Origin of the sequence: Collinsella aerofaciens (assembly GCF_015552075.1) — a bacterium.
Lineage (GTDB): Bacteria > Actinomycetota > Coriobacteriia > Coriobacteriales > Coriobacteriaceae > Collinsella > Collinsella aerofaciens_Y.
On record NZ_JADNDZ010000066.1, the window covers coordinates 1 to 40,378 of the forward strand.

The 40,378-nt window shown below is 58.2% G+C and carries 33 protein-coding genes and 2 tRNA genes; 12 read left to right on the plus strand and 23 right to left on the minus strand.

The annotated features are described in order from the left end of the window. Positions 1 to 35: 35 nt before the first annotated feature. The 10 genes from I2D41_RS04590 to I2D41_RS04635 form a co-directional block, all read right to left on the minus strand. Positions 36 to 111, minus strand: a tRNA-Lys gene (locus tag I2D41_RS04590). A 28-nt stretch (positions 112 to 139) separates the two neighbouring features. Then, complete coding sequence (locus I2D41_RS04595) at positions 140 to 1,420, minus strand: aminopeptidase (RefSeq protein ID WP_195363693.1); 1,281 nt, start codon at positions 1,418 to 1,420, stop codon at positions 140 to 142. Positions 1,421 to 1,509: 89 nt separating this feature from the next. After that, positions 1,510 to 2,085 (minus strand): ABC-2 transporter permease, encoded by a 576-nt coding sequence (locus I2D41_RS04600; RefSeq protein WP_022093792.1) that lies wholly within the window; start codon positions 2,083 to 2,085, stop codon positions 1,510 to 1,512. Further along, entirely contained in the window at positions 2,086 to 2,964 is an 879-nt protein-coding gene (locus tag I2D41_RS04605) for a phosphoribosylaminoimidazolesuccinocarboxamide synthase (RefSeq protein WP_195363707.1), read from the minus strand. Between the two features lie 118 nt (positions 2,965 to 3,082). Continuing rightward, entirely contained in the window at positions 3,083 to 4,648 is a 1,566-nt protein-coding gene (locus tag I2D41_RS04610; RefSeq protein WP_035136482.1) for a sensor histidine kinase, read from the minus strand. An 11-nt stretch (positions 4,649 to 4,659) separates the two neighbouring features. After that, on the minus strand, positions 4,660 to 5,382 hold the full coding sequence (locus tag I2D41_RS04615) for a response regulator transcription factor (RefSeq protein ID WP_006236208.1): 723 nt from the start codon (positions 5,380 to 5,382) through the stop codon (positions 4,660 to 4,662). Between the two features lie 153 nt (positions 5,383 to 5,535). Further along, positions 5,536 to 6,747 carry a twin-arginine translocation signal domain-containing protein gene (locus I2D41_RS04620; RefSeq protein ID WP_195363694.1) on the minus strand — a complete coding sequence of 404 codons (1,212 nt, stop codon included), beginning with the start codon at positions 6,745 to 6,747 and terminating at the stop codon, positions 5,536 to 5,538. Next, on the minus strand, positions 6,747 to 7,010 hold the full coding sequence (locus I2D41_RS04625; RefSeq protein WP_117848466.1) for a TIGR03905 family TSCPD domain-containing protein: 264 nt from the start codon (positions 7,008 to 7,010) through the stop codon (positions 6,747 to 6,749). The genes I2D41_RS04620 and I2D41_RS04625 overlap by 1 nt, the downstream gene beginning before the upstream one ends. A 128-nt stretch (positions 7,011 to 7,138) precedes the next feature. Continuing rightward, positions 7,139 to 8,485 carry an adenylosuccinate lyase gene (gene purB / locus I2D41_RS04630; RefSeq protein ID WP_022093797.1) on the minus strand — a complete coding sequence of 449 codons (1,347 nt, stop codon included), beginning with the start codon at positions 8,483 to 8,485 and terminating at the stop codon, positions 7,139 to 7,141. 425 nt (positions 8,486 to 8,910) lie between these two features. Continuing rightward, positions 8,911 to 8,985: transfer RNA gene (locus I2D41_RS04635), tRNA-Gly, on the minus strand. 297 nt (positions 8,986 to 9,282) lie between these two features. Here I2D41_RS04635 and I2D41_RS04640 point away from each other — a divergent pair. Both I2D41_RS04640 and I2D41_RS04645 read left to right on the plus strand, forming a co-directional pair. After that, complete coding sequence (locus tag I2D41_RS04640) at positions 9,283 to 9,855, plus strand: thioester domain-containing protein (RefSeq protein ID WP_195363695.1); 573 nt, start codon at positions 9,283 to 9,285, stop codon at positions 9,853 to 9,855. Between the two features lie 32 nt (positions 9,856 to 9,887). Continuing rightward, a complete protein-coding gene (locus tag I2D41_RS04645; RefSeq protein ID WP_195363696.1) occupies positions 9,888 to 12,713 on the plus strand; it encodes an MSCRAMM family protein in 2,826 nt (941 codons plus the stop codon). A gap of 66 nt (positions 12,714 to 12,779) precedes the next feature. Here I2D41_RS04645 and I2D41_RS04650 read toward each other — a convergent pair whose 3' ends face one another. Further along, complete coding sequence (locus I2D41_RS04650) at positions 12,780 to 12,998, minus strand: hypothetical protein (protein WP_022094153.1); 219 nt, start codon at positions 12,996 to 12,998, stop codon at positions 12,780 to 12,782. Positions 12,999 to 13,019: 21 nt separating this feature from the next. Further along, complete coding sequence (locus I2D41_RS04655; RefSeq protein WP_195363697.1) at positions 13,020 to 16,196, minus strand: hypothetical protein; 3,177 nt, start codon at positions 16,194 to 16,196, stop codon at positions 13,020 to 13,022. A gap of 198 nt (positions 16,197 to 16,394) precedes the next feature. Here I2D41_RS04655 and I2D41_RS04660 point away from each other — a divergent pair, with 198 nt between their 5' ends. Both I2D41_RS04660 and I2D41_RS04665 read left to right on the plus strand, forming a co-directional pair. After that, positions 16,395 to 17,417 (plus strand): helix-turn-helix transcriptional regulator, encoded by a 1,023-nt coding sequence (locus I2D41_RS04660; RefSeq protein WP_195363698.1) that lies wholly within the window; start codon positions 16,395 to 16,397, stop codon positions 17,415 to 17,417. Then, on the plus strand, positions 17,404 to 18,321 hold the full coding sequence (locus I2D41_RS04665) for a helix-turn-helix transcriptional regulator (RefSeq protein WP_195363699.1): 918 nt from the start codon (positions 17,404 to 17,406) through the stop codon (positions 18,319 to 18,321). Before I2D41_RS04660 ends, I2D41_RS04665 begins: the two co-directional genes overlap by 14 nt. Here I2D41_RS04665 and I2D41_RS04670 read toward each other — a convergent pair. Together I2D41_RS04670 and I2D41_RS04675 are read right to left on the minus strand one after the other, a co-directional pair. Continuing rightward, positions 18,318 to 21,212: a helicase C-terminal domain-containing protein gene (locus I2D41_RS04670; protein WP_195363700.1), complete on the minus strand. Its 2,895-nt coding sequence runs from the start codon at positions 21,210 to 21,212 to the stop codon at positions 18,318 to 18,320. The genes I2D41_RS04665 and I2D41_RS04670 overlap by 4 nt on opposite strands. Next, a complete protein-coding gene (locus tag I2D41_RS04675) occupies positions 21,206 to 22,171 on the minus strand; it encodes a D-alanine--D-alanine ligase family protein (RefSeq protein ID WP_117746860.1) in 966 nt (321 codons plus the stop codon). The genes I2D41_RS04670 and I2D41_RS04675 overlap by 7 nt, the downstream gene beginning before the upstream one ends. A gap of 85 nt (positions 22,172 to 22,256) precedes the next feature. On the opposite strand from I2D41_RS04675, the gene rlmN reads away from it, so the two are divergent. Beyond that, positions 22,257 to 23,309: a 23S rRNA (adenine(2503)-C(2))-methyltransferase RlmN gene (gene rlmN, locus I2D41_RS04680; RefSeq protein ID WP_055287295.1), complete on the plus strand. Its 1,053-nt coding sequence runs from the start codon at positions 22,257 to 22,259 to the stop codon at positions 23,307 to 23,309. A gap of 198 nt (positions 23,310 to 23,507) precedes the next feature. Here rlmN and I2D41_RS04685 read toward each other — a convergent pair whose 3' ends face one another. The 9 genes from I2D41_RS04685 to rpmH form a co-directional block, all read right to left on the minus strand. Then, positions 23,508 to 23,762, minus strand: a complete 255-nt coding sequence (locus I2D41_RS04685) for a YtxH domain-containing protein (RefSeq protein ID WP_195363701.1) — start codon at positions 23,760 to 23,762, stop codon at positions 23,508 to 23,510. Next, positions 23,752 to 24,657, minus strand: a complete 906-nt coding sequence (locus I2D41_RS04690; protein ID WP_195363702.1) for a ParB/RepB/Spo0J family partition protein — start codon at positions 24,655 to 24,657, stop codon at positions 23,752 to 23,754. The genes I2D41_RS04685 and I2D41_RS04690 overlap by 11 nt, the downstream gene beginning before the upstream one ends. Continuing rightward, entirely contained in the window at positions 24,650 to 25,450 is an 801-nt protein-coding gene (locus tag I2D41_RS04695) for a ParA family protein (RefSeq protein ID WP_022093800.1), read from the minus strand. Before I2D41_RS04695 ends, I2D41_RS04690 begins: the two co-directional genes overlap by 8 nt. 134 nt (positions 25,451 to 25,584) lie before the next feature. After that, positions 25,585 to 26,322: a 16S rRNA (guanine(527)-N(7))-methyltransferase RsmG gene (gene rsmG / locus I2D41_RS04700; RefSeq protein WP_229042148.1), complete on the minus strand. Its 738-nt coding sequence runs from the start codon at positions 26,320 to 26,322 to the stop codon at positions 25,585 to 25,587. Between the two features lie 96 nt (positions 26,323 to 26,418). Further along, entirely contained in the window at positions 26,419 to 26,988 is a 570-nt protein-coding gene (locus I2D41_RS04705; protein WP_117786710.1) for a Jag family protein, read from the minus strand. Positions 26,989 to 27,033: 45 nt separating this feature from the next. Next, a complete protein-coding gene (locus tag I2D41_RS04710; RefSeq protein ID WP_195363704.1) occupies positions 27,034 to 27,804 on the minus strand; it encodes a YidC/Oxa1 family membrane protein insertase in 771 nt (256 codons plus the stop codon). 29 nt (positions 27,805 to 27,833) lie between these two features. Beyond that, positions 27,834 to 28,058: a membrane protein insertion efficiency factor YidD gene (yidD, locus tag I2D41_RS04715; RefSeq protein WP_117584026.1), complete on the minus strand. Its 225-nt coding sequence runs from the start codon at positions 28,056 to 28,058 to the stop codon at positions 27,834 to 27,836. Further along, the gene (gene rnpA / locus I2D41_RS04720; protein ID WP_117647809.1) at positions 28,055 to 28,393 is read right to left on the minus strand and encodes a ribonuclease P protein component; all 339 of its coding nucleotides are present in this window, start codon (positions 28,391 to 28,393) and stop codon (positions 28,055 to 28,057) included. Before rnpA ends, yidD begins: the two co-directional genes overlap by 4 nt. A gap of 20 nt (positions 28,394 to 28,413) precedes the next feature. Next, the gene (gene rpmH / locus I2D41_RS04725; RefSeq protein WP_019127408.1) at positions 28,414 to 28,548 is read right to left on the minus strand and encodes a 50S ribosomal protein L34; all 135 of its coding nucleotides are present in this window, start codon (positions 28,546 to 28,548) and stop codon (positions 28,414 to 28,416) included. Between the two features lie 366 nt (positions 28,549 to 28,914). Between rpmH and I2D41_RS04730 the strand changes: the two genes are divergently transcribed. The 7 genes from I2D41_RS04730 (at position 28,915) to gyrA (ending at position 40,027) form a co-directional block, all read left to right on the plus strand. Next, the gene (locus I2D41_RS04730; RefSeq protein ID WP_229042149.1) at positions 28,915 to 30,246 is read left to right on the plus strand and encodes an ATP-binding protein; all 1,332 of its coding nucleotides are present in this window, start codon (positions 28,915 to 28,917) and stop codon (positions 30,244 to 30,246) included. A 15-nt stretch (positions 30,247 to 30,261) separates the two neighbouring features. Further along, complete coding sequence (locus I2D41_RS04735) at positions 30,262 to 31,986, plus strand: DnaA ATPase domain-containing protein (protein ID WP_324249162.1); 1,725 nt, start codon at positions 30,262 to 30,264, stop codon at positions 31,984 to 31,986. A gap of 238 nt (positions 31,987 to 32,224) precedes the next feature. Beyond that, entirely contained in the window at positions 32,225 to 33,328 is a 1,104-nt protein-coding gene (gene dnaN / locus I2D41_RS04740) for a DNA polymerase III subunit beta (RefSeq protein ID WP_138341047.1), read from the plus strand. 9 nt (positions 33,329 to 33,337) lie between these two features. After that, entirely contained in the window at positions 33,338 to 34,444 is a 1,107-nt protein-coding gene (gene recF / locus I2D41_RS04745; protein WP_195363706.1) for a DNA replication/repair protein RecF, read from the plus strand. After that, on the plus strand, positions 34,431 to 34,994 hold the full coding sequence (locus I2D41_RS04750) for a DciA family protein (RefSeq protein ID WP_117746866.1): 564 nt from the start codon (positions 34,431 to 34,433) through the stop codon (positions 34,992 to 34,994). The genes recF and I2D41_RS04750 overlap by 14 nt, the downstream gene beginning before the upstream one ends. Before the next feature lie 105 nt (positions 34,995 to 35,099). Beyond that, positions 35,100 to 37,130, plus strand: coding sequence for a DNA topoisomerase (ATP-hydrolyzing) subunit B (gene gyrB, locus I2D41_RS04755; RefSeq protein ID WP_117769723.1), 2,031 nt, complete (start codon positions 35,100 to 35,102; stop codon positions 37,128 to 37,130). A 185-nt stretch (positions 37,131 to 37,315) separates the two neighbouring features. Then, on the plus strand, positions 37,316 to 40,027 hold the full coding sequence (gene gyrA / locus I2D41_RS04760; protein WP_195363709.1) for a DNA gyrase subunit A: 2,712 nt from the start codon (positions 37,316 to 37,318) through the stop codon (positions 40,025 to 40,027). Positions 40,028 to 40,378 lie beyond the last annotated feature (351 nt).

A 40,378-nucleotide genomic window follows, 5' to 3' on the forward strand; every position in this document is an offset into this window, starting at 1 on the left:
AGCGGCCGGCATCCGCCAGTCGCTTTTCTATTCTATGGTGGGCCGTCAGGGGTTCGAACCCTGGACCTTGGGATTAAAAGTCCCCTGCTCTGCCAGCTGAGCTAACGGCCCGCGGGAGGCATTGTACCACGGTCTGGGACTATTCCCAACTCCATTGGCCGTTCTGGAAAATCACAACTTCACGTCCATCAGGCGTAATGCCCGTAATATCGATGTCGTCCGTGCCGATCATAAAATCGACGTGCGTGCTCGAGACGTTAACACCATGCTCCAGGAGCTCCTCCTTAGACATGTCGTACCCACCCTCGATGCATTCGGGGAAACCGACACCTAGCGCGAGATGGCAGCTAGCGTTCTCGTCATAGAGCGTATCGTAGAACAGAACACCACTTTCGCGGATCGGCGTGTTCTTGGAAATGAGCGCGACCTCTCCCAGGTGAGCAGCTCCCTCGTCAGTATCGATGATACTTGCGAGCGTTGCCTTGCCCACGCGGGCGTCGTAGTCCACCACGCGGCCGCCCTCGAACTTAATCCAAAAATCGTCGACTTTATTGCCGTGGTGGATGAGCGGCATGGCCGAGTACACGATACCGTCAGCGCGCATGCGATCGGGCGAAGTGAAGACTTCCTCGGTGGGAACGTTGGGGAAGAAGGGGTGCCCATCGGGCGTCTTGCCCTTGCCGCCGGCCCACTCGTGACCCTTCGTCATGCCAATCGTCAGATCGGTTCCATTTGCCGCGGTGTAATGCAGGCAGTCGAAACGATTGTCGTTCAGGAAACGCAGGTTCTTTTCGAATGCGGCGTCATGGAGCTCCCAGTCGCTCTCTGGGTCCTGGCCATCGGCGCGAGCGGTGTGCAGAATCGCATTCCACAGCTTATAGATTGCAACCTCATCGGCGTCTCCCGGGAACACCTCGCGCGCCCAAGCCACGACCGGAGCGCCGGCGATGCACCACGGATTGATGTTGTAATCCAGTCCACGGCGGAAAACTTTGCACTGCGTGTTCTTTGCCTTAGAAGCTGCAGCGGGCTTAGCGGGATCGATGCCCTTAAGGGCGGCGGGGTCCGCACCCTCGATAAAGATAAAGCAGGCACCGTCCTGGGCCAGGGAATCCAGCTGCAGGCGCTTCCACTCGGGCGTCTGCTCAAAATAGCTTTTCTCGACATGCTCGTACGTGAGCCTCGTCACGGCATCATCGGCCCAGATGACCGTCACGTGGCCGGCGCCGGCAGCATAGGCCTCCGCGACCACCACGCGCGCAAACGGCGCGCACTCAACCGGAGACTGAACGACAACTTCCTGGCCGGGCTTAACGTTTACGCCCTTGCGGACAACCAGGCGCGCATAGTTTTTAATCTTGGGCTCCAGGGACTTCATACCCTCCAGGGCCTCTTCGACCGTCAGGGCAGCTCGAATCATGTGCCACTCCATCTATCTATAGAACAGTAAAAAGGCGCGCCGCAAAAACGACGCGCCTTATATCTTAGCGATAAGTATGTATGCAAACGCTACTTCTTCTTGGAGTCCTTCTTGTCCTCCTCGGCAGCTGCGCGCTCGATAAGAGCGTTGAGCTTGTTCTCGGACATGCCCTCGGCCTGCGCGCGGTACATGTTGCGCAAGGGACGAATACGAGCGAAGTCGTAGATAAAGTCACCTAGGATGATGACATAGGACAAAACGATGCCGACCATCTGGACAGGGCTGGACACCATGCCAGCGGGAGCGAAGTACAGCGAGGCCCAAATTGCCACGACGAGCACCATGCCAATGGCGAGCACAATCCACCAGATGCGACGGCGCTTGGTGTAGTCCTCGTCCTGCTTGAGGAGGATATTCGACACCGTATAGATGCGGTCCTCCTTGGCGCGCTGCTTAGCCTTGCGGGCGCGCTTCTCCTCTTTAGAGAGGCCCTCGAGGTTCTCGCCCTTCTCGAGCTCTTTGCGGCGTGCCTTAGACGAAGCCGGCACGACGCGAACGGAGCTCGCTGCTTGGCGGGCGGGCTTAGCAGATGCGGCAGACTTGCGCGCAACCCCGGTAACTTCGTGGGATTGCGTGCGCTTGTTCGTGGCGCTACGGGTACTCACTTATGCGTTCTCCTTCATGCTTGTGAACTGGGAGCCAGTAATGATCCGGAAGGCCTCGCGATAGCGCTCGGACGTGCCATCGATGACCTCGGCGGGCAGGTGCGGGGTCTCCCCCGTCATATCCCAGTTGGCCTTGAGCCAATTGCGGACGAATTGTTTGTCGTAGCTAGGCTGGATCTTGCCCTCCTCGTAGCTGGCAGCAGGCCAGAAACGGCTGGAGTCGGGCGTGAGGCACTCGTCGATCAGCGTGACCTTGCCATCGATGACACCAAACTCGAACTTGGTGTCAGCAATGATGATGCCACGGGTCGCGGCGTACTCGGCAGCGGCCTTGTAGATCCTGAGGGACAGGTCGCGAATCTGCGCGGCGATGTCCTCACCCACGATCTCGCAGCAACGCTCAAACGAGATATTCTCGTCGTGGTCGCCGATCTCGGCCTTCGTGGACGGCGTGAACAGCGGCTCGGGAAGCTTTGAGGCCTCGGTCAGACCCTCGGGCAGCTGAATGCCGCAGACGGTGCCGTTCTCGTCATAGGTCTTCTTGCCCGAACCGGTCAGATAGCCGCGGACGATGCACTCGATAGGAATCGTCTGGGCCTTCTTAACCAGCATGGCGCGGCCAGCGAGGTAGTCACGATACTCAGCAAACTCCTCGGGGAAATCCGCCGGGTCGATGGAAACGAGATGGTTGGGGACGATGTCGGCAAACTTATCGAACCAGAATGCCGAGATGCGATTGAGCACCTCTCCCTTAAACGGAATCTCGTCGGGAAGAATGAAGTCGAACGCAGAAATGCGGTCGGTGGCGACCATCAGCAGGTTTTCACCGGCATCGTAAATATCACGAACCTTGCCACGGGAATCCGGACGACGCTCCATCGTTGTCACGTGAGTCACTCCTTACCTAAATACGACAGAAATGCGGGTTCTTTCCCGCATGTTTTCGCAAACTCGGAGCGGCAGGGACACGGCCCCTCCTTCACCGAATAGCGAAAAGCTAGTGCTCCATTGTAGTAGATGCCGCGTCCGCCGTGTGCTCGCGGGGCAGATGAATTGTAAAAGTCGTACCCTTTCCAAGCTCCGACTCCACGGATATGTAGCCATGGTGACGCTCGACGATCTGCTTGGTCACGGCGAGGCCGACGCCCAGGCCGCCAGCTTCGCGGGCGCGGCTGGCATCGGCGCGCCAAAACCGCCCGAAAATGCGCGACAGATCGTCCTTGGCAATACCGATACCGGTATCAGAAACGGCAATGCTGACGTGCCTGCGGTCACTGAGCACCGACACCACGACCCAACCGCCCTCGGGGGTGTAGCGCATGGCGTTGCTCATGAGGTTGATAACACATTGCGTGATCATGTCGGGATCGGCCTCGACGACATCGTCGTGCCCTTGGGTTTCATCTGCAAAGCGAAGACGAAGGTCACGGTCGGCAAACAGACGCTCCTGGCCGTTCACAATCGATCGCACGAACGGAACCATGTCCACCGGTTCTAGATTGAGCGGAGCCGTGCTGTTTTCCATACGCGATAGGTCGAGCATCTGCTGCACCAGACGAGCCAGGCGACGCGTCTCGGAAGCAACGGTCTCCAAATGCTCATCGTCGGTGGGATACACACCGTCTTGCATGGCCTCGACCGTTGCCAGCATGGCCATGAGCGGCGTGCGCAGCTCGTGGGCAACATCAGAGGTCAGGCGCTTTTCGTGCTTCATATCCTTTTCGAGTGAGGTGGCCATCTCGTCGAAGGTCTCTCCCAGCTGATCGATCTCGTCATCGCCGCGCAGCCCCGTGCGAGCCGACAGGTCGCCGTCACGGATTTGCTTTGCGGTACTGGTGATGCGATGAATCGGTTTGGTGAGCATGCGCGACACGAGCGATCCGATAACGACCGAAATGCAGATTGCAACAACCGCGGCGAGGGCCATGGCGTTAAAGGTCTTCTCCCTAAACGCAGAGTCCGCCTTGGTGAGCAGAGCGTCGGAGCCGATGGCCCACAGCTTTACCTGTCCGACATGCTCGCCGGAAGACGTTACAATCTCGACGTTAGCAACGCTATCGGAGTCGGTTGGAGCAGACGAGACAGGGCTATGCGATGCCCTCTTGCCGCTCGTGTCGTCGGTCGTAGCCTGGTTTTCGCGTACATCGGCGGTGGCGCTTGCCGAGGGCCAGGAATCGTCATAAACGATCACACCCTTTTTATTGACGACCTGCATGCCCAGATCGTCGGAAACTAAACTCGACGTTGCGACCGTGCGCAGTTCTCCCGCGGTCCAAGAGCCGTTTTCCTCATATGAGGTCGCCAACTTCTCGGCAGCGGAGTTTGCGATTTCGACGATATTGGAGCGTGTGTAATCCGAAAAGACCGTGCCCCACACAACAGAGACAACGCCCACCAGCACCAATACCGTCATGAGCGATGTCAGAGCAAAAGCAAGTGCCATGCGCGAGGGATAGCTCATCGTTGGCCGTGAATCGGAACGAGGCGTGTTCCAACTAGCCTTGGAACCCGCCTCGCTCTCCTGCTTGTGCTTTTGTCCGATTTCAAAGCGCGCAGGTGTCATATGTGATTTCCCTATTTCTCGTCCGACTTATCGGTCTTGGCCGGAGCCTCGAAGCGATAGCCGACACCATGGACGGTGTAGAGCCACTTGGGCTTCTTGGGATCATCGCCCAGCTTGGCGCGAAGATTCTTCACGTGGCTATCGATGGTGCGCTCATAGCCCTCAAAGTCATACCCGAGCACTTTCTCGACCAGCTCCATGCGGTTATACACACGGCCGGGATGGCGGGCAAGCGTGGTGAGCAGCTTAAACTCGGAAGCCGTCAGATCGACTTCCTTGCCCTCGACCAAGATCTTGTGGCCCGAGATATCGATGACCAGATCGCCGAAGTCGAGCACCTCGACGGCGGGCTCGTCGGCCTGATGGGCACGGCGGAACAGAGCGCGAACGCGGGCGACGAGCTCGCGCGGCGAGAACGGCTTAATCAGATAGTCGTCGGCGCCGAGCTCAAGACCGATAATACGGTCCTCGATCTCGCCCTTAGCCGTCAGCATGATGATGGGGACATCCGAGGTATCGCGAATGGTGCGGCAAACGCGCTCGCCGGGAATCTTGGGGAGCATAAGGTCGAGCACGACCAGGTCGAACTGATGCTTCTCGAACTCCTCGATCGCGGACTGGCCGTCGCCGACGCCCACAACCCAGTAGCCTTCGCGCTCGAGATAGGCAGCGACGGCGTCACGGATTGCCTTCTCATCCTCGACCAGCAGAATCTTTTTTGCATCTGAAGCCATAACACGGCCCCCCTGTCTCAATTAGCTAAGAACAAGCTCATTTTAACGCACCTGAGCCCACCGGATGCCGCTATGACGTGGCAGCTCGGCGGGCGGTACTCACAATTACAACGCGTTTATTCCCCTGTTGGCGCCTTTTTAACCCCTCTAAGCTTAAAGAGAGAATAGGCGTGCAGTGACCGTCTCTGGTATACCCTGGCTGTTGCGCACCGTGGCGTACGTAAGGAATGAGTCCGATTTTCCCGCCGTAGCTGGATAATCGCCATACTCCAAAGCGCGGTCGGGCGACAGCAGTGAGCCATAGGTCTTGGCAGAGGTGTCGATCAGGAAATGCGACGTCTGTACCTTAACAAGGTATTTATTCTTCTTGCCAGCCGCACATGCGAGCGGCTCGCGTGACAGAAAGAGGTACGGCCCTCCCTCATTACCGATATACGTGCCCATGTTGCCCAGGCTGCCCACACCGCTATAGGTCGCCTCGATAGAAAACACGAAGGTATCGCCCATATATACGGCCTCGAAAGGCGAGACTGACGAGGGAAGGACCAGCTGGGCACGCTTGGTGTTGTTGCCGTCGGTCAGATCGATTGCCGTTATGCCGTAGTAGACGCCCTCGTCGTTGCGGACACGAGGCGAGATGGTCAAAATGCCGTCGCTCGCGCGCGGGGCCGATGCAAAGCGGCCCGTCGATTTCCAAATTACCTCGGCCTTGGATTCATCAAGCGAGCGACGATAGCAAAACGAATCACTACTCGTTTTATTGCCGCCCGACGAAGGCATTTTATACCAGATAACCGATGACCCGAACGCCGTAAACAGTGGCGGATCATAGTCCTTGCCACCTCGATCGAGCTCAGCCACATCGCCAGAGAGCGAAGCGCCCGACAGATTTTGAGCGTAGAGCTTCCACGATGAATTGGCAAAGTTCATCTCAACCCACGCGAATACGCTGTCGCCGGCACGGACATCGTAGAATGCATATCCCGTGCCCTCGATAGGATCCTCGATTAATGTGGTAAGCGAGCCATCGCCCAGGCTGAGCACACCGAGTGTGTTGGCGTGCAGTGCCGATGCGGGCGCCATCATCGCCGCGGCGTAATCGCCGTCGCAGTAGTACAGCAGCGTACCCAGAGGCAGCGTCCATGACGCCGCCGGCTCAAGATCGATGTCGACTGCCTCGTACTCATCCGTAATCGAGATGATTTTGGAATCATCCTTGATAACCTGCGGCTCGCCGGCGGCATCATCGCTGGTGCCCGTTTTTTTCGAGCATCCGGCAAGCACCGTGGCAGCGCCCGCGGCAGCCCCACCGAGTACAAAGCCGCGACGCGATATTCCGTTCTTGATGTGATCGGCGATACCCATTAGGCGATCTCGGCGCGAGCGGCCTCGATAGCGCGTGTAAGCTGGTCGGCGCAGGAGGTCTTTTTCATACCGCAGGTATTACCGGCGAGAACCTCGATTACGCGATCGGCAGGAGCGCCCTCGACCAGCTTGGAGATAGCCTTGAGATTGCCATCGCAGCCGCCGGTAAACTCAACGCCCATCACCTTGTTGCCGTCATCGGAAAGGTCAAGGTGAATATTGCGAGCACACACGCCCTGAGGCTTGTAATCAAACGAAATCATGCGATCCCCTCTCAGAATGTTATTCGAGACGACTATTATCCCCGTCTTTCCCTAAATGCAACGAGGCGCTTTGCCGGCAACACACATTACCAGCAAAGCGCCCTAAAAAGCTAACGTTATGCCCGAACCTACTCGAAGCTCAGCTGCTCCAGACGATCAAAGACTGTGTCGATACGAGTGAGGAAGTCCCATGGATCAAAGATCTCGTCGAGCTTCTCCTGGCTGACGGTGCAGCGCGGGTCGGCCTCGAGACGTTCCTTAAAGGTGGGGCCGGAGACACAATCCTGTACCTCGTGCCAGGTTGCCATGGCGTTCTCCTGCACAATGGCGTACGCGTCCTCGCGGGTGATGCCCGTGTCGACGAGGGCGAGCAGCACCTTGGAGGAGAAGATGAGGCCGCGGGTTTTATTGAGGTTGGCCATCATGCGGGCAGGGTACAGCTGCAGGCCGTCGATAACGCGAATGAGGCACTGGAACATGTGGTCGAGGGCGATGAAGCTGTCGGCCTGGGCGACGCGCTCGGCAGAGGAGTGCGAAATGTCACGCTCGTGCCACAGGGCGACGTTGTCAAAGGCAACCTGCGCGTTGGCCTTCACGACGCGCGACAGGCCGCAGACCTTCTCCATGGTGATGGGGTTGCGCTTGTGCGGCATGGCGGAGCTGCCCTTTTGACCCTTACGGAACGGTTCCTCGGCCTCGAGTGTATCGGTCTTCTGCAGATTGCGAACCTCGGTAGCGATGCGCTCACAGGTGGCCGCGGTGGTGGCGAGAACGCCGGCGAGGTAGGCGTGATGATCGCGGCTAATAACCTGCGTGGACAGCGGGTCGTGAACCAGGCCCAGGTGCTCGCAGACATATTCCTCGACAAACGGCTCGATGGAGCTGTAGGTGCCGACAGCGCCCGAGATGGCACCAAAGGCAACATTCTTGCGGGCGTCCTCAAGACGATCCAGATCGCGCTTGAGCTCCCAGGCCCAAGAGCCAAACTTCATGCCGAAGGTCATCGGCTCGGCGTGGATGCCATGAGTGCGGCCGGCACAGAGTGTGTTGCGCTCCTCAAAGGCGCGACGCTTGCAGATCTCGCCGAGCTTCTTGACGTCCTCGATGATCAGGTCGCAGGCCTGGGTGAGCTGGTAGCACAGGGCCGTGTCGCCCAGATCCGAGCTGGTCATGCCATAGTGAACCCAGCGGCTGGGCTTGGGGTCGCCCTCGGGAACATCGGCATCGATGTATTCCTTCATGTTGGTCAGGAAGGCAATGACGTCGTGGCGCGTGACTTCCTCGATCTCATCGACCTTCGCCTTCTCAAAGTTGGCATGGTCGCGGATCCACTGGGCCTCGTCTTTGGAAATACCGATCTTGCCGAGCTCCGCCTGGGCCTCGCAGGCCAGAACCTCGATCTCCTGCCAAATGGCGTACTTGTTCTCGAGGGAGAAGATGTGTCCCATCTCCGGGCGGGTATAGCGATCGATCATAGCGGCTCCTTTTTGGTTATTGGCACGTTGGTCGTAACCCAACCATTGTACCGTGCGCAGGTGCAAGTATGGGCAGCAGGCATTAACCTAACATTTTGGAATTGGAGCGAGCATGGGGACGTCCGCGCATTTGCTTCGCAAATACGCACCGGCTGCGGTCGATCCCCTCGGATTCACGGTGACGATGGGGAAGACTTTGTTGAATTGGCCGTCCCGAGGTCTTCTGTGCTCCATGGAGCGGACAACGGGACGTCCGCGTATTTGCTTCGCAAATCCGCACCGGCTTCAGGCGCCTGTCGGCGCCTTCGCCTGCTCGCTACAAACGCTTCGCGTTTGCTTAACGCTCGCACCCTGGCGGGTTCGAGTCCCGGCGCTTGGTAGTAAAAAGCACGGCAACGTAACGCTGCCGTGCTTGTGCTTTTTACTGGAGCGGGCAACGGGACTCGAACCCGCGAGTGTCAGCTTGGGAAGCTGATGCCTTACCACTTGGCGATGCCCGCTTGTGTGTTGGCTAGTATAACGCGGTTGTCTTGTTCGATACAAGGGTGGCGATGCTTGTTTTAGCTGTGGAGATTCGTTTGAAAATCGCGTCAATTGTGGAGATGAGGACCTTTGACCTCCTGTTCTCCCTATCTTCTACCTGCGCTTTTGCTTGATTGTTGTATTTGAGCTCAATTTGTCAGGAATTGGGCAAGCTTTTGGTCAGGCTCCGGTACTTACCCGCATGAACCTCGGGGGTAGCCTCATCCTACGCGTCGCAGCCTCCCCATGCGGCGCACGAGGGATAAGGAGCAGCCATGTCCAACGCACCCACGCACTCTGTCCACAGCGCAATCGCAACAGGTCCGCTGCTCCTGCTCCTCTTCCTGCTTTTCGGCTGCCTGGCACCGAGAGCCGCATTTGCCGTCGATGGCTACGACCAACTCGGCTTCCGCACTATTAGCGATGATTGTGGGCCCTTCTTCATCGGCAAGTATGAAGCTCAAGACGCCTCGATTGCCTACTGCATGAACCAGGAGCGCCCCGGCCCCACCAAGCCGGGCGGCCCATGGCTCAACTTTGATCAAGGCTGGGTGTGGCTCGACGACGAGTTCGCGGCAATCGTTTGTCACGGATATCCTACCGCCACGTCGTTTGGCGGTTACCATCTTTCACCCGATCGCGCCCGCGCCGCAACCCAGCTTCCGTATGGATACTCAACGGCACTACCCATGTCGACGGTACCTATTCCTACACGACCGCTCAGGGCAAAACCAAGAGCGGGCACTTTACCGCCGACAATGAAGTCGTGGCGGCTGCGCGGTGGCTCCACGACAACGCAAAATCAGGAAGCATCAAAGCCGCTCCGCACCGCGCGCGGCGCTATCTAGGAGCCGTATCGGGCGGCAGCAAACGTCAAGACATGCTCTATGTACTGCCGGCAGTCTCTGTTTCCTTCAAAAAACAGTCTGCAAACGCCGCCATTACCAGCGGAAACAATACTTATCAGTTTGACGGGGCAACATTCGATATTTTTGAGAGCGCCAGCGGCGCGCATGTCGGCACCGTCCAGATGGACAGCAACGGTCGAGCGCAAGCAACACTTCTGCCCAACACGGCATACTACCTAGTTGAAACGAAGGCGCCGGCCGGCTATGTCCCCCGCCACGATCGTATTGCCTTTACCACGGGGAATGACGGCGGGCGGGTCGCCATTGATGAACAGCCCGGCACCATCAACCTGCGTATCGTAAAACTCGATGCCGCGACGAATGCCGGCCACCAGGTGGGAGCTTCGCTCGCAGGAGCAGAGTTCACGTGTGTGTCGCAATCAACCCCTGGATGGGCACAAATCCTCACGACCGACGAAAGCGGTCGGGCCACCCTCGCCGATGTCCCCTTAGGAACCTTTACCATCTACGAATCAAAAGCCCCCGAGGGCTACCTGCCATCCAACGACAGCTGGACCTATACCGTTGGAGCCGACCAGCTCGGCGATTCAGGCGTGGTCGAGATCGAATCTCGCGTTTCCGATATCCCCATTGCGTTTAACCTTGAGATTTCCAAATTCAAGGATTACGGCAATAGCGACCAATCCGGCCTGGAGCAGCCGGCGGGTGGTGTTGTCTTTGAGGTTGTCAGCAACAGCTCTCAGCAGGTTGTTGGCACACTGACCACAAACATCTATGGCTTTGCCTCCACCGAAGATCAGCCCGAAGCATGGTTCGGCACAGGCAAGCGACCCGCCGGTGTCCACGGAGCCGTCCCATACGACCGTGCCGGCTACACGGTTCGTGAGGTTCCGGAAACCGTCCCCGAGGGTTTTAAACGTGCAGGGGAATGGACCGTCGGGGCAAATCAGATTTCCGACGGCGCCGAGCTTCAATATATCGTGGACAACCACGCTCTGTCGACGCATCTCCAGATTGTAAAACGCGATGCCCAAACAGGCGCTTCTGTTCCCCTAGCCGGATTCACCTTCCAACTCCTCGACAGCAATCACGAACCTGTCTCACAAACTTGCTGGTATCCAGCACATAACGTAATGGACACCTTTACGACTGACGCGACCGGGACCGTCACACTGCCAGAATCGCTCGTGCCGGGCACCTATTATGTACGCGAAACCTCGGCCAAAGAGCCCTATCTTGTCAGCGAAGAAATCGAGGTAAACATACCCGCCGACATGAACCTAACGCCCGTTGCAATCGCCTCGTATTATGACCGCGCCGCGACCGGAAATATCAGGATCGTTAAAACCGATGCCGTAGACGGCAGCAACCTCGCGGGCGCCGTCTTTGAGATCCGTGCCTCGGGTGATATCGTGCGCCCCGACGGTAGCATTGCCGCGCTCGACGGTGAGACTGTCGCTACCGTCACGACGGATGAAACTGGAGAAGCACGCGCGGACGACCTCCCGCTGGGATCTGGCACCGCACGCTACGAGGTTGTCGAGACTCAAGCGCCGGCAGGCTTCTTACTCGATCGGACATCCCATATTGTCGACCTTACTTATGCCGACCAGAAAACACCCGTTGTAGAAGCACGGCTTAACGTATCCGACGATTACACCAAGGTTGATATCCCCAAGGTCGATGCAAGCGGTGAGCAGGAAGTGGAAGGCGCACAGCTCACCTTATATGGTCCCGATAAAACCGAAATAGACTCCTGGACCTCATCCGACAAGCCGCACCGCGTCGAACATCTTGCACCCGGCACCTACTCGTTGCGCGAAATGATGTCTCCGCGGACCTATGACCTTGCCGAGGAGATAACGTTTGAAATAAAAGATACGGGAGAAGTCCAATCCGTCGCGATGAAGGATGCGCCCATCGAGATCAAGGGGCAGGTCGACAAGCGTCAGGAACTTGTCCAACCTATCGAAAAGGGCCTGTTGGCTAACGGCGATGGTAAAAACCGCACTACGACGCAAACCAATAGTGATGGGCTTTTCTCCTATACCATCGATGCTCGAAACGATTCCGCTACTTGGGTTGATGAGTTTACGATTACCGATGATCTTGAGTGCGCCAAAGACGGCACGGCGAGATTCATCTCAATCGAAACCCCCGTCGCCATCGGCGACCTCAACGGTCTGTGCAACGTGTGGTATCGCACGACGCCGTTGGACTCGACAGACGTCGATGAACCGGCGAACGCGACACTTGACGATGGGCACGAAAATCCTTGGCTTGAGTCCGACGAAGTAAAAGAGAGCCTTGGTGAGGATTGTCGCCTCGTCGATTACGACGGCTGGCGCCTCTGGAAGGCGGATGTCTCGACCACGGAATCCACCACACTCGAGGCGGAAGAGCTCGACCTTGCATCCAATACCGTCGTAACGGGCATTCGAATTGAATACGGTGCGGTAGCTGCCGACTTTACGACTCGAAGCGATGCGGATTCTTGGACCCGCGATGATCTCAAAGATGAGCACGACGACCTTGACGATGCCAAAGCAATCCCTGGCACAGACGCTCGGGGCGCAGTCGTGCACATGCAGGCAACGTCGGCTTATACGCCCCAAACCGCACTCACCAACAGCGCGCGCGTCGATCTTTGCCGCAACGGCGGCGGCGATAAACTTGAGTCACATGACGAGGACCGTGTCATTCAACGCTGTACCCTACCGCAGGACCTACCGGCAACAGGATCAGTTCCCATCGCCGCTTGCATCACCGCGCTCCTGACCTCGGGTGCCGCAGTCCTATGGTTCGCTCGCCTTAGGTCGATCCCAAAGAACCGCTAGCACGATGAAAAAGCGGGCGAGCCAGTCCCCCGGCTCGCCCGCTTTCAATCATTTAAATCGCCGTATCTACTCTGCAGACGAAGATCCACCATCAACGATTGCCTGCTCGGACTCAGGAATCCCATCGGCACCCGTGCTCTGTTCTTGCTCCACCTCTTCGCTGATTGCGGAGGCGGGGGTCGAGCCCTTCGCACCCACGATGTAGGCAGCCCCAAATCCTAACGCAATGGCAATCAAGGTCAAAATCACGTAGACAGGCCAATGGCGCTTAATATACGAAAACACGTTGACTCCTTAGAGCTCCGTCTACGAACGGCGGATAACCTCGGTCACGACCTCGGATACCGTAGCAATGTTCGTCGGGTTGACATTGTGGGGCAGGTCGTCCTCGGTACGAGCGCAAGCCAGACGCGTGCCGTCCACGCCGGCGATGGTGAGGGCTCGGCGGCTCGCCTCGAGCGCGGCATAGGCATCGGTCTTGGCATAGGGCATCTCGAGCGCGCCACAATCGACATGGAACGACTTGCAGACCTTGCTGACCAGGTTCATGATGCGGCGATCGCCCTTGAGCAGTTGTTGTTCGCCCTCGACCGTCACAACCGAAAGCCTACCGGCGCCGACGGATTCAAGATTGATGAAGAATACGCCGCGGAGCTTATCGCGATGCGAAGCCAAGAAGGCCTTCATGCCGGCGCCATCACAATCCGAGGCGCCCGTTGCCACAAACCAGATATCGTGACCGAGCAGCTCATCATCGCCCATAGAGGCGACAGCCGAGAGCATATCTTCGGAAGAAGCGCCATCGGAAGACGTAGCGCCACCCTTCCAGCCATCGTTATCGTCCTCGAAGTTATCCCACGAACCGATACCGCGACCGGACTTCTTGGCATCGTAATCGTCTTCGACGCCCAGCCAGTCACTCATGCTGTCCTGCTCGTTTTTCTTTTTACGGCCGAACAGACCACCCAGGCCGCGCTTACGAGACTTGGGTGCCGCCGGGGCGGGAGCCGAAATGGTCTCGATCGGCTGCGCACCCGACGCAACGGGCATAGGAGGCGCAACGGGTGCCGATGTGGGTTCGGGACCCTGGGCAGTAGCAAAGGGATCGTTGACCTGTGCGGAGGGGTCGGGAAGGTCGAACAGCGACGTGCGAGACGCAACGTTTGCCTGCTTCATGGACGGCAGCGACGGATCGGGGACCGAAGCCAGCGGAGACGAGGAAGGTGCAGGCGACGGTGCCGACGCCGGATCGGGAACATTCATCTGCGGACGCGGCGATGCCTGGGAGGAAATCTGGGCCATAAGGGAATCGACCGTTTCGTCCTGGGTGGGAGCGACATCGGCAACCGTGGCACCGGAACCACTCGGGGTCGGCATGGTGAAAATCTGCGTGGAGTAAGGCCTCGACTCATCTGTCTCGGGAGCCTCGGAAACCGCAGGCACTTCCTCCTGCTCGGCCTCGGTCGACTCATCTTGCTCGGCTGCCGCGTATTGTTCTTCGTCAGAGTTGGCCTCGACGGGCTCGTCCTCGGCGGCATCTTGGATTTCGGTAGCATCAATAGGCTCGTCATCGTCCACCGCGTCGCCCTGTTCATCGGAAACAGGAAGGGGCTCGGCAATCGCGGTGCCTTGCTTTTCAAACGTTATCGTGGAATCGAACTTCGCGGCATCAAACGACATGGTGCTATCGACGTGCTGCTGAGCCTCGAAAGACGTCGTCGCCTCAACAACATCCGCGGACGCCGGCTGCTGGGACTCAAAGGACGTTGTAGCTTCGGCGGCGCCGACGGGCGCGGACTGCACAGCCTCGTTCTGCTCGAACTCTTGCGCCGCGAGCTCACGTGCCGCCTCGGCTGCCTGCTGCTGAGCGATAGCCTCCTGCTCGGCAGTCTCGCGTGCGGCAGCGCGCTTCTCCTCGAAATCGTCGACAAATTTCTTGCCCTTTGCAAGCGCACCCTTAAAGAAGTTGGAAGCGCTGGCGCCAATCGAAGAGAACGCGGATGCAATATCGGCATGGGGCGTTGCCGCGGGAATCTCGGCCGAGAAATCAGTATCGCTCTCGTAAGACACGCGCCTCGGCTGTTCAACGCAATCGTCGTCAGACTCGTCCGCAACGTCTTGCGCCGGCGCGGCGGGAGCCAAAATGTCCAGTCCTGCCGCGGGATCGATCGCGGACACCGCCTCGGGCTCGGCAACGGCAGCGGTAACCGCGGCAGACTCATCATCCACGGTGACAACGGGGGCAGGCTCGGGCTCAAACGTCGGCTCCTCGCCCTCCTCGTAATCGAGCGTGCAGGACTCGGGAAGCATTCCGAGCGCACGGATGGCATCCGAACCAAAGCGGATGTTGCCGGCGGCGTTGCGATAGAGCTTGGGCTCGGGCTCGACCGCGGCAGGTTCCTCCGCCGACTCGGCAGCGGGAACCTCGTCATTGAACTCTTCGGCCTGGACAGCCTGATTCTGATCCTCGGGCACGATGGCGCCAATCAGCGTCTCGTCGGCAGACGCACCCTCAAAGCCCTCGATCTGCTCGTCGAAAGCCTCGCCCTGTTCGGGCTCGGTTTGAGCGTCGGGAGCAATCGGCTGACCGAACTCGTCCTCGGCGTAGGTAGGCTCTTCATACTCGATGGTGTTGCCGTAGTCGTTTTGCTGCTGGGCCGCGGCATACTCCGCCGCTGCGCGCGCCATTTCCTCGGCACGACGTTTCTGCTCCCCAAAATAGGTATCGAACGGAACATCGTCGGGAAACTCGTTTTCGCCCTGGAAGGGAGCAACGTTGTCCATAACGCCGAGCATAGCGGCGACAGAAGACTTGTTGCACACCGCGCCGGACGTATAGGGAAGAATGTGGCGGTTAGAGATGATGTTTGCCGCGTTGACAAGTGCAACGAGGGAAGCGAGGATCGCGACAATCCACAGCAGAACCTTGAGCGCGCCGGGGAGGGGCAGGATACGCAGGATGGCAACGGCAGCAGGGGCAACCGTGGCAACGGGCAACAGCTTGGCGATGAGCGCACGATACGAAGCATAGGGCTCGCGGGCGAGCAGCTCAGCACGGGGAGAGTCGTAGTGTGCGACAACGACCACCGGGCGGTTGCGCGGAGACGCGAGCGGGCCCGAGGCCTTGTGGTAGGCGATGACATTTTGGCTCACGCCCGTCTTGCCCAGGCGCGAGACTACAGGGCGGCCCGTGCGCTCGAGCACGTAAAGAACGGCGCCGACAACGGCCAGCAAGGTGCCGACCAAGCCGATACCGCCGCCGATGCCCATCAGCAGGGCGCCGGCAAACGCAAGAATACCGGTAACGGCAAATGCCAATCTACTGGGCGCCGGAGCATTGAACTCCTGAACCTCGGGATCAAAGCCGTGGTTGCGGAAGATCTGAGCGATATCCTCGGCAGCCAAGCGCTCTTCTTCGCTGCATGCCGGCGTAATGCCGGTGTTCTGCAGCAGGTGGTTGATATAGTTCTGGGTGTTCGCCATGTGCGCTCCACATCCATAATCCGACAAATAGGCCCAATGCATGCACATTAGAACCGTATATAGTCGAAAGTATACCCCGAGCGAGCGCAAACGACCGAATTCGGGCCATCTTAACGCCCCGAGCGGACAAGGATATAGCCTAATCTCCATATCGGACTAAAATCATGGCAGCAAACCACCTTCCCATGCGAGGACTCTATGACGGCAAGCGACACGACCGCTATTAACAAAAAGGGAACGCCGGAACCCAGTTTCGATAAAACGGCCCAGCGCATCCTCAATCTTTTCTTTGTACTCAACAGTTCTCCCGAGCCGTTGACGACCGAACAAATCGTCTTGGATTCCGATTTGGGGTATGGCTCGGGCAACATCGACTCGGATAAGCGCAAGTTCCGCCGCGATCGCGACAAACTACTCGAACGCGGCATCGTAATCAAAGAGGTTCGCCTCGCCGGCGCGCAAGAGACCGAGGAAAGCTCGTGGACGATCGACCGCGAGCACACGTTTGCGGCAGGTGGGCTCATCACCGCAGACGATGCCGACATCTTGCTAGACGCCATCGACCAGACGCTTGCGGCCGGCTCCTCCGCCTTTGCCGCGCCGCTTGCCGACATCCGGTCCAAGATTGCCTATCTCACCGGCATATCTGCCGCAGACGAGGCGCCGATTCACCGTTCTCCCACCGTCGATGCGGTTTGGAGCGCCTTTGCCGAGCGCTGTGCACTGCGCTTTTTGTATCAGAACGGTCGCGGCGAGCAGAAAGAGCGCACCGTCTGCGTCTACGGTATGTTCGAACACGATGGCACGGCGTATTTCTGCGGTCTGGACAATGCCACCGACAACATCAGAACGTTCCGCTGCGACCGCATCGTCCGTGCTTGGCGCCCCTCAAAGGCATACTCCATTCCCGCAGACTTCAATCTCAACGATTACCTGTTCTTTGAGTTCGATTTTGCCGACCGACCGCCCATTGCGGCAACGTTCTCGTTCGCGCGCGAGTCGCAAGCCGATATGGTCAGCGGTCTCACGCGCGGGCGAGGCGATCTTGCACGCAGCGAAGAAGGATGGACCTGGACCGTTGACGTGCGCGACTTTGACGCCGCCGCCTCATTCTGCATGGCCCATGCCATGGACGGCATGAGGCCCGTTGCCCCCGATGCACTCAAACTGGCGTGGAACCACCTCATCGAAAGGACGGTGCATGAGCATGCCCGCTCGTAAACTCACCAGCGAGCAGAGACTCTCGCGTGCCATCGACATCATGGAAGCCCTCTACGCAGCCGGAAGCGCGGGGCTGACGAGAAATGAGATTTGCAGCCGCTTCGACATTTCCGGAGCTTCGCTGGACGAGATCCTCGATATCGTCTCGACCCTCGCTGATCGCGAGTCGGGCGCCCGCATTATCTGCGAGCGTAACGGCGAACACATATCCCTTACCGGCGATGCGGGGCGCGTGCTGCCGCTGCGCCTGAGTGCCGCCGAAGGCGCCGTGCTCAATCATGAACTTGAATCACTGGGGATCGAGCCCCAGGCGGCGGCTCGGATTCGACATGCTCTCCTTCCCGAAGAGCTCGGCTACAATCAGCGCGTCGTCGACACTGTTGTCCGCGGATCGCACTGGCAGCAGCTCAGCAGCGCTATTCAGGACGGCGTTCGTTGCCGCATTACTTATCGTTCGATGGACGATGCACAGCCGCGCGAGCGCCTCATCGACCCCTTGCGCATCGCGACGCATGGCGATCAGACCTACCTGATTGCCTGGGACATCGAGGTTGATGGGCAACGTTCCTACCGCATGGACAAAATCGAAGGTCTTTCCCTCACCGAGGATTCCGTCGAGCGCCACGCGCCTTCGACCGCATCCCTTCACGACTCCCTCTCCCAAGCGGAGCAGAGCGCAAAGCTCCTCATGCCGCTCGACATGGCAGAGCGTCTAGACTGGGCAGGTATTATGTCGATCGAGCCAAACGGGGCAGGTGCGGCAACAGTGATCGTGCATTACGGCTCCGAGCGTTGGCTACTGAGCCAGATAATCGCAGCGGGCGGAGCCATCCGCATCTTGGATGACCCCGCCCTGTCAAAGCGTCTGTGCGATATGGCAAAAACCCTCGTCTGTCCGCTTTAGCACCGCCGCTCGTGACGTGTGCGCCACAGTTGCAGATAGTGCCCGATCTGCGCCGATTCGATGCGCTGGTAGGAGCTCGTGGGCAGCGACGTTAAGAACTTCTTTCCGTAGCCCTTCGTCACCAGGCGCGGGTCGGCCAGAATCAGCACGCCGCAATCGGTCGACGAGCGGATAAGGCGGCCGGCCGCCTGCTTGACCTCGAGCACCGCCTCGGGCAGCGAATAGCGCGCCCAAGCGCGGTCTTCGCGCAGGTTGCGCTCGCACGAGAGCGGGTCCGTGGGGCTCGAGAACGGCAGCTTGGGAATGATGACGCAGCGCAGCGTCTCGCCGCTGGCGTCGAATCCCTCCCAGAAGGCCTTAAGAGCAAAAAGCGACGAGGTCGGCTCGTTGATAAACCGGTCGCGCAGGCGACGAGGAGATGAGTTGCGCTGCTGGCAGTTGAGCTCCAGACCCGCACGGGCCATTTTGGGCTCAACGCGGGCGTACAGGTCTTCCATGTCGCGCCGATTGGTGAACAGCGTGAGCACCGATCCGCCCATGGCAAGATGGGCGTCGACCAGCACGCGCTCGAGCGCCGTAAGATAGCTCTCACGATCGCGCGGATCGGGGATATCGCCCGCAACGACTACAGCCATGTTCGAATCGAAGTCGTAGCTCGAGTCCAAGTGCAGCGATGTGGATGTTGAAGCACCAATGCGATCGAGGCCGACCGCGTGGTTAAAGTGTTCAAAGCTTTTGGACACCGTCATGGTCGCCGAGGCAAAGATAGCCGTGTGAACCTCGGGCAGCCACTCGGTTGCCAAGGCCTCGCCAATGTCGATGCGCTCTGCGGTCATTGACTCTCCGCCGGCACGCAGCCTGCGATTGACCTGCAGCGAATACACGTAGTGTTCATCGGTGCCGTCGATGATGAGTTTGAGGTTCTCGGCCAGCTCGTGCAGGCGGCGCGAGATATCGCCCAGGTCGACAACAACCTCGGGCTTGTCGGCGGCGACGGCTTGCACCAGCGCGTCGACGCTCTTGTCAGCTTGTTCCAATGCGTCGATGGCAGTGTAGGCCGACTGTAAGAAATCATGCCAGTCGTCAGATTCGCGCAACTCGGGGCCAATCCATAGATTGGCATTGTCATAACCCCCACGGGCACGGCGACCGAGCTCGCGAACGCCATCGAACACGTCGGCGATTGCCATGCTCGCGCGCGCAACCGTCGACGTCGCCTTGGCAGTAAGGCCCAGGTAGAGCGTAGAGCCCTCGGAGGTTGCCAAATCACGGGAAACCTGGCTTAGCGCGCCGGTGCTCGAGCCACCCAGGCGCTCAAACAGAACGCGTGATTCGTCCGCCGACACCACGCGCGCCCACTGACGGCGCGCCTCGCGCTCGATGGAATGGGCCTCGTCGATTACCCAATGACGAATCGGAGGTAAAATCCTGCCCTCGGCCGCGACATTGCGGAACAGCAGGGAATGATTGGTGACCACCACGTCGGCATGCGCCGCACGACGTCGAGCGCCGTGGACCAAACATTTGTCAGGGAAAAACGGGCAGAGGCGACGAGCACACTCGCGCGAGGCCGTCGTAAAGTCGGGACGGTTGACGCTGCGCCACCGAATGCCGAGCGAGTCGAGGTCGCCATCGGCTGATTGGCAGACGTACGCCATAATGACCGCGACCGCCGTGAGCGTGTCCGCCGGATCGCGCTTGGTGGTAATCTCGACCTGGCCTCGGCTCATGCGCTCAAGCTTGCGCAGGCACGGATAGTGGTCATAGCCCTTGAGAGCGCAAAATGACAGACCACCGTCCAGTTGCTCGGCAAGTTTTGGCAGCTCATGGTACATGAGCTGGTCGGCAAGATTGTTCGATTTGGTCGCAATACCAACCGTGATGTTGTTACGGCGTGCTGCCTCGGCAAAAGGCACCAGATAGGCCATCGACTTACCGACGCCCGTACCCGCCTCGATTACACGGTGCGTACCCGTGACGAGCGCATCGCGGACCTCGAGCGCCATCGCGATCTGCTCATCACGCGGCTCGTAGGTGGGATACATGCGATTGACCAGGCCACCCGGCGCATAGTCTGCCTCAATCTCCTCACGACTCGGCATCTTGAGGACCGGCAGTTCGTCGGCGTCCACCCGATCGTCGGCGCGATCGGCCTTGAGAACGTCAGCACGAGCGGCGCTGAGAGAGAAGATAGAACCAGGGTTCTGCCCTGCCAAGAATGAGAAGATAGGACGATAGGACCAAGGCACATCCGGATGCATGTCGGCTAGGCGCGCCATGAGGCCCTGAGGCAAGTCGGTGAGCGCCACGAGCAACACGCGCCATACGCCACACAGGGCGTCGACGTCGGCATTGGCACGGTGTGATACCGAGTCACAGCCAAACAGATCGGCCATAAAAGACAGCTTGTGCGAGGCCAGGCGCGGAAGCGCGATGCGCGACAGCGCCAGCGAATCGATCCAAATATCGCTCACGCTGACGCCGCCTTTGACCGACTCGATAAACGAGCGGTCGAACGTGGCGTTATGTGCGATTACCGGGCAACCACCGACAAAATCGGCGAGAGCGGCTACGGCCTCAACGGCCGACGGGGCATCTGCCACATCGGCATTTGTAATGCTCGTGAGCTCGGTAATCTCGGCGGGAATCAGCTGCTTGGGATGCACGAAGGTATCGAAGCGGTCGACGATCTCGCGGCCCGAAAGACGGGCCGCCGAGATCTCGATCAGCTCATTGTCCTGCACCGAAAGACCCGTGGTCTCGGTATCGAGGACGATCACATCTTCCTCGATAAGGCCGAATGACTGTGTTTTGGCGCGCTCGGCAAGCGTGGCATAGGAGTCGATGACAAACTGCGGCGTTCCTGACGAAACCGCGTCCTCGATTAGCATGCAATGCCCGCTCGACGAAGGCCCATACGGATCAGGCTGTCACAGACTTGCGGGAACGTCATGTCGTCGGTGTGGCGAATCTCATCCGGATACAGCGACGTATCGGTCATGCCGGGAATGGTATTGGTCTCGAGGATAACGGGGCCGTCCTCACTCACGATAAAGTCGCTGCGCGAGATACCCAGGCAACCGAGGGCCTTGTGAGCAGCACAGGCAAGCTCCTGAGCGCGAGCGTAATTCTCGGGTGAAATCTGCGCCGGAATGCGATGGATGTCCGTAGGGTCGACATATTTCACGTCCAGATCGTAGAACTCGCAGTCCTCGGGTTTGCGAATCTCGACAATCGGCAGAGCGCGCACGTCGTCCTCGCCGTACACACCGACGGTGATCTCGGTACCCTCGATGCACTTCTCGACCAGCACTTTGTCGCCGTACGCAAACGCCTTGGCGATTGCCGCGGGCAGCTCGGAGGGCTCATGGACCAGGGAAATGCCATAGCTGGAACCGTTGACGGCCGGCTTCACAAAGCAGCGCTCGCCACAAACCTCGACGATATGATCGATATCGACTTCATCGCCCACCTCGAGCGCGAGGCCGGGGGCAATGGGAATGCCCGCCTTGGCGTACAGGAGCTTAGAGACCTCCTTGTCGGCACCGCAGGCGCTGGCAAGCACGCCCGAGGCCGTGTAGGGGATACCCAGGGTCTCCATGGCGCCCTGCATGGCGCCATCCTCGCCGCCGGCACCGTGCATGGCGATAAACGCCACGTCAAAGCCGCCGGTCGCCATGGTTACCATAAAATCATCGGCAGCCGTGTCGAGCAGCTCCACCGAAGTGTAGCCGGCCTCCTTCAAGGCAACCACGACGTTCTTTCCCGAATTGAGCGAGATCTCGCGCTCAGCGGAATGACCGCCCGCCAAGACCGCTACGTGCATGTTCTCTAGGCTTTTACCCGGCATGGGCAGACTCCTCCTCTATAATTTCTGCAGCTGATACCATATTGTAGCGATACCCTCTACGTTTCCCCAAAATCGAAAGGCTTCCATGAATCCCAGGACTAAATCTCAGGACATTCGCGACTTGAGCCAAAACGATATTCGCGAGCTCGTGGCCGAGCTTGGCCAGCCCGCCTTCCGCGCGAAGCAGCTCATCGAATGGGTCTTTGAGAAGAACGTTTGTTCGTTTGACGATATGACCAACCTTCCCAAGGCTTTCCGCGAGCAGCTTAAAGAGGCTTTTGCCTTTGACACGCCGACTGAACTCACCAAGCAGGTTTCCAAAGATGGCTCTCGCAAGTATCTGCTCGAGTACCACGACGGCGTTTCCGTCGAGACCGTCGGCATGCCCCGTCGTAACAAGCTTTCCGTCTGCGTTTCCACCCAGGCAGGCTGTGGCATGGGCTGTGCCTTTTGCGCTACCGGTCTCAACGGCCTCAAGCGCTCTCTGACCGCTCAAGAGATCGTCGACCAGGTACTTCATGTATCCAACGACTTTGGCGAGCGCGCCACGAGCGTTGTCTTCATGGGCCAGGGCGAGCCGTTTGCCAACTACGACGAGGTTCTCAAGGCGCTGCGAATCCTCAACGACCCCGATGGCATCGGTATCGGCGCTCGTCACCTCACCGTCTCTACCAGCGGCGTTATTCCCGGTATTCGCAAATTTGCCGACATCCCCGAGCAGTTCACACTTGCCGTTTCCCTGCATTCCGCCATCCAGTCGACGCGCAATAAGCTCATGCCCGGTGTTAAGAAGTACACGCTGCTTCGCCTTCACGAAGCGCTTCAGCTCTACACCGAGAAGACCGGCCGCCGCCCGACCTATGAGTATGCCATGATCGAAGGCGTCAACGATACGAATCCCGAAATGCAGGCGCTCTGCGACTTCTGCGAGGGAACGCTGTGCCACGTTAACCTCATTCAGCTTAACGACATCGAGGGTAGCCCGCTCAAGCCGTCGCCGATTCATAAGGTTGAGGATCTTCAGCGTCGTCTTGAGTCCCGTGGCATCGAGACCACGATTCGTAACTCCCGTGGTAACGATATTGACGCCGCTTGCGGACAGCTGAAGCAGCGCTTCAAAGTTCAGAAGAACGCATAGGGGAGTCGCATCCCAAAACGTTTCATGTGAAACATCGAACGACCCCGGTTACAGAATATGCAACCGGGGTCGTTTCATTTATTGACCTTAATTTTGAATCAGCTGCTACCTGTCCCATTTTTACGGCCAAAATAAGGGGTCCTTGTCTCATGAATCAGACAAGGACCCCTCAAAATATGCTGAGTAATTGTTAGGTACCTAATAGCCTACATTTTCCCATTGGTTGCTGACCCAACCTTGATTAATCTTGGGATTCTTCGTTACCTGAGCAGTACGCATGGCAACATCTTCTGTCATAACATCCATTTTCTTTTTGGAAGTATCGACGATATCTTGCGCGCTACGAAGCAAACGACCTCGAAGTTCATCGTCTGTCGCGATCATATAGCCAGCAAAGGCACCAGCCGCGACAGTCGTCACCAATGCAATCGCTGTTAAAATCTTATTCCTCATCTTGGCCTCCTTGATCAAACTGAATCATTTCGCCAAGAATACGAGAGAGCTCTTCCTCGTCTTTAAACTCAATCTCAATCTTATTCTTTCCACGCGAGCTCTTCACACGCACGTTAGTATTAAAAACCTGACGAAGCACGCGGGCAGCCTTTTTAAAAGACTGAGGCGTTGCAGGCCTCGGCGTCTTAGGTGTCTCTCCGGCAGAAAACAACGGAGCAAGATTTTCTGTCGCTCTTACGGAAAGGCCCTCTGTAACAACTTTCTCTGCAAGTCGAATACGCGCGTCCTCATAGGGAACTGCAAGAATCGCACGTGCATGACCAGCAGTAAGTTTGCCCTCAAAAATCATCTGCTGAACTACTTCGGGGAGATCGAGAAGACGCAGCGAGTTTGTAATTGCAGAGCGAGACTTGCTTACTGCCTTCGACAATGCCTCCTGGGTCATCCCGCTGGCATCAATGAGTTGGCGATAGCCCTTAGCCTCTTCGACGGGATTCAGATCAGAACGCTGAAGGTTTTCGATAAGAGCAAGAGCCAGCATCTCTTCATCATTTACATCTTTAATGATGACTGGCAATTCTTCAAGGCCAGCAAGCTTTGACGCCTGGTAACGACGCTCACCAGCGATGATCTCATAGCCGTTTCCATGCTTGCGAACCAAAAGCGGCTGCAAAACGCCATGTTCTTGGATTGACTCGCTCAACTCGCGAAGTTCAGTTTCGTTAAAGTGAATTCGCGGCTGATTAGGGTTGGGAACGATATCCTCAATAGGTAGTTTTGTTTCAGATGCGGCATTTGAAGCCGATGCAGCCGAACCGCCGGTCTCATACTCGGCCTCTGAGACCAAAGCATTGAGTCCACGTCCCAATCCGCCACGTTTCTTTACACTAGGCACGCTTGATCACCTCTTTTGCAAGGTTCATATATGCTTTTGCACCCTTATTTTGAGGTGCATAGGTAATTACCGGTTCTCCAAAAGACGGAGCTTCGGAGATTTTAACCGTACGGGGGATTAGCGTCTTAAACGCCTTATCACCAAAGTACGATTGAACCTCCTCAACAACCTGATTCGATAGTGAAGTACGCGAGTCATACATTGTCATAAGCACACCATAGGTGTCTAAGCCCTTGTTCAGCCGTGATTTGACCATCTTCATTGACTCAAGCAGCTTCGTAACGCCCTCGAGTGCGTAATATTCGCACTGGATCGGAATCAAAACGCTGTCTGCTGCGGTCAAAGCGTTGATGGTAAGCAGGCCGAGCGAAGGAGGACAGTCAATGAAAATAAAGTCAAACTCGTCCTGAATCGGCTCAAGCAAATCTTTGAGGCGGGTTTCACGAGCAATTGCGCTTACGAGCTCAATTTCCGCGCCTGCAAGTTGAATTGTAGCCGGAATAACGAATACCTTTTTACAATTTGTATCAAGAACAAGCGATTCTGCCGGCACATCATTCAACAATGCATCATAGATGCAGTGATCAAGGTCTTCTTTTTCAATTCCGAATCCACTGGTGCTGTTTCCCTGCGGATCAAAATCGACAATCAGTGTCTTACGACCCTGCTCACCCAGTGCTGCTGCAAGGTTTACAGCCGTCGTTGACTTACCGACGCCGCCTTTTTGATTGATGATTGCAATGATACGCGTGTCTTTTGCGCTCTTAGAACGCTTAACGTCGCGAAATCCCACGGTCCCTCCTGGTGTATATTAAAGCTGTCAAACGGAGGATGTTTCACGTGAAACATTCCGAATCGATCTCAACCGCCATGTTTCACGTGAAACAATGCAAGTTGTTAGTATCCATTATGTTTCACGTGAAACATCTAGGCAAGCGGATTCTTCTTTGCCATGCCATTTGCACGAGGCAATGAAACGGATGCTAAATGACTCTTCTTAAGAACAATGAACTCCCTGTGACCCAAGCCCTCTGGCAAATCGATTGAGTCATTCAGAAGCAAAGTGAAGCCACAGATCTTAGCGGCCGACATGCCGGAAGCAAGCTCCTCATCAGATGGATTGCCCTTCGTGATAACAAATAACCCACCATCTTTGAGATACGGAGCCGCATACTCAACAAGAATCGGTAGAGGGGCCAGCGCGCGCGCGGTTACGACAGAGAACTGCTTCTTATGGCTTCGAGCATATTCTTCAAGGCGACCATGGACTGCATGACCATATTTCAATCCGAGAGCATGAACAAAAGAATTGACAGCATCAACCTTTTTGCCAACAGAGTCAATATAAGTAGCTTTACGATGCGTGGTTATCGTTAATGGAATACCAGGGAAGCCTGCGCCTGTTCCCATATCGAGCAAAGCTCCATCAGGAGCCTTATTGACATAAGGAAGCAAAACAAGTGAGTCGAGGATATGAAGTACCGCAGCATCTTCAACTTTAAGAATACGAGTGAGATTGGTTGTCTTATTTGTTTCCAGAACCAAATCCAAATGCTGGATACATTTCCTCAGCTCAGCATCAGTTACGCTCAAGGAATACTCTTTGCAATAGGAAGTTAGACGGCTGAGCATCTCGTCAGCCTGCTGATCTGTAAGTACAAACAACAGAAGCTCCTTTCTGACAAAAATCAGTGTATCGAGAACTTTTGACAAAAAAAGGGGACGTGGAAACCACGCCCCCTTAGCATAAGCTCGAGTAGATTATCGAGCAACAATCACCACATGGCGATCAGGGTCAGAACCCTCAGAATGGGTATCGACAGCATCATTGCCACGAAGTGCAATATGAACCAGTCGGCGCTCATAGGCATTCATGGGCGGAAGCGAAACACTCTTATGAGTGCGGATGGCACGCTCTGCGGCAGACTGAGCCATAGAGGCAACCTTGTCCTGACGACGGCTCTTGTAGCCCTCAACGTCAACCACAACCGGATACCTAAAGCCAAGCTTGCGGCTCACCAGCAAAGAGAACATGACCTGAAGAGCATCAAGGGTACGACCATGACGGCCAATGAGAACAGCAAGATCAGGAGCCGTAACATCCAAAATCAGCTCGCCCTCGTCGCCCTCGTACTCATCAATAGGAGAGTTGGCGGCATCGAAGTGCGAAAGGATGGAACGCAGAATGGAAATCGCAACATCGGCAATGGTGTCGAGCTCCTCGTCGGTCAGCTCTTCACCGGCCTTGTAGCGCTGTGCAATCTCGGGATAATCGCCCGCAATCTGCGGGGCAACCTCCTCAAGCATATCCTCGATGATCTCTTCAGACATAACGTACTCCAAAAGTTAGGTACCTAAATAAGATTGATATCCCGACTACTTCTTCTTGTGCGGACGCGGCTTCTTCTCGCGACGGGTAACCTCGACCTGCAGCGGAGCGTTCTTGAGGCGCTCCTCCTCATCGGCCTTGGCCTTGTCGATAACCTTCTGTGTCACGAAGATCTGCTGGATAACCTGCCAGGCAGAAGACACATCGTAGTACAGCAGAACGCCGACGGGCAGGCTCCAGCCCATCCAAAGCATCATGACGGTCATGACGACAGCCATCATGCGCATGCTCTGGGCCTGCTGACCAGTCTGATTGCGAGACATATACAGCTGCGGAATCAGGGTCAAGACAGCGAACAGAATCAGGCAAACCAGCGCAGGCAGCGCAACCATAAAGCCATCGGCAAAGGAAGCGCTCGGCGTGGTGGTAAGGTCAGGCAGGATGTTGAAGAACGAGAACGTGCCGTCGCTAAAGTAGTTCGGCAGGTTACGCAGCAGCGTAAACAGGGCGAACAGGACAGGCATCTGGATCAACAGCGGCAGACAACCAGCCATGGGGTTGAACTTGTTCTCGCTGTAGAACTTCTGCATCTCCTCGGCCTGACGCTGGGGATCGTCGGCATAGCGCTCCTGGATCTCGAGCATCTTAGGCTGCAGCACCTGCATGCGAGCCGTCGACTTGGTCGACTTGAGCATGAGCGGCGTCAGCAGCAGACGGATGATGACCACCAGGATGATGATGGACAGGCCCCAGTCGACCGCAAAGGTCTGGATGAGCTTGAGCAGCTCGAAAAGGATGTTAACGATCCAATCCCACATGTAAGTTTTCCTCCGATAGCGAGTGCCCGCTAAGGCACAGGGTCATAACCGCCGACGTGCAGGGGATTGCAGCGAGCGATGCGCCTCACGGCAAGCCAGCAGCCTCTCAAAACACCGTACTTCTCAATCGCCTGGATAGCGTATTGCGAGCACGTTGGGTAATAAATGCAGGCGTCAGGCAATAAGGGCGAAATAACCTGTTGATATATGCGAATAGGAGCGATGGCAACACGTCGCAAAACGTGATTGCTCATCGCTCCTCCCCGGCAACGCCGGCGCGTTTCATAAGCGAACGCAACGCCTTGTCCATCTCCTGCGGCGAGGAAACCCTCGTCTTGGGAGTCGCGAACAAGATGATGTCATGACCCGCAACGGGAAATCCACAGCTGCGGGCGGCCTCGCGCATCACACGCTTAGATCGGTTGCGCACCACAGCACAACCGAGTCGTTTAGCACCAACGAAGGCGACCCTTCCGGAGTCGCCTTCGCCAACCGATTCACATATGGTCATTCGAATCAGAGGGTGATTGAAACGACGCCCCTGACTGAACACATGCTCGAAATCTTGCCGAGACTTAATAGTCTTCATGCGAGATGTGTGTATCGCTGCTAGACAGTGAGACGCTTGCGGCCCTTGGCGCGACGACGGGCGAGCACGGCACGACCACCCTTAGTGGCCATACGGGCACGGAAGCCATGGGTCTTGGCACGCTTACGCTTATTAGGCTGATACGTACGCTTCATCTTAAGTTCCTCCTGCTGCATTTCGAGCGTCCGCGGGGGCGCGGACGCAGATATAGACACGTGAGCTTGAAGATTGTAGGGAAATCAATGTTCAAATGTCAAGAAATCAAAGGTAAAAGGTTGCAAAGAGTACACGGTTCCCCCATAAGCAGAACCAGCACTTGAGGCAGCAGGCAACTTTTCACGAAATTTCATCGAGTTTTCAACAGGTCATGTTGGAAATGTTGAGAACTTTTCGTCCGTTTTCCAAAGTTTTCAACAGGTTTTGAAAACTTGTCGAAAGATGAGAAACATTGCGCAGTGAGCTACTATTTGTTCAAAACCTTTTGAAAGATTGCGAGCGGCATGTCTGACGACTTCTACACCATGGTCGATTCCGGTGATCCGGCACCCGACAACGAGCACATCACCGGCGTGCGCGAAGAGCGTGCGGAAGGCGAGCAGACGACCACGCAGGCGCCAAAAGCCATGTACGCCGCGCGCATCGCCGTCTATGACGACATGCTGTCGACACCGCGGGTGATCGTCATTGATCCGCAAGATGTCCGCACGTATTTGGAAGAGACGACCAACACCGTCTACCAGTGCATGAAAGAACAAGGTGGCCACATCTCGCTCATGGTCATCCGCGAGATTGTCGAAAACTTTATCCACGCACACTTTGCCGAGCCCATCATCTCGATTCTGGACGGCGGAGACACCATCCGCTTTGCTGACCAAGGACCCGGCATCGACGACAAGGAACGTGCTTTCGACTTTGGCGTTACCAGCGCAAACAGCAAGATGAAGCGCTATATCCGTGGAACCGGAGCAGGGTTTCCCATGGTGCAGGAGTATTTGGAAAACGCCGGCGGTGCCGTATCCATCGAGGACAACATGGGCAACGGCACCGTGGTTACGGTAAGCCTGAACCCTAAACGCGTGCAGGAAATCGAGCGTGCCGGCGGACGCGGCGCTGCCGTGCGGCCCGAGACGGAGCAGCCCACATATCCCCTGCCGGGAGCTTTTGCGCAGCAGCCCGTGGCAACGCAGCAGATGCAGCCCCCCGTGGGACAGATGCAGCAGCCCGGAATGCTTCCCACACAAGAACCCCAGGCGGCATCTATGTCGATGCCGCCAAACATGCCAGAGGCCATGCCGCTGGCTGATCAGGATGCAGCAGCAATGCAGCAGGCGACGGGGGCGCCGGGTGGCCAGCAAATGGGCTATCAGCCGTACCAACAGGGATATCCATATCAGCAGATGCCGCCACTGGGGTATGGCCAGCAGTTCCCGCAGCAGTACCAGCAGGGATATCAGCAGCCGTACCAGCAGATGCCGCAGCAGCAGTACAACCCTTGGACCCAGCAGATGCCTCCACAGCCTTACCAACAGTGGCCTCAAAGTTTTCAACAGCAAATGCCGCCGATGCAGAGTTCTCAACAACCAGCAGCTCAAATGATGTATCCTAATGCAGCAAATCAGTATGCGCAGCCACAACCGGACGTGTTCGTAAGCGATCGCGGCAACGCCGCGCTGGGCTATCTGGCGCAAAATCAAGCGTGCGGTGCAACCGATCTGGCGAGGACGTTTGGAAACTCGGCCCCCACTTGGTCACGCACGCTCAATGACTTGGCGCAGGCCGGCTTGGTCATCAAGCATGGCCAGAAATACCATCTGACCGAACTCGGCGCCGCTCGCGTGCGAGCTCAGAGCTAAAGAACGGGAGAGACAGTGGACGAGGAAGCAAGCATCATCCTGGGGGATGCCATCGCCTTTTGTCAGCGCGACGGCCAAGATGCACGCCTCATCAACATGCTGGGGCAATCGCGCGCCATAAGCCTGACCGAAGATACGCTCACGATCGAGGCCCCCTCGCGCTTTGCCATCGCGCAGCTCAAAAAGCATCAGCCGACTATTGAGGCCTATCTGGAAGAAATCGCCTTTGCACCGATTGCGCTCGACATCGTGGCACCGCAAGGCGCCGCGACGGAATCCGCTGCCGCGACGGCGCCCGCCACGGCTCCCGCTGCTTCCCCGGCGGTGCCGGCCTCCGCAGGCGACGTGCCGACAATCGAGCACCAGCACAGCGATGTTTCCCGTGAAACCATGGCACCGTTGCCGACCGCGGCAGCGACGTCAACGAATGCACCCGTCACGCACATGCCCATCGCTCACGACGCAGCGGCGGGCGCGGATTCGGGCATTGCAATCAAGAACACGCTCTCGGCCGATGATTTTCGTCGCATGATGAACCAGATGAAGGGCGGAGCGCCGACTAAATCCACGCAAGCTGCGGCCCCCGCTTCACCCATGCCAGCGCCGACCGTGCCGGCCGAGCAGAATACGGATGGAGCCCCACTCGCCGCGAACTCAAAATTCACCTTTGAGAACTTTGTCTACGGCCCCGAGAACAGCCATGCCTATCGCTCGGCACTCAAGTTTGCCGCCCTCGCGGACGAGCGCGGCACGTGCACATCGCTGTTCATCTACGGCAAATCGGGCCTGGGCAAGACGCACCTGCTGCTTGCCATCAAAAACGAGCTCGCCGAGAAGTCGCCCGAGATCAAGGTCAAGTATGCCAACTCCCAGGCATATCTGGACGACCTGATGACCGAGTTCGACCGCCAAAAGAAGAGCAACGCCCCCATCATGCAGGCGTACCACGGCGTGGACGTGCTCATCATCGATGACATCCAAAACATCATCGGCAAGCGCGCGAGCGTGGACTACTTTTTCCAGCTCATGGACGAGTTCATCCGCAACAACAAGAAGGTCGTCATCGCGGCAGACCGCGCCCCCAAGGACCTGAGCATGGACGAGCGTCTGACCAGCCGCTTCAACGCCGGCATGCTCTGCCTGGTCGCAGAGCCCAGCTACGAGATGAAATACAAGATCTTGCAGCGCTATTACGAAAACACCATCGTCGCCGCTCCCGAGGCAGGCGACGACTCGCTGCTGGCGGCCTATGGGGGCGACGGCGGACACCTGACCGACGAGCACTTTAAACACATGGCCGAGGTCTCGGGCACCAACATCCGCGAACTCGAGAGCTTTTGCGAGCGCTGCGCCGGCGAGGCGGGCGACCGCGAGCGCGAGGGCGGAGAGCTCACCTTTGACGATATCGACGCCATCGCCGGCCAGTACTTCGACACATCGGCCAAAAAGATCAACGTGCAAACGGTTCAGTCCGTCATTGAAGAGCAGTACGGCGTGACGCACGAGGAGCTCATCGGCCCGCGTCGCAACGCCAATATCGCCAAAGCGCGCCATATCGCCATCTACCTGGCCATCGAGATGTGCGAGATGACGACCACGGCGGTGGGCGCCGAATTTGGCAACCGCAACCACTCGACCGTCAGCACGAGCTACAAAAAGGTCCAGAAGATGATCCAGGAAGACCGCACCGTCACCGAAGACCTCAAGTCCTTGCGCGATAAAATTACACTGCGCTCGTAGGAAAATAGAGACACCTGTTGAAAACTTGTCGAAACCACGGGCATAAGGTGTCTAAAACCCAACCCGCGGTGATGAAAAGTTTTGCGCAGGTTTTGGACGTGGAAAACCACCCCCGTTGCACACAGGTTGTTGTCGATTCTCTTTCTGGGTCTGACCTGCGTCTTTGGGAGTAATCAACAGTTTCGTCAGTGCTATTACTATTATTAAGATATTTATATCTATAGAAAGGTATTAAAAGATGAAGTTCACCGTCAGCCAGAGCTCGCTTACACAAGCCATTGGCGTCGTTATGAAGGGTGTCGCTTCGGCATCCACCCTTCCCATCCTGTCGGGCGTGCTCGTCAAGGCGCAAGACGGCATTTTGGAATTCCAGACCTCTAACTACACCATCTCGATCCGTCATCGCATCGCGGCGCATGTCGAAGAAGAGGGCGAGATGGTTATCCCCTGTAAGATGCTCTCCAATATCACCAAGACCCTCCCCGATGCCCCGGTCACCTTTGAGCTGTCCGAGCGCCAGGTGCTGATTGGTTGCGAGAAGAGCTCTTTCCGCCTGAACACGCTCGATGCCAATGACTTCCCCGAGTTTCCGGCCTATGCCATCGAGAGTGCCGTGGAGCTGCCGACCGATATCTTGTCCGAGATGGTCGGCCGCGTGTGGCGCGTCACCTCGACCGACAAGGCCCGCCCCATCCTGGGCGGCGTGCACATGAAGGTCGAGAACAACACCGTGCGCCTGGTGGCGACCGATTCCTTCCGCTTGGCCGTGTGCGATACGCAGGTCGAGACCTCGACCCTCGAGGGCTCCTTTGAGCTCAACGTTCCGGCCGACGCCTTTAACGACGCGCTGAACATCATGGCCAGCCAGGCGACCATCATGATCGGGGCTACCGACACCCAGGTCGTCTTCGAGGCCGGCAACACCACCTACGTGTCGCGCCGTATCGAGGGCATGTACCCCAACTACAAGCAGCTCATCCCCGATTCGTGCGTGACGAGCGTCAAGATCGACGTCGCCGCCTTTAACGCCGCCCTCAAGCGCGTGGCCGTTATCGCGAGCGCCAACCCCGCCGTCAAGTTCGAGATCGATGTCGAGAACGGGCAGATGGGCCTGTCCTCCATTTCCAATGACCAGGACCTTGCGCAGGAGACGATCGATGTCGAGGCCGAGGGCGAGTCGGGTACCATCGCCTTCAACTACCACTACATCTTCGGCTGCCTCAATGCCCTGTCCAAGGAGAAGGAGATCACGCTGGAGCTCAAGAGCTACTCGCAGGCGGGCATCTTCAAGTCCTACGACAAGATCAACTACCTGTACCTGGTCATGCCGGTCCGCATCTAGCGCTGCGCCATGACCATGTTCGCCCGCGATCTTTCCGTCGCGCACTACCGCAGCTTCGATAGCTATCGCCTTGCCCTGGACGAGGGCGTGACGATACTTGCGGGACCCAACGCGGCGGGAAAGACTAATCTCATAGAGGCGCTGCAGCTGCTGACGAGCGGCGCCTCGTTTAGGCACCCGACCGCAGCCGAGCTTATCCATGACGGCGTGGGCTCGTGCAAGGTCGAGCTGAGGCTCGAGGGCGACGGCCGCGTGCTTGATATGGGATTGAGCGCGGAGGACGGTAAGCGCTCGTTTAGCCGCAACGGCAAGAGATGCTCTGCCGCCGGTGTGCGCGGGGTCCTGCCGAGCGTGCTGTTTTGCCCCGACCATCTGGACATGGTTAAGCGAGGCGCCAGTGTGCGCCGTGCTGCCCTCGATGACTTTGGCATGCAACTGAGCGCACGCTACGCCGATCTGGCAAGTGCCTACGGGCGTTGCGTGACCCAGCGCAACGCTCTTCTCAAGGAGAGCTGGTGCTGTCGCGAGATGCTCGGTGCCTGGAACGATTCGATTGCCCGCGCGGGCTCGGCCCTGCTTGTGCACCGGTTGGCCCTGCTCGACCGGCTGGCGGGCCATGTGCACACTGCCTACGGGCAAGTGGCATCCGGTGAGGCTGCCAACGTGACCTATACGTCCACGCTGGGGGATTTGCCCCAGGTCGATGATCGCGAAGAGCTGAAGGGCTGGGCGTACGAGCGCATGCTGGCTGCCCTTGATGAGCACGCCGACGAGGAAATTCGCCGCGGCGTGACGTTGGTGGGACCGCATCGCGATGAGATTGAGTTTACCGTGGCGGGTCGCTCCGCCCGTTCATTTGCCAGCCAAGGTCAGCAGCGAACGTTGGTTCTGGCCTGGAAGGTGGCGGAGGTGGCCGTGGCTCGCGATGTCCTGGGCACCGCCCCGTTGCTGCTTTTGGACGACGTGATGAGCGAACTCGACGGCGAACGCCGCGGTGCTTTTCTGCGGCTGATCGGCGATGATATCCAGACGGTCATAACCACGACCAACCTGGGGTATTTTACCGATGACCTGCTTGATCGAGCCAAGGTGGTGAGCATGGGTGAGACGTGCTAATTACGAGCGCGAGAGCGAAACGGTTGCCTTCAGTGGATTTTTGAACGCAGAGCGTCAGCGCATCCTGGCGGCCGCGACACCTGAGCGCCGCGCGCAGATGGAGGCTGCCGAGGAGTCGCGCGCGGTCTATCGCGCGTGGAACGCGGTGTGCTCGGGCACGCGCGAGGGGCGGCATGTGACGGGCTTGCGCTACCTGCCCGAGTCCAATGAGCTGCTGGTATATCTCGATTCGCCCTCGTGGACGCAGGAAATGACGCTGTTGCGCGAGATCATCCGCGCGCGCATGGAGCGCGCCGGTGCGCATGTGGACGGCCTGGTGTTCAAAACCACCGCGCCGGGTCACACGCCGCCCGCCGCCAAGCAGCGCCTGCGCCCGGCGACGACCGAGCGCCCGCCGGCCCCGCACGCCGACCTAAGTGAGGCCGAGCGCACCGAGATTGAGCGCCAAGTGGCGCCCATCGAAGACCAAAAACTGCGCGAGGCCCTCGAGAATGCCATGAGAGCCAGTGCCGAGTGGGCCAAGGGCGTAGAAAGCAAAAAAGAGCCTTAAATCGCATCTGGTGGCCTTGTAGAGCCAAATACCCTCGTTCCCGAGGGTATTTTTTTACGATAAACTAGTAAGGCTGTACACATTTTCTTGACTGAAGGAGGACGTGTGGCAAACGAAAACGATTACGATGGCGGCGAGATTAAGATTCTCGAAGGTCTCGAGGCCGTTCGTAAGCGCCCGGGCATGTATATCGGCTCGACGAGCGCCAGCGGTCTGCATCACCTGGTGTGGGAGATCGTTGACAACTCCGTCGACGAGGCCATGGCCGGTTTCTGCACCGAGATCCAGGTGACGGTCCACGCCGACAACTCCATCACGGTCGTCGACAACGGGCGCGGCATCCCCGTCGACGAGCACCCTGTTAAAAAGATCCCGACGCTCGAGGTCGTCATGACGATCTTGCACGCCGGCGGTAAGTTCGATAACTCGGCCTATAAGGTTTCGGGCGGCCTGCACGGCGTTGGCATCTCCGTCGTCAACGCACTGTCCAAGCGCGTGGTCGTTCAGGTTCGTCGCGACGGCAACACCTACGAGATGGAGTTCTCGCGCGGCAAGACCGTTAAGAAGATGGAGGTCGTGGGCACCTCGGATTCGACGGGCACCACCGTCACCTTCTGGCCCGACGACGAGATCTTCGAGACCTGCATCTACGATTTCGATACGCTGCACAACCGTCTGCAGGAGACGGCGTTCCTCAATAAGAACCTCAAAATCGTGCTGACCGACGAGCGCGAGGCGACTCCCCATGTGGAGGAGTTTTGCTACGAGGGCGGCATCATCGACTTCGTCAAGTTCCTCAATGAGGGCAAGGACGTCCCCGAGGCCTTTAAGGAGCCTATCTACATCGAGGGCAAATCGGACCCGGACGCACCTGTGGCCAAGATGGGCGAGGTCGAGGTTTCCCTGCAGTGGAATAGCGGTTACGGCGAGAACGTCATGTCGTTTGCCAACGACATCTACACCCCCGAGGGCGGCATGCACCTTGAGGGCTTCCGCACCGCGCTCACCCGCGTGATCAACGACTACGCGCGCAAGCAGAACCTGCTCAAGGAAAAAGACGCCAACCTGACCGGCGACGATGTACGCGAGGGCCTTTCGGCCGTTATCTCGGTCAAGCTGCCCGACCCGCAGTTTGAGGGCCAGACCAAGGCCAAGCTCGGTAGCTCCTATATGCGAGCGCTGACGCTCAAGATCGTGACCGACGGCCTCGCCGATTACTTGGAGGAGCATCCCAAGCCCGCCCGCGAGATCGTCAAGAAGGCGCAACAGGCCTGCAAGGCGCGCAACGCCGCCCGCAAGGCGCGCGAGGCGACCCGCCGCAAGAGCCTGCTCGAGACGGCGTCCCTGCCCGGTAAGCTCGCCGACTGCTCGGTGCGCGATGCCGAGCTGACCGAGCTCTTCATTGTAGAGGGCGACTCGGCAGGCGGTTCGGCCAAGGACGGCCGCCGCCGAGACATCCAGGCGATTCTGCCCCTGCGCGGCAAGATTTTGAACGTCGAACGCGTTGGTGACCATCGCGCGTTCTCGAGTGACACCATCCAGTCGCTGATTACCGCGATCGGCTGCGGCGTCACGACGAGTGCCGGCGACGGCGGCGATTTCGATATCACCAAGGCGCGCTACCACAAGATCATCATCATGACCGATGCAGACGTCGACGGTGCGCATATCCGCATTCTGCTGCTGACGTTCTTCTACAAGTACATGCGTCCGCTGATCGATGCCGGCTACGTCTATGTTGCCTGCCCGCCCATCTTTGGCATTAAGGTGCGCAACAAGATCCACTACGTGTATCCCAACGGCCGCCAGCCCGAAGACGAGATCCTGCGCGACACCATCCAGAGCCTTGGCCTGAACCCCGACGATAACGACGAGGACGGCAAGGCCAAGGACGGCAAGATTACCAAGAAGCGCAAGGGCTATACCGTCCAGCGCTACAAGGGTCTGGGCGAGATGGACCCCAAGCAGCTTGCCTCGACGACGATGGACCCCAAGACCCGCATCCTGCAGCGTGTGTCGATCGAAGACGCCGTGGTGGCGGACCGCGCCGTGCGCGAGCTGATGGGTTCCGAGGTCGGCTATCGCCGCGAGTACATCGAGAAGCACGCGCACGACGCGCGCTTCTTAGACGCCTAACCTGTTCGGCTTTCCCAGCCACCGCACCTTCGCCCTCAATCGTCGGTCGCGTACCCAAGTACGCTTCCCTCCTCTTTCGGGCGAATCTGCGGCACCTGGAAAAGCCGTCTCCGTGGTAGGGAACTAATGGACCACGCAAACCATGAGGAGGTAACGTGGCAGACGATATCAACAATAACGAGGGTATGGGCGAGGCCGGCGATGCCGGCATGCCCGACGATCTGAAGCGCCTGCTTGCCCGCGCTGAGCAGGGCGAGGACGGCGATCCTGACGCCTATAACCCCGATGCCGATGATGACGAGGAAGAAGACGACGACGGCGAGCTCGAGGAGAGCTTTGGCGAAGTCGATCGTGGCGCCTCGGCCGGCGAGGATATAAACGGCGGCCAGCTCCAGATTTCGGAGTTTGGCCGCGAGATGAAGCAGTCATTTATCGAGTATTCGATGTCGGTCATCACGGCGCGCGCCCTGCCGGACGTGCGCGATGGCTTAAAGCCGGTGCACCGCCGCATCCTGTACGCGATGAACGAGAGCGGCATCTACCCCAACCGCCCGCACAAGAAGTCGGCCTGGACGGTCGGCGAAGTTATCGGTAAGTACCACCCGCATGGCGACTTCGCGGTCTATGAGGCCATGGTCCGCCTGGCGCAGTGGTTCTCCATGCGCACGCCGCTCATCGACGGTCACGGCAACTTCGGCAACATCGACGGCGACGGCGCGGCGGCCATGCGTTACACCGAGAGCCGCCTGGCAAAGCCCGCCATGGAACTGCTGCGCGACCTGCAGAAGGATACCGTCGACTGGCAGCCCAACTACGACGAATCGCTTGCCGAGCCCGTGGCGCTGCCTGCGCGCTTCCCCAACCTGCTGGTCAACGGCAGCCAGGGCATCGCCGTCGGCATGGCCACCAACATCGCCCCGCATAACCTCACCGAGGCGATCGAGGCCACCTGCTACCTGATCGACAACCCCGACGCCACCGTTGACGAGCTCATGCAGATCATGCCAGGTCCGGACTTCCCCACCGGCGCCATCATCATGGGCAGCGCCGGCATTAAGCAGAGCTACGAGACCGGCCGCGGCTCCATTACCGTGCGTGCCAAGGCACATGTGGAGTCCACCAAGACCGGCCGCAGCCGCCTGGTCTTTACCGAGATTCCCTACATGGTCAACAAGGGCACCCTGCAGGAGAAGATCGCCCAACTCGTCAACGACAAGCGCATTGAGGGCATCTCGGATATGCGCGATGAGTCCAACCAGAAGGGCATCCGTCTGGTCATCGAGCTCAAGAAGGGCGTCATTCCGCAGGTCGTGCTCAACAACCTGTATAAGTACACCTCGCTGCAGACGACCTTTGGCGCCAACAACCTGGCACTCGTCAACGGCGTTCCCAAATGCCTGAGCCTGCGCGAGATGCTGCAGCACTACATCGACCACCAGGTCGACGTCGTCACCCGCCGCACCCGCTTCGACCTTAAGAAGGCCCAGGCCCGCGCGCATATCCTCGAGGGCTACCTGATGGCCCTTGACCATATCGACGAGGTCATCAGCATCATCCGCTCCTCGCAGACCGACTCCGAGGCCAGCAGCCGACTGATCGAACGCTTTGGCTTTACGCCCGAGCAGACCACGGCCATCCTCGAGATGAAGCTGCGCCGCCTGACCGGCCTGGAGCGCGACAAGATCCAAGAAGAGTTGGACGGCCTGCGCCGCGCCATCGCCTACTACGAGGACCTGCTGGCGCACGAGGAGAAGATTCTGGGCGTCATCAAGGAAGAGATGCGCGAGATCTCCAAGAAGTTTGGCGACAAGCGCCGTACCGAAATCAGCCAAGTTGAGAAGGACCTGGATGTCGAGGACCTCATCGCCGACGAGGATATGGTCGTGACCATCACCCACACCGGCTACGTTAAGCGTATCCCAGTGGCTGCCTACCGTGCCCAGAAGCGCGGTGGCAAGGGCGTGTCGGGCGTCAACCTCAAAGAGGACGACGTTATCGATGAGATGTTCATCGCGTCCACGCACGAGTACGTGCTGTTCTTCTCGAGCAAGGGCAAGGTCTATCGCCTGAAGGTGCACGAGCTGCCGGTGGGTACGCGCCAGGCGCGCGGTACCGCGATCGTCAACCTGCTGCCCTTCGAGGAAGGCGAGAAGATCGCGAGCGTCATCAGCTGCCGCGAGTTCCCGGCCGACGAGTACCTGATGTTTGCCACCAAGAGCGGCATGGTCAAAAAGACCGTGATGAGCGCATATGACCGCAGCCGTCGCGACGGCCTGATCGCTATCAACCTGCGTGACGACGACGCGCTGCTGAACGTGCGCCGCGTGCGCGAGGGCGACAAGATTATCCTGGCCACCACCGCGGGCAAGGCGATCATGTTCTCCGAGGAGCAGGTGCGCGCCACCGGCCGCGATACCAGCGGCGTTCGCGGTATCGGTCTGAAGGACGGCGTGAGCGTTCTGGGCATGGAAGTCACTAACGGCAACGGCGATCTATTCGTCATCACCGAGCGCGGCTACGGCAAGCGCACGCCGGTCGCGGACTACCCGGAGCAGAATCGCGGCGGTCAGGGCGTCTACACCATTCAAATGACCGAGCGTAAGGGTAACCTCGCGGCCATGAAGACGGTGGGCCCGCAGCACGAGCTGTTCATCGTGACGGAGGGCGCGACGGTCATTCGCGTCAAGACCGACGAGATCAGCCAGACCGGCCGCGCCACCCAGGGCGTCAAGATGATGACCGTCGACGACAACGACCGCATCTGCGCCGTGGCCCGCATGACGGCCGCCAAAGAGAGGCCCGAAGGCGAAGCCACAGAAAACGGCTCTGCTTCCGAAGAAACCCCTGTCGATCTAGGCGACGGCAACGACATGCCAGAAGATCTCCTAGACGAGTAAGAGGCCCTAGCTGGTAGAAAAATCAGACCCCATATATCGGCGGTCGGCGCACTGCGCGCCGACCGCTTTTTTGAAAACCTTGGGACTCGCGTTCGCCCCGGTCGCACGGCGGCATGTGAAGTCGATCGCGAGTTCCGCACGAGCCAGAGAGCACTTAATGTGCTCTCTGTGCGAGTCAGGACTGTCCGAGCAGGCGACTTCACATGCCGCCGTGCGACCGGGGCGAACACACTCCAAAGATTTTCAAAAAAGTTGTTGACGCGCGCGTAACGACTCGTCTAATATATCCCTTGCGCGATGGACCTGTAGCTCAGTTGGTTAGAGCGTCCGGCTGATAACCGGGAGGTCACA

Bases quoted from the DNA above. Each gene is read 5' to 3' on its own strand.
- recF (WP_195363706.1), top strand. From the start codon at position 33,338: ATGACCATGTTCGCCCGCGATCTTTCCGTCGCGCACTACCGCAGCTTC.
- I2D41_RS04665 (WP_195363699.1), top strand. From the start codon at position 17,404: ATGCCCGCTCGTAAACTCACCAGCGAGCAGAGACTCTCGCGTGCCATC.
- rlmN (WP_055287295.1), top strand. From the start codon at position 22,257: ATGAATCCCAGGACTAAATCTCAGGACATTCGCGACTTGAGCCAAAAC.
- I2D41_RS04710 (WP_195363704.1), bottom strand. From the start codon at position 27,804: ATGTGGGATTGGATCGTTAACATCCTTTTCGAGCTGCTCAAGCTCATC.
- I2D41_RS04730 (WP_229042149.1), top strand. From the start codon at position 28,915: ATGGTCGATTCCGGTGATCCGGCACCCGACAACGAGCACATCACCGGC.
- I2D41_RS04610 (WP_035136482.1), bottom strand. From the start codon at position 4,648: ATGACACCTGCGCGCTTTGAAATCGGACAAAAGCACAAGCAGGAGAGC.
- I2D41_RS04605 (WP_195363707.1), bottom strand. From the start codon at position 2,964: ATGGAGCGTCGTCCGGATTCCCGTGGCAAGGTTCGTGATATTTACGAT.
- purB (WP_022093797.1), bottom strand. From the start codon at position 8,485: ATGATCGATCGCTATACCCGCCCGGAGATGGGACACATCTTCTCCCTC.
- rpmH (WP_019127408.1), bottom strand. From the start codon at position 28,548: ATGAAGCGTACGTATCAGCCTAATAAGCGTAAGCGTGCCAAGACCCAT.
- gyrA (WP_195363709.1), top strand. From the start codon at position 37,316: ATGGGCGAGGCCGGCGATGCCGGCATGCCCGACGATCTGAAGCGCCTG.
- dnaN (WP_138341047.1), top strand. From the start codon at position 32,225: ATGAAGTTCACCGTCAGCCAGAGCTCGCTTACACAAGCCATTGGCGTC.
- I2D41_RS04595 (WP_195363693.1), bottom strand. From the start codon at position 1,420: ATGATTCGAGCTGCCCTGACGGTCGAAGAGGCCCTGGAGGGTATGAAG.
- I2D41_RS04655 (WP_195363697.1), bottom strand. From the start codon at position 16,196: ATGGCGAACACCCAGAACTATATCAACCACCTGCTGCAGAACACCGGC.
- I2D41_RS04685 (WP_195363701.1), bottom strand. From the start codon at position 23,762: ATGAGGAATAAGATTTTAACAGCGATTGCATTGGTGACGACTGTCGCG.
- I2D41_RS04645 (WP_195363696.1), top strand. From the start codon at position 9,888: ATGCTCTATGTACTGCCGGCAGTCTCTGTTTCCTTCAAAAAACAGTCT.
- I2D41_RS04625 (WP_117848466.1), bottom strand. From the start codon at position 7,010: ATGATTTCGTTTGATTACAAGCCTCAGGGCGTGTGTGCTCGCAATATT.
- I2D41_RS04620 (WP_195363694.1), bottom strand. From the start codon at position 6,747: ATGGGTATCGCCGATCACATCAAGAACGGAATATCGCGTCGCGGCTTT.
- I2D41_RS04660 (WP_195363698.1), top strand. From the start codon at position 16,395: ATGACGGCAAGCGACACGACCGCTATTAACAAAAAGGGAACGCCGGAA.
- I2D41_RS04675 (WP_117746860.1), bottom strand. From the start codon at position 22,171: ATGCCGGGTAAAAGCCTAGAGAACATGCACGTAGCGGTCTTGGCGGGC.
- rnpA (WP_117647809.1), bottom strand. From the start codon at position 28,393: ATGAAGACTATTAAGTCTCGGCAAGATTTCGAGCATGTGTTCAGTCAG.
- I2D41_RS04705 (WP_117786710.1), bottom strand. From the start codon at position 26,988: ATGTCTGAAGAGATCATCGAGGATATGCTTGAGGAGGTTGCCCCGCAG.
- I2D41_RS04640 (WP_195363695.1), top strand. From the start codon at position 9,283: ATGTCCAACGCACCCACGCACTCTGTCCACAGCGCAATCGCAACAGGT.
- yidD (WP_117584026.1), bottom strand. From the start codon at position 28,058: ATGAGCAATCACGTTTTGCGACGTGTTGCCATCGCTCCTATTCGCATA.
- I2D41_RS04615 (WP_006236208.1), bottom strand. From the start codon at position 5,382: ATGGCTTCAGATGCAAAAAAGATTCTGCTGGTCGAGGATGAGAAGGCA.
- I2D41_RS04670 (WP_195363700.1), bottom strand. From the start codon at position 21,212: ATGCTAATCGAGGACGCGGTTTCGTCAGGAACGCCGCAGTTTGTCATC.